The sequence below is a fragment of the Paenibacillus sp. VTT E-133280 genome, from assembly GCF_002264385.1.
In the GTDB taxonomy this organism is placed as follows: domain Bacteria; phylum Bacillota; class Bacilli; order Paenibacillales; family Paenibacillaceae; genus Paenibacillus_AQ; species Paenibacillus_AQ nitricinens.
Map to the genome: position 1 here is coordinate 1 of NZ_NFUX01000039.1, position 57,671 is coordinate 57,671.

At 46.1% G+C, this 57,671-nt stretch carries 41 protein-coding genes and 1 riboswitch (1 of these 42 running past the window's edge); of the genes, 30 read left to right on the forward strand and 11 right to left on the reverse strand.

Translation table 11 applies throughout. The annotated features are described in order from the left end of the window. Positions 1-249: 249 nt before the first annotated feature. From CA600_RS17180 to dnaI, 3 genes are all read left to right on the forward strand, one after another. Positions 250-546, forward strand: a complete 297-nt coding sequence (locus tag CA600_RS17180) for a YuiB family protein (protein WP_042130887.1) — start codon at positions 250-252, stop codon at positions 544-546. Between the two features lie 292 nt (positions 547-838). Beyond that, on the forward strand, positions 839-2,377 hold the full coding sequence (locus CA600_RS17185; protein ID WP_094871645.1) for a DnaD domain protein: 1,539 nt from the start codon (positions 839-841) through the stop codon (positions 2,375-2,377). An 18-nt stretch (positions 2,378-2,395) separates the two neighbouring features. Beyond that, positions 2,396-3,352, forward strand: coding sequence for a primosomal protein DnaI (gene dnaI / locus CA600_RS17190; protein WP_094871647.1), 957 nt, complete (start codon positions 2,396-2,398; stop codon positions 3,350-3,352). 380 nt (positions 3,353-3,732) lie between these two features. Here the strand turns inward: dnaI and CA600_RS17195 are convergent, their stop codons facing one another. Beyond that, the gene (locus CA600_RS17195; RefSeq protein ID WP_094871648.1) at positions 3,733-3,888 is read right to left on the reverse strand and encodes a YqzM family protein; all 156 of its coding nucleotides are present in this window, start codon (positions 3,886-3,888) and stop codon (positions 3,733-3,735) included. Between the two features lie 356 nt (positions 3,889-4,244). Between CA600_RS17195 and trxA the strand changes: the two genes are divergently transcribed. Both trxA and uvrC read left to right on the forward strand, forming a co-directional pair. Continuing rightward, positions 4,245-4,562: a thioredoxin gene (gene trxA / locus CA600_RS17200; RefSeq protein WP_042130884.1), complete on the forward strand. Its 318-nt coding sequence runs from the start codon at positions 4,245-4,247 to the stop codon at positions 4,560-4,562. A gap of 121 nt (positions 4,563-4,683) precedes the next feature. Beyond that, a complete protein-coding gene (uvrC, locus tag CA600_RS17205; RefSeq protein WP_280787889.1) occupies positions 4,684-6,636 on the forward strand; it encodes an excinuclease ABC subunit UvrC in 1,953 nt (650 codons plus the stop codon). A gap of 106 nt (positions 6,637-6,742) precedes the next feature. Here uvrC and CA600_RS17210 read toward each other — a convergent pair whose 3' ends face one another. Beyond that, positions 6,743-8,428, reverse strand: coding sequence for a CPBP family intramembrane glutamic endopeptidase (locus CA600_RS17210; RefSeq protein ID WP_094871651.1), 1,686 nt, complete (start codon positions 8,426-8,428; stop codon positions 6,743-6,745). A 314-nt stretch (positions 8,429-8,742) separates the two neighbouring features. After that, a riboswitch (cyclic di-AMP (ydaO/yuaA leader) is annotated at positions 8,743-8,924 on the forward strand. 133 nt (positions 8,925-9,057) lie between these two features. Between CA600_RS17210 and CA600_RS17215 the strand changes: the two genes are divergently transcribed. Both CA600_RS17215 and CA600_RS17220 read left to right on the forward strand, forming a co-directional pair. After that, the gene (locus CA600_RS17215) at positions 9,058-10,353 is read left to right on the forward strand and encodes a TrkH family potassium uptake protein (protein WP_094871711.1); all 1,296 of its coding nucleotides are present in this window, start codon (positions 9,058-9,060) and stop codon (positions 10,351-10,353) included. A 13-nt stretch (positions 10,354-10,366) separates the two neighbouring features. Beyond that, positions 10,367-11,035, forward strand: a complete 669-nt coding sequence (locus CA600_RS17220) for a potassium channel family protein (protein WP_094871653.1) — start codon at positions 10,367-10,369, stop codon at positions 11,033-11,035. Positions 11,036-11,107: 72 nt separating this feature from the next. On the opposite strand, the gene CA600_RS17225 is transcribed toward CA600_RS17220, so the two are convergent. Then, positions 11,108-12,010, reverse strand: coding sequence for a LysR family transcriptional regulator (locus CA600_RS17225; RefSeq protein ID WP_094871655.1), 903 nt, complete (start codon positions 12,008-12,010; stop codon positions 11,108-11,110). A gap of 402 nt (positions 12,011-12,412) precedes the next feature. Here CA600_RS17225 and CA600_RS17230 point away from each other — a divergent pair, with 402 nt between their 5' ends. The 7 genes from CA600_RS17230 to CA600_RS17260 all read left to right on the forward strand — a co-directional run bounded on the left by CA600_RS17230 (position 12,413) and on the right by CA600_RS17260 (position 19,152). Further along, positions 12,413-13,078 carry a succinate dehydrogenase cytochrome b558 subunit gene (locus tag CA600_RS17230; protein ID WP_094871656.1) on the forward strand — a complete coding sequence of 222 codons (666 nt, stop codon included), beginning with the start codon at positions 12,413-12,415 and terminating at the stop codon, positions 13,076-13,078. A gap of 68 nt (positions 13,079-13,146) precedes the next feature. After that, a complete protein-coding gene (sdhA, locus tag CA600_RS17235; RefSeq protein ID WP_094871658.1) occupies positions 13,147-14,889 on the forward strand; it encodes a succinate dehydrogenase flavoprotein subunit in 1,743 nt (580 codons plus the stop codon). A gap of 75 nt (positions 14,890-14,964) precedes the next feature. Beyond that, positions 14,965-15,729, forward strand: a complete 765-nt coding sequence (gene sdhB, locus CA600_RS17240) for a succinate dehydrogenase iron-sulfur subunit (RefSeq protein WP_042130877.1) — start codon at positions 14,965-14,967, stop codon at positions 15,727-15,729. A 187-nt stretch (positions 15,730-15,916) separates the two neighbouring features. Then, on the forward strand, positions 15,917-16,708 hold the full coding sequence (locus tag CA600_RS17245) for a DUF3891 family protein (RefSeq protein ID WP_094871660.1): 792 nt from the start codon (positions 15,917-15,919) through the stop codon (positions 16,706-16,708). A gap of 19 nt (positions 16,709-16,727) precedes the next feature. After that, positions 16,728-17,660 (forward strand): metallophosphoesterase, encoded by a 933-nt coding sequence (locus tag CA600_RS17250; protein ID WP_094871661.1) that lies wholly within the window; start codon positions 16,728-16,730, stop codon positions 17,658-17,660. Between the two features lie 34 nt (positions 17,661-17,694). After that, the gene (locus CA600_RS17255) at positions 17,695-18,237 is read left to right on the forward strand and encodes a GNAT family N-acetyltransferase (protein WP_094871663.1); all 543 of its coding nucleotides are present in this window, start codon (positions 17,695-17,697) and stop codon (positions 18,235-18,237) included. Between the two features lie 174 nt (positions 18,238-18,411). Further along, the gene (locus CA600_RS17260; protein WP_094871664.1) at positions 18,412-19,152 is read left to right on the forward strand and encodes an NADPH-dependent oxidoreductase; all 741 of its coding nucleotides are present in this window, start codon (positions 18,412-18,414) and stop codon (positions 19,150-19,152) included. A 98-nt stretch (positions 19,153-19,250) separates the two neighbouring features. On the opposite strand, the gene CA600_RS17265 is transcribed toward CA600_RS17260, so the two are convergent. Next, entirely contained in the window at positions 19,251-20,060 is an 810-nt protein-coding gene (locus CA600_RS17265; RefSeq protein ID WP_094871666.1) for a histidinol-phosphatase, read from the reverse strand. Positions 20,061-20,129: 69 nt separating this feature from the next. Beyond that, on the reverse strand, positions 20,130-21,032 hold the full coding sequence (locus CA600_RS17270; protein ID WP_094871667.1) for a LysR family transcriptional regulator: 903 nt from the start codon (positions 21,030-21,032) through the stop codon (positions 20,130-20,132). Between the two features lie 253 nt (positions 21,033-21,285). Between CA600_RS17270 and CA600_RS17275 the strand changes: the two genes are divergently transcribed. The 5 genes from CA600_RS17275 (at position 21,286) to CA600_RS17295 (ending at position 26,111) form a co-directional block, all read left to right on the forward strand. Continuing rightward, the gene (locus CA600_RS17275) at positions 21,286-21,741 is read left to right on the forward strand and encodes a chemotaxis protein CheX (RefSeq protein ID WP_042130872.1); all 456 of its coding nucleotides are present in this window, start codon (positions 21,286-21,288) and stop codon (positions 21,739-21,741) included. Between the two features lie 28 nt (positions 21,742-21,769). Further along, positions 21,770-22,546, forward strand: coding sequence for an SDR family NAD(P)-dependent oxidoreductase (locus tag CA600_RS17280; protein ID WP_076300333.1), 777 nt, complete (start codon positions 21,770-21,772; stop codon positions 22,544-22,546). 97 nt (positions 22,547-22,643) lie between these two features. Next, positions 22,644-24,146: a DEAD/DEAH box helicase gene (locus CA600_RS17285; RefSeq protein WP_094871669.1), complete on the forward strand. Its 1,503-nt coding sequence runs from the start codon at positions 22,644-22,646 to the stop codon at positions 24,144-24,146. After that, a complete protein-coding gene (locus CA600_RS17290) occupies positions 24,143-24,889 on the forward strand; it encodes an ABC transporter ATP-binding protein (RefSeq protein WP_094871670.1) in 747 nt (248 codons plus the stop codon). The genes CA600_RS17285 and CA600_RS17290 overlap by 4 nt, the downstream gene beginning before the upstream one ends. Before the next feature lies 1 nt (position 24,890). Beyond that, positions 24,891-26,111: an ABC transporter permease gene (locus tag CA600_RS17295; protein ID WP_094871672.1), complete on the forward strand. Its 1,221-nt coding sequence runs from the start codon at positions 24,891-24,893 to the stop codon at positions 26,109-26,111. Between the two features lie 140 nt (positions 26,112-26,251). Here the strand turns inward: CA600_RS17295 and CA600_RS31565 are convergent, their stop codons facing one another. The 3 genes from CA600_RS31565 to CA600_RS17305 form a co-directional block, all read right to left on the reverse strand. Next, positions 26,252-26,374, reverse strand: a complete 123-nt coding sequence (locus tag CA600_RS31565) for a YjcZ family sporulation protein (RefSeq protein WP_218641867.1) — start codon at positions 26,372-26,374, stop codon at positions 26,252-26,254. A 149-nt stretch (positions 26,375-26,523) separates the two neighbouring features. Then, on the reverse strand, positions 26,524-27,825 hold the full coding sequence (locus CA600_RS17300) for an aminotransferase class I/II-fold pyridoxal phosphate-dependent enzyme (protein ID WP_094871713.1): 1,302 nt from the start codon (positions 27,823-27,825) through the stop codon (positions 26,524-26,526). A gap of 179 nt (positions 27,826-28,004) precedes the next feature. Continuing rightward, a complete protein-coding gene (locus tag CA600_RS17305; RefSeq protein WP_094871674.1) occupies positions 28,005-28,622 on the reverse strand; it encodes a pyridoxamine 5'-phosphate oxidase family protein in 618 nt (205 codons plus the stop codon). 143 nt (positions 28,623-28,765) lie between these two features. On the opposite strand from CA600_RS17305, the gene pdxR reads away from it, so the two are divergent. The 5 genes from pdxR (at position 28,766) to CA600_RS17330 (ending at position 41,218) form a co-directional block, all read left to right on the forward strand. Then, positions 28,766-30,271: a MocR-like pyridoxine biosynthesis transcription factor PdxR gene (gene pdxR, locus CA600_RS17310; protein ID WP_094871675.1), complete on the forward strand. Its 1,506-nt coding sequence runs from the start codon at positions 28,766-28,768 to the stop codon at positions 30,269-30,271. A 214-nt stretch (positions 30,272-30,485) separates the two neighbouring features. Beyond that, the gene (locus tag CA600_RS17315; RefSeq protein WP_094871677.1) at positions 30,486-31,271 is read left to right on the forward strand and encodes a helix-turn-helix domain-containing protein; all 786 of its coding nucleotides are present in this window, start codon (positions 30,486-30,488) and stop codon (positions 31,269-31,271) included. A 550-nt stretch (positions 31,272-31,821) separates the two neighbouring features. Further along, positions 31,822-32,565: a 2,3-diphosphoglycerate-dependent phosphoglycerate mutase gene (gene gpmA, locus CA600_RS17320; RefSeq protein ID WP_094871678.1), complete on the forward strand. Its 744-nt coding sequence runs from the start codon at positions 31,822-31,824 to the stop codon at positions 32,563-32,565. Positions 32,566-32,787: 222 nt separating this feature from the next. Next, on the forward strand, positions 32,788-33,780 hold the full coding sequence (locus CA600_RS17325) for an ABC transporter substrate-binding protein (protein ID WP_094871680.1): 993 nt from the start codon (positions 32,788-32,790) through the stop codon (positions 33,778-33,780). A gap of 574 nt (positions 33,781-34,354) precedes the next feature. Next, positions 34,355-41,218 (forward strand): glycoside hydrolase family 3 N-terminal domain-containing protein, encoded by a 6,864-nt coding sequence (locus tag CA600_RS17330; protein ID WP_094871681.1) that lies wholly within the window; start codon positions 34,355-34,357, stop codon positions 41,216-41,218. 73 nt (positions 41,219-41,291) lie between these two features. On the opposite strand, the gene asd is transcribed toward CA600_RS17330, so the two are convergent. After that, entirely contained in the window at positions 41,292-42,083 is a 792-nt protein-coding gene (gene asd / locus CA600_RS17335) for an archaetidylserine decarboxylase (protein WP_094871683.1), read from the reverse strand. 86 nt (positions 42,084-42,169) lie between these two features. Then, on the reverse strand, positions 42,170-43,264 hold the full coding sequence (locus tag CA600_RS17340; protein ID WP_094871685.1) for a YheC/YheD family endospore coat-associated protein: 1,095 nt from the start codon (positions 43,262-43,264) through the stop codon (positions 42,170-42,172). 238 nt (positions 43,265-43,502) lie between these two features. Between CA600_RS17340 and CA600_RS17345 the strand changes: the two genes are divergently transcribed. The 5 genes from CA600_RS17345 (at position 43,503) to CA600_RS17365 (ending at position 52,013) form a co-directional block, all read left to right on the forward strand. After that, complete coding sequence (locus CA600_RS17345; RefSeq protein WP_094871687.1) at positions 43,503-48,368, forward strand: WIAG-tail domain; 4,866 nt, start codon at positions 43,503-43,505, stop codon at positions 48,366-48,368. Positions 48,369-48,677: 309 nt separating this feature from the next. Further along, on the forward strand, positions 48,678-49,520 hold the full coding sequence (locus CA600_RS17350) for a glycosyltransferase family 2 protein (RefSeq protein WP_306440404.1): 843 nt from the start codon (positions 48,678-48,680) through the stop codon (positions 49,518-49,520). Further along, complete coding sequence (locus tag CA600_RS17355) at positions 49,517-50,500, forward strand: glycosyltransferase family 2 protein (RefSeq protein WP_094871690.1); 984 nt, start codon at positions 49,517-49,519, stop codon at positions 50,498-50,500. Before CA600_RS17350 ends, CA600_RS17355 begins: the two co-directional genes overlap by 4 nt. Continuing rightward, the gene (locus CA600_RS17360) at positions 50,497-51,234 is read left to right on the forward strand and encodes a glycosyltransferase family 2 protein (protein ID WP_094871692.1); all 738 of its coding nucleotides are present in this window, start codon (positions 50,497-50,499) and stop codon (positions 51,232-51,234) included. Before CA600_RS17355 ends, CA600_RS17360 begins: the two co-directional genes overlap by 4 nt. 47 nt (positions 51,235-51,281) lie before the next feature. Further along, a complete protein-coding gene (locus CA600_RS17365) occupies positions 51,282-52,013 on the forward strand; it encodes a sugar phosphate nucleotidyltransferase (protein WP_094871694.1) in 732 nt (243 codons plus the stop codon). A 98-nt stretch (positions 52,014-52,111) separates the two neighbouring features. Here the strand turns inward: CA600_RS17365 and CA600_RS17370 are convergent, their stop codons facing one another. Next, positions 52,112-52,990, reverse strand: a complete 879-nt coding sequence (locus CA600_RS17370; RefSeq protein WP_094871714.1) for an AraC family transcriptional regulator — start codon at positions 52,988-52,990, stop codon at positions 52,112-52,114. Positions 52,991-53,266: 276 nt separating this feature from the next. On the opposite strand from CA600_RS17370, the gene CA600_RS17375 reads away from it, so the two are divergent. Next, positions 53,267-57,671, forward strand: the 5' portion of a protein-coding gene (locus CA600_RS17375) for a glycosyl hydrolase family 8 (RefSeq protein WP_094871696.1). The gene runs 755 nt beyond the window's last position; 4,405 of the gene's 5,160 nt are visible here — the first part of the coding sequence; the start codon lies at positions 53,267-53,269; the stop codon falls past the right edge of the window.

Below are 57,671 nucleotides of genomic sequence, written 5' to 3' on the forward strand. Positions count from 1 at the left end.
GCTTCGCTTGATACAACGTCGCGTAAAACTAGCTACGAAGCTCCTGCATCATAGACTATGTATGATTTATTAATCTATATGCATTGTATCGCAATCAAGTTGCTTAGAGCAAATGATGACATTCCGTTGTAAGAGTATTAGACCTAATTTTGAATAAAGTTCATTGCTTCGTGACATTTTTTCTAGTAAACTTACTACTAGCTCGTATAAGATGTGCGCTTCTTTATAGAAAGGGGTAGTGACGGTAAGATGGGGTTTATTCCAGTGTTTATCCTAACCGTTTTATTCTTTGTGATGATGTTTGGTATTGGATTTATTCTTAACATGTTAATGAAGACAACCTGGTTTCCCGCTTATCTATTCGTACTTATTATTCTACCCGTCGTAGTTTATTCCATTTGGGATAGAAGCGCGATGTCGCTCTGGGAGCATCTTTCCAGTTTCCACTTTGTTGATTACTTAACTGGTGTCGCTGGTCTTGCAGGTGCTATATTGAGTGGATGGACCATTCAAAAACTGCGCTTTGGCGGTTACAAGATGTTTTAAAGATTTAATTGGAAGACCTGCGGCTCTGATGTAAGAGTCGTTTTTTTGAACATATAAGCTTTTAGTTCTACGCTAAGAATCAATTTTGAAATTCAGCGAGAAACGGAACCTTCCTCTTCCAGAGGACAGCGAAGCCGTTTCTTCTTGTTTAATAGAGGCAGATATTCGTAAGAAAAAGCTGATTATATAGCGAAAAGAGTCGGAATTGGTAGTTTATTTACATTTCCGGCGACGTTTTTTATGATAGAATAGAATCCTGTATGAATTCGTGAAAACAAGGGGGTATCCGTAGATGCGCATGAGTAACTTACATCATTTCACCGAACATCATCGGTACTGCGTTTCCCGCGAATTTGGTCTTAGTGTTATAGATGGACGTATGCTTAGCTCTGTGTATCAGCCTATGGTAGGAGCTTTTGCAATCAGTTTCTATCGCTTGCTGGTTGAACATGTGCCAGCAGATAGCATTGGCTATTCTGGAGTGGAGCAGCAGCGCAGATTATTTATGACGCTAGGCGTTGAACCGAATGAGAAAGGCCGCAAATATTTAATAGATCAGGCTTCCCGGTTAGAAGCGGTAGGTCTGCTACAGACCTGTCGAATCTATGTACCGGAAACTGATGATTACTTATATGAATATGAGCTTATGCCGCCGCTATCGCCAGCTGACTTTTTTGCCACTCAGCATTTGACGTTGCTGTTACGCGATAAAATCGGCAAATTTGCTGTGCTGTCCTTACGGGAACAATTCTGGAACCGAGAGCCAGAAGAGTGGAGTCGCAGATCCATAGGCAAAGAGAATATCTCCGTGCCTTTTTATGATATTTTTCAACTTAATACACATGTCATTGATTATGAGCTGGAGCAGGCACTTGCAGAAGTAGCCACTGTGCGTCAGCCTGGCATGCGTGAATCTGGAGAACAAGCGATTGGATATAGTGATATTATTTTGCGTTTTCCGCGGGAGTCTGTAAACCGGGCTCATGTAGAAAAATTGCGTTTTGACCATACTCAAATGGGTGTTATTAACTATGTAGCTCATAAGTATGAACTCAGTCCGCAGGATTTATGTCGTCTGCTGGATGAAGATGGCGTGTTCTCACCGGAAGGTGAGGTTATACTGGATGCACTGCAATATAAAGCGAGCCAGCATTTCAGGCAGGATATGAAACGACAAGAAAAGCGTGAAATTGCTGCTGCTAAGGTTGTTTCCATCCGTTCCAGTGCCTCCGAAGAGAATGATGATTCTATAGCGCCTCCGGAGCAGTCTGTAGAGATGGAGTATTATGTAGAAGTACCACCACAATTTTTGTCCAAATGTGACATTCACCAATATAATATGATGCTGCGGAACGAACCATATACGCGGCTGCTTCAAACTTTTTTCCCAGGTGCAGTGCCCAGTCATTTGATGGATATGTTCGAGAAAATAGATTTGAATTATAAGCTAAGCGGTGAAGTAATTAATGTACTTATTCATTATTTAATGACTATGGTAGCCTCAGGTGGAGAACAGCGAATGAATCGCAATTTTGTGGAGGCTATCGCTTCCAATATGCTGGTTAAACAGGTGAACACCTACGAAAAGGCTGTAAAATATATCAGGGATCAGTCCAAAGTGAAAGGCAAGGGAGCTACAACTAACACGGCGGGAGGATCTCGATCACGTTCATATGCCAAAAATACAGGCCGATCTGCTAAACCGGAAATTCCGATTGTGCTGGACGATGGAAGTGCCGGAACGGTATCGGAAGAAGAATTCGCGGCGATGATGAAGAAAGCGGCAGAAATTAAAGCCAGTAAGAAAAAAGGCGTTTCCCAAGCGCCGTAATGAAAGAGAGGTGGAACTATGGAGTCTATGGGCGATGTGCTTCGTTCGATCAACAATCCAACTCTACGGCAGCGTCAACGCGATCTTGAACAGGAGTTATTCAATCATCCACTTGTGAAGGCATTACAGTCTGAACATCCTGAACTGGACGATTCACGACTACGGCTTCATATGAGCCGCCTGTATCAATATGTAGAGGAGAGCCGTCACTGTGCGAACTGTCCGGGTCTAGAGAAATGTCCGAATGATTTCCCTGGCCACTTTAGCAAACTTACGGTAGAGAGCGTGAATGGTTCGGCGGACTTATATGAACGCAAGACGGCATGCCGGCTTAAAGTGGCACAAGATAATCAGGATAGCATCCGCAAACGTATCCGTAGCTTTTATGTGGACGAGCGTGTGCTCAATGGCGGTTATGATGAAATAGATATTATGGGCAAGGATCCACGCCGTGTCTCGGCGGTTAATAAAATATTTGATTATATTACGAGCGTGAAAGAGGAAGGTCTGACTTCACGCGGGATTTATGTACATGGAACCTTCGGAACGGGTAAAACGTTTCTGATGTGTTACTTGCTTCATGAGCTTGCTGTTGCCGGCTATACTGGAGTTATCGTATATATGCCGGATTTTATCGAGGATTTAAAATCGATTATGATGGACGGCCAGAAGATGAAGGAAACCGTTGATACGCTGAAAAACTGCGATTTACTTATTTTTGATGACATCGGTGCGGAGAATTTGAATCCATGGGCGCGCGATCATGTGCTTGGTGCGATTCTGAATTATCGGATGAACCGTAAACCAACGTTCTATACCTCGAATTATCCGCTCGACGGTTTGGAGAAACATCTTAGCTTCACAAGTAAGGATGGCGAGGAAATTTATAAAGGTCAACGTCTGATGGATCGTATTGCTCCTTTTGTGGATGTTATTCCACTGCATGGAGAAAATCAGCGGGGGACGATTAGATAAAACTTTAAATATTCATAACCGTAACATTCAAAAGAAAAGCGATTCTCCTTTTATTGGAGGATCGCTTTTCTGCTTGCAGCCTCTGGCTGCCATGGCATACTGACTCTGATGAATAATAAGGGAAATATTCCCTAAAATGCAGAGATTTTTGCTCATCAGAATACTAATAAGGGAATATCTCCCTAAAATTCAACTGATTCATCAACGAAAACGGATATTCTCCCGATTATTAGGGACAAATTCCCTGATTCCATTCAATTATAGTAATTATCGGCTATTATCAGGGGGATTTCCCCTAATCACCCTTAAAAACAGAAGCCGCCCGATAAGTAGCATTTACTACTTTTGAGACGGCCTCTGTTTATATTGTGATGATTCCCTTACTCCGAAATGAACTTAATGATAACCATGCCGAAAAAGACAACGGTCATAAATGCAGTCATTCCGAAAAATCCGTTCATTAAATCGCCTAGATCATTGCGGGGTTCTTCGTTGATATGTTCTCGTGGGTCCCGTACTTGCGCGTTGACATCCATAGCTTCTGCCTCCTTACAGGGACAATGCCTGTATTGTTAAGATGCAAATTGAGTTGACCATTATGAAATAAGTCATTGACATTTAATGCGCTTTCTTAGAGTATACCGAAAGGCTGGGGAGATTGTAAAGAAAAGAGTAACGTAAATAAAATTAGTTTGAGGGCAATATAATTGTATGTGATATATAACATATCCCTTAAAGATATGTTATACTGGAATTGTGTCGGTAAGTGGTAATTTGGTTATCATATTACATGAACAACTTATTAACTTATATTTTCGGAGTAACTTCCATAAACTAAGCTTTGGTTTAGAATGGAGTAAAGCTTCGTAAAACTTAGAGGAGGAACAATATCATGGCTATCGTGAATGTGTCTGACCAAACCTTCAGTAACGAAGTGGAAGGTCAAGGTACTGTAGTAGTAGACTTCTGGGCTCCTTGGTGTGGTCCTTGTAAGATGATTGCTCCAATCTTGGACGAATTGTCCGCAGAACTGGGAGACAGCGTGAAGATTGCTAAATTGAATGTGGATGAGAATCCGGAAACGGCTTCCCGTTTTGGCGTGATGAGTATCCCAACCCTGATCTTCTTCAAAGACGGTCAACCGGTAGATAAAGTTGTGGGATTGAATTCCAAAGAATCCCTGAAAAATATCGTAGCTAAACATCAATAATTGTTAAATGCTACAGTTCGGGCCTCGGCCCTGCCGCTCAGCGCCTTCGGTTCATTCCGGAGGCGTTTTGTGTGCTGAATGCCAACTAATCATGGGTCCAATTTAGCTGGAGGGGATCATTTTGGACAACATCCGCAATAAACTGGCTCTATTACCCGATCTGCCCGGGTGCTATCTGATGAAGAATGAAGAAGGCACCATTATTTATGTGGGGAAGGCGAAGGTACTTAAGAACCGGGTTCGTTCTTATTTTACAGGCAGTCATAATGGTAAAACGCAGCGGCTTGTCGCTAACATTGCTGATTTCGAATATATTGTTACGTCCAGCAACATGGAAGCGCTCATTCTCGAGTGCAATCTGATTAAGAAGCATATGCCGCGTTATAACGTGCTTCTGAAGGACGATAAGACATTTCCTTATATTAAAATAACGAATGAAACTCACCCTCGGCTTGAAGTCACACGCCGGGTGATTAAAGATAAAGCAAAATATTTCGGCCCTTATCCTAACGGTTATGCTGCACAGCAAACGAAAAAGCTCCTCGATCGTATGTATCCGCTCCGTAAATGTGGCGTAATGCCAAAGGAAGTCTGTCTTTACTATCACATGGGCCAATGCTTGGCGCCGTGCGAGAAGGAAGTGCAGAAATCCGAGTATGAGCAGATTACGCAAGATATCGCTGCTTTTCTGAGCGGAGGTCATGATGCGGTTAAGAAGGATCTACAGCAGAAGATGCAGGAAGCTGCTGAGGAATTATATTTTGAACGGGCAAAGGAACTGCGGGATCAAATTATCCATATTGATGCATTGATGGAGAAACAGAAGATTAACACCACAGATACTAAGGATCGGGACGTATTTGGTTATGCGGTAGACAAGGGATGGATGTGTGTACAGATTCTGTACATGAGACAAGGGAAGATGATTCAGCGCCACTCCTCTGTCTTTCCATTCTATGGGGAAGCCTATAGTGACTTTATGTCTTATGTGACGCAGTATTACAGTGATAATCCTGCTCTGCCGCAGGAGATTCTTCTGCCGGATGTGCTTGATGAGGAAGCAGTGGTTGATAAAGAAGCTAAACCGGCGATTGTCATTGCCGCTCCAGCCGAAGAAGATCTGCAAAAGGGGGAAGATACCCCTGAATCGCCTGAAGAAGTTGAGGCCCGTGAAATGGCCGCTGCTGAAGCATCAGCAGCAGGTGTTGTTGATGCTGCAGGTGGCGCCTCTATTCTCCAGGAGTGGCTCGGCACCAAAGTACTAGTGCCGCAGCGTGGCCTCAAGAAGCAGATGGTCGGTATGGCCTGCCAAAATGCAACAGTCGCAATCGACGAGAAGTTCCGGCTTATTGAACGAGATGAAGTACGTACCTCTGGTGCTGCAATGAGCTTAGGCGAGAGCTTGGGGCTCGAACGCTTAAGCCGGATCGAGGCGTTCGATAACTCGAATATTCAAGGGACTAATCCGGTCTCTGCGATGGTTGTCTTCATTGATGGCAAGCCCGCACGAAAAGAGTATCGTAAATATAAGGTTCGTACGGTAGTGGGTGCGGATGATTATGGAACGATGCGCGAGGTCATCAGGCGTCGGTACGAACGGGTGCTGAAAGAGAACCTGCCGATACCGGATCTTATTGTAGTCGATGGTGGTAAAGGGCAGATATCTTCAGCGATTGATATTCTGGAGAACGAGCTGGGGTTATTCATTCCGGTCTGTGGTCTCGTTAAGGATGATAAGCATAAGACGGCTCAGCTTTTGGTTGGAGATCCGCCGGAACCCGTCGCTTTGGCTCGTGATAGTCAGGAATTTTATCTGTTGCAACGGATTCAGGATGAGGTCCATAGATTCGCCATCACCTTCCACCGTGAACAACGTGGGAAGTCCATGGTTACTTCTAAACTGGATTCCATACCAGGTATAGGCGAGAAGCGGCGCAAGGCGCTGCTTAAGCATTTCGGATCGCTAAAGAAAATTAAAGAAGCCTCCATAGAGGATTTCAAATCACTTTCTATTGGCGAAAAGCTGGCTAGTCAAATTCTTGAGGCACTCAAGGATGAAGAGCCATCATCATAGGCATCAGAAACGCAGGAAAGATGTATACGTAAATATAAAAAGATGTCATAGCAGATTTTCTGCTATGACATCTTTTTTCATGATCGGGTGTCTCACCGTTACTTCTTTAACCTACAGATGTAGGTTCAACCGGCTTAGGTTCTGATTTTTGCGGCGGGTTAAACCGATAGACGATGTAGGCCACTATGAACGGCATGATAATCGCGAAGATACCAGCCCCTACATTCACGCTTTCCTTCATAAAGATCAGCGTAGCGCCCATCAGAATGCTGTCAAACACGACGTGACTGAACATGACGGCAATAAAGCCGTAACGAAGGAAAATATAGCTAAAGAGCAAACCGATCACGGTCAGCTCAATGGGACGGGAACTGATGGGATAGATCGGATACAACGTATGGCCAAACGCCCAAACCAGCGTGGTGATCAGGCTAGCAATGAACGTGCTACGGAATACTTTTTTCAACATAGGGATTCCAAAAAAACGATAAATAGCTTCCTCGGATAAACCTGCGAGCCATGCAACGATGGGCAGCAGCCAAGCATATCTCATGTTGTAAGGAGATTGAGTGGCGTCAGTAGTGGACCAGTTCTGCAAGGTAAATGATAATACGATGAACATAAGGGTCTGCACCCCTAGCAGCACGAATGCCCAGACGTATCCAGCCCGGATACTATCCAGCACATATTTTCCATAGCCAGGCTCTTTAGCGCGAGGCCATGGGTTCATCCCCTCTTCTTTTTTCCATAGGCCGTCCCCTCCAACTAAAGAAAAATATAGCAAGGAGGACATTAGGAGGCTATATAAGGCATAAATGATGAACATAATGACGGAAGTTATCTGAGCCTCGAGTCCTTCGCCGGAGGATTCAGGAAGCATATTATAGGTGCTGATCATCATGATTACAAAATAAGCTGAGCTTAGGAATATTCCGCGCTTAAAGGAAGTATGTTCTCTTCTAAGTATGCTGTAGATGAGTGCCAGAATTCCTAAAGCTAAAGTAGGCAGACCGTAGCCGAATAAAGTAAGCTTTTCTGCGAGAGAGGTCTGATCCTTTACATAGGAGGTATGCCAGGCTGGAGCGGCGAATCCTGCTTTAAAGCTGGATACCTGTTCGCCAGTGAAATCGAAATAATAGTGTAGTAAGGATTCGCCAACCTGAACGGAACGATCTGTATACACAAGCCCATAGTTTCCCGTATTTGATTCAATTTGCAATTTGGCGGGATTCACCCCCCATTCCTGAAGCCAAGGTCGGGCAAGATTTTCTTTTTGGGCTAGAGACAAGTCAGTTCCCTTGTCCTCTTCTTTTGCACTAGTGGATACATTGCTTGGTGACCCTGCAGATGATCCTTCTACTCCTTGTTTGAAGGCGACAATCACGCCAGTATACATATTGAGGTCAACGGTGATTAGCGGCTCTTGTTCCGCTGAAGGACTAAGTGTTACACGGAAAATGTCAAAAGGATATCGTTGATCCAGCTTCTTCTTTGTATAGTCCTCCAAAAGCTTCTCGCGGGACATATAACCATAAAAGGAAGAATCCGTATCATAGAGTACATTCCACTGATCATTTGGTGCTTTGGTGTAGTTTAGCTTTTGTTCTGCAAATGATATCGCTTTGTCGCGGGCTTCCGCCTTGCTGATGACAGTAGTATCTTCCCCCACGGGGCTATTTAGCACTGAGGGAGCAATCTGAAACATAATAAATAGAATAAGACCGATAATGCCCGAGATGATGAGCCTCTTGGAGAGGGCACGTTGCTGTAAGGGCTGGCCGACGGGATTCATGTAACGCCTCCTTGTAAATTGACAATGTTATGTTCCATTATAGTATTAGTGCCATGATAGTTACAAAAATCATCGTACATTCTTTTTATGGGTAATAGAGATATTATAGAATAGGTATCTGAATATATACCATGAATTTAAAGTGATCATTTCTTCATTTTTCATGAAAATCGATGCAATTGCAGGGAAAACACGGAAAAGTGATGAGAAAAGGTACTCCTACTGGTACATCCTCTCCAAACCGCATTTTTCATATGAATCACCATTAATAGTGTCTTTGTGATTTATCGAAATAACATATATAATTTGTATGCAATTGTATATAGCCGAATTTCAGGTGAAAACGGGGGAACCACAGGAAGTAATGAAAAGATGAGTATACACCATAGGCGGTGTCTTTATTCATCAGGGGTGAATTTCGTTCTAGGAACGAATAGGGCAGCCTGCACAGTCCGAATCCGTCAGCTAACCTCGTAGGCTAATTTACTGCAGGAACCAAGGGTAGCATTGGTTTTCCAGTGCTTTTTTTGTTGGAATTCTTTAAATTTAGATAAGAGGGTGACGTAGTGGCTTCACAGTTTCGCAGGGTTTCTGAATCAAAGTTTCTGAAGCTTTCTCCGCCTCAGATTATGGTGCTTGGTTTTGCATCGATCATTCTGATTGGAGCCTTGCTGCTTATGCTTCCCATTTCGAGTACCAGTGGGAATGCTGTGAGTTTTATTGATGCGTTGTTTACTGCAACATCGGCCACCTGTGTGACAGGACTTGTGGTGCTGGACACCGGGACGACATTCACCATTTTTGGGAAAACCGTAATTATGGTGCTTATCCAGGTTGGTGGCTTAGGGTTTATGACAATGGCGACCTTATTTGCCATGATGATGAAACGCAAAATTTCCTTGCGGGACAGATTGATCCTTCAGGAAGCCATGAACCAAGGCTCTATGGAGGGGATTGTTCGACTGATCCGTAGAGTACTTATTTATTCTTTGGTCATCGAAGGCTGTGCAGCGGTGCTTCTGTCCTTACGCTGGGCGTTTGATATGCCACTGGGAAAGGCCATTTATTTTGGAATATTTCATGCGGTGTCTATGTTTAATAATGCTGGATTTGATATTTTCGGGGATTTCCGGAGTTTAACCGATTATGTATATGACCCGCTTGTGAACATCGTGGTGATGTTTCTGATTGTCTCTGGCGGGATTGGTTTTATTGTCATGTCGGATCTGGTGGAGTTTCGTGTCAAACGTAAATTATCTTTGCATAGCAAAGTTGTACTCTCCACCACTGCAGGGCTTATTCTTATCGGCGCTTTGGTTATTTTTATATTCGAATTTACAAATCAGCGCACTCTGGGTAATCTGAATTTTGGCGGCAAAATATTATCGGCATTCTTTCAGTCTGTATCGCCCCGAACCGCTGGCGCCAACACGGTGGATATTGCCGGACTGCGGCAAGCCTCACAGTTCTTTATGGTTATCCTTATGTTTATTGGTGCATCACCGGGCTCAACGGGTGGCGGGGTCAAGACTACGACCTTTACCATTATGATTGGTGCAGTAATCGCGATGCTGCGCGGGCGTGAAGATGTTGTGCTGTTCCGTTACCGATTGGCGCAGGAGCGTATCTATAAAGCGTTGACGTTAACTTTACTGGCTTTACTATTGGTCCTTTCTGTATCAATGTTACTGTCCACAACAGAGGATAGTAATTTCTTAGCAATATTATTTGAGACGACCTCAGCCTTTGCTACGGTGGGACTAAGTATGGGGCTTACACCTGAACTGTCTGTTATCGGCAAGATTCTGATTTGTCTGACGATGTTTGCGGGTCGCCTGGGTCCATTAACATTAGTGTATGCGCTAGGACCAAAACAGGGTAAACCATTGTATAAGCACCCAGAAGGTAAAATAATTATTGGATAGGAGTTAATCCGAAATGAAAGCACAGCAATTTGTAGTAATCGGCTTAGGCCGCTTCGGTTCAAGTCTTGCACTTGAGCTGATGGAAATGGGCTACGAGGTGCTCGGCATCGATCACCAAGAGGAGCGCGTGGAGGATATGAGCGATCATCTGACGCATGCGGTAGTGGCTGATGCTACAGATGAAGGAATTATGCGCTCGCTTGGCGTACGGAACTTTGACTGTGGGATTGTTGCGATTGGTGACAATATGGAACGAAGCATTCTGGCGGCGATATTGTTAAAAGAGATCGGAGTCAAGCAAGTAGTAGCCAAGGCGATCTCGATCCTTCATGGTCGTGCGTTGTCTAGGCTGGGTGTGGACAGGGTTATTTTTCCAGAGCGGGATATGGGCATTCGTGTAGCGCATCAGCTCGTGACACCCAATTTGCTGGATTATATTGAACTTTCCAAGGATTATAAAATCGTCGAGCTAACCGTTCCGTCTTGCATGAACGGGAAAAGCTTATCAGATTTAAATACAAGAGCAAAATATGGCTGCAGTATTGTTGCCCTGAACCGGGAAAGTGGAATAATAGTGGCTCCAACGGCACATGATCATCTGAGTGAGGGAGACGTTATGGTACTCATTGGTTCTAATGAAAGTATTGATCGATTTGAGGATGAAGTTGTAAACCAGGATTAAATAGATAATCCCTCCGTCCTTTACATAGGACGGAGGGATTTTTTTAATTAAGATTGCACGCAGAGGTATGTACTATACCTCTCGTTCCGTCAGAAACATCTCTTCTGTGACCTGCACGAGGCTGCGGGCCGCTGTGCTCAGGCTTCCATCGTCACGGTAAATCAGACAGGTAGTTCGCTGAGTCTGCTCCAGCTCCTTAATATGCAGAGATACCAGCCCACCGCCGTTTAACAGCTGCGGACGCAGATAAGACTTGGGCAGTAAGGCTGCCACATTGACTGTCGGCAGCAGCCGCACGATGGCTTCGAAGGAGTCAATCTCCATACGTACGTCCGGATCAATCCCGCAGCGCTGGAACAGATCGTCTGTTAGACGGCGGTACCAGGTGCCTTTGGAGAAGAGGATCATCGGCAGTCGGGACAGATCATTCATGGTTAGCTTAGAAGCATAATTCAGAGGATGATGCTCAGAGACAACCAGTCGAAGCTGATCCTCAAACAAAGAAATACAGCGCAGTCCAGGCTCTTGAATAGAGGATGCGATCAGACCTATATCTGACTTTCCTTCACTGACAGAGGAGACAATCTCATGCGTTCGGCCGGTGATTAGCTTTAACTCCGAAGTCGGGTATTTCTCCATATATGCGTTAACTAGTGGAGGCAGAGTGGTCTGCAGTGAGGTAAGTGAAGCCCCTAAAGTGACCAGCTTAGGCTCGCCTTCTTTGTATTTAGACAAAGCCTCCAGAAATTTAGAGCGCTGCTGCCGTTGTTCAAGTGCGTAGGAATAAGTAAGACGCCCAACCTCGGTTAACTCCAGGCGCTTGCCATAACGATTAAATAGCGCGACCCCCAGCCGTTCTTCCAGCTTGGAGATTTTACGAGATAAGGCAGGTTGGGACAGATTGAGCTGGCGGGAGGCCCGATTCAAGCTGGAGTGCTCCACAACCGCTGCAAAAACATCTAAATCGTCAAACATATTTAGGTTCCTCTCGTAGTGCAATCTATAAACAGTAGTGACGAAATTCATAGCCATGAAGACAATACTTCTTGCTCCATAAGGAAATAAAAGATTTGTCGGAAAATGTTGTCTTTCTAAATGAGAATTATTATCATATAAAATCTATTCTTATGCGTTTATTGTATAACGTTTAATAATTAGATTGCAATTCCCTTATAAGGGAAAAAGGAGTAACATGAAAAGTGACACAAGATATTCACATTTTGTGAAAAAGAAAACAAAGTCCGGGAACCCAAGGATAGCGGTAAAATATAGACGTTCTGTCATTACATAGTCTACGTTATCCTGTGTCAAATGTAGTTCCGGCGGTGAATACACAATAATGAAAACGCTGTTTTAATCGGAAAGGGGTTACTTTGTATGAAAGGATTTTATTCCAGAAAGATTCATTCCTTGCTAGGCGTTATCCCGCTTGGAGCTTTCTTCATTGAGCACATGATGACGAATTTTGCGGCTGTAGAGGGTGGCGCTTCCGGTTTCACTGACAGCGTGATATGGCTGAATAGCCTGCCGCTTGTCTTCTTCCTGGAATTGTTCGGTATATGGCTTCCTCTGCTGTACCATGGCGTATACGGACTGTATATTGCGTATCAATCCAAGCCGAACTTGAACCGTTTCAACATTGAAAGAAACTGGCGTTATACGCTGCAACGCATTACAGGAATTATTACCTTTATCTTTATAGTCTGGCATTTGTTCCAAACCCGGGTTCAGGTGGCAGTCGGTAGTGTGGAGCATGAAGAATTAGGGGGTCTGATGCATGATATCGTGACTCAACCACTGATGTTGACACTGTACATTATCGGTATCGTTGCAGCATGCTTTCACTTCTCCAATGGTATATGGTCTTTCTTGATCAGCTGGGGAATCACGGTAGGACCTCGTTCACAGCGGGTATCCTCTTACCTTTGTCTCGGTATATTTGTTCTTGTAACGTTTATGTTCCTCATTTCGCTAGTCACTTTCCGTGATGCTGAATTTCAAAGTGCAGCTTCCATAGCTCAGTCCATAAAGACTTTCATCTAAGTAATTGCCCTCTCAGGACTACATTCCAGAATCCTTTCTGATATTTTCGATAAAGGGAGTGAACTATCATGGCAACAGCAAATATCATTATTGTGGGCGGCGGTCTGGCCGGCCTGATGGCTACCATCAAGGCAGCGGAGTCCGGTGCACATGTTCATTTATTCTCATTAGTTCCTGTAAAAAGATCACACTCCGTTTGTGCGCAAGGCGGCATCAACGGTGCAGTAAATACGAAAGGGGAGGGCGACTCCCCTTGGGAGCATTTCGACGATACCGTTTATGGCGGTGACTTCCTGGCGAATCAGCCACCAGTCAAGGCGATGTGTGAAGCAGCACCGGGTATCATTCACCTTATGGACCGGATGGGTGTAATGTTTAACCGTACACCTGAAGGGTTACTCGACTTCCGTCGTTTCGGCGGAACGAAACGTCACCGCACTGCATTTGCTGGCGCAACGACAGGCCAACAGCTTTTGTATGCACTGGATGAGCAAGTGCGCCGCTGGGAGTCTGAAGGTCTTGTAACGAAACGTGAGAACTGGGAATTTCTCTCGGCCATCATCGACGACGAAGGTGTATGCCGCGGCATAAGTGCCCAGAATCTCAAGACGATGGAGATTGAGACTTTTCCCGCAGACGCAGTTATTTTAGCTAGCGGCGGTCCGGGTATTATTTTTGGTAAAACAACGAACTCCGTAATTAATACGGGCACAGCCGCAAGTGCGGTGTACCAACAGGGCGTACATTATGCCAACGGAGAATTTATACAGATTCACCCAACGGCTATTCCAGGAGATGACAAGCTCCGCTTAATGTCGGAATCAGCACGTGGTGAAGGCGGCCGTATCTGGACTTATAAAGATGGAAAGCCGTGGTATTTCCTTGAAGAGAAATATCCGGCCTATGGTAACTTGGTGCCGCGCGATATTGCTACACGTGAGATTTTTAATGTGTGTGTGGATCAAGGGCTGGGTATTAATGGTGAGAATATGGTGTATTTGGACCTCTCTCACAAGGACCCGAAAGAACTGGACGTAAAGCTTGGCGGGATTATTGAAATTTACGAAAAATTCATGGGAGATGATCCCCGTAAAATACCGATGAAAATCTTCCCGGCTGTGCACTATTCTATGGGCGGTATGTGGGTTGATTACAACCAAATGACAAACATTCCTGGTCTGTTTGCGGCAGGCGAATGTGAATATCAATATCATGGAGCGAATCGCTTAGGCGCTAACTCTCTGGTATCTGCTATTTACGGTGGTATGGTTGCTGGACCAAAGGCTGTTGAATACATTAAAGGTTTGAAGAAATCATCACAAGATATCTCTTCTTCCGTATATGACAGCTTCCACAAAAAGCAGACAGACAAATATGAGTCTCTGTTAGCGATGTCAGGTACAGAGAACGCTTATGTGATTCATAAGGAACTGGGCGAATGGATGACCGCCAATATGACGGTTGTACGGCACAATCCGAAGCTGGAAGCGACCATTGGCAAAATCAAAGAGCTTAAAGCACGCTATCGCAATATCAATATGAACGATACGTCACGCTGGAATAACCAAGGAGTGGCATTCACCCGTCAGCTGTGGAACATGCTGGAGCTGTCCGAAGCGATGACACTGGGAGCGCTTATGCGCAATGAGAGCCGCGGCGCTCATTACAAGCCGGAATTCCCGGATCGTAATGATGAGGAATTCTTGAAGACCACGAAAGCTGCCTGGACTGCAGACGGTCCGCAAATCTCTTACGACGAAGTCGATGTCTCACTGATCCCTCCGCGGGTCCGTGATTATTCGAAGGATTAATCTTTCCCAGCAGTGAAACAGCTTGCGAGGCAAGCTTAATGAAATAAAATTAGGCAATTTGAGGAGGGAACCATTATGGCGGAAACTGCTACAGCTCCCAAAAACGTAAAGTTTATCATCACCCGCCAGGACGATCCACAAAGCTCATCTTATGTTGAGGAATTTGAGCTTCCTTATCGTCCGGGTATGAATGTAATCAGTGCTTTGATGGAAATTCAGCGTAATCCTGTGAATGCCAAAGGTGACAGCACCGTTCCGGTATGCTGGGATTCCAACTGTCTAGAAGAGGTATGCGGAGCTTGCTCGATGGTGATCAACGGCAAACCCCGCCAAGCCTGCGCAGCGCTTATAGACAATCTGGAGCAACCTGTACGCATTGAGCCAATGAAGACATTTCCGGTGGTGCGTGACTTAGTGATTGACCGGACTCGGATGTTCAATGCACTGAAACGAGTAAAGGCCTGGATTCCGATCGATGGTACGTATGACCTTGGGCCGGGACCACGGATGCCGGAGAAGAAACGGCAGTGGGCTTATGAATTATCTAAGTGTATGACTTGCGGCGTATGCTTGGAGGCTTGTCCGAATGTCAACGAGAAGACGGATTTCATCGGACCCGCAGCCATCTCTCAAGTACGCCTGTTCAATGCTCATCCTACGGGCGAAATGAATGCTGATGAAAGATTGGACGCATTGATGGAAGATGGCGGTATTGACGGCTGTGGTAACTCACAGAACTGTGTACGCGCTTGTCCAAAAGGGATTCCTCTGACTACCTCCATTGCAGAAATTAATAAGCAGACGACAAAACATATGTTCAAACGCTGGTTAGGTGTGTAATAAGTAGTACCGCCAGATCTTTAATATCGAGCTATCCTCAATGGTGGATTTTTATTCGCTGAGGATAGCTTTTTTGTTTATAATTGGTAGGGAATAGGAAATTGTCTAGATCAGAAGAATGAATAGCATATGCTATAATATCCATTGTTAACGTACGTTAGGTGTGGAACAACAGGGAGGAATAATCGTGATTTGTCGGGAGCATGATGGAGCAATTGTAATGGTTAAACAGCATGATCACGGGAAGTTAGCTGGAGAGCTTGCCATTTGGTTCAAGGAAGAGCATGTGCCAGAAGAAGGACGCCGGGATGAGGTGCTTTGGGCGGTAGCTGAACATGACCGGGGCTGGATTGATCTGGATGAGACGCCCTTTTGGAACGATGCGGAGAGCGCGCCTTACACCTTTATTGATTTTCCTGTGGTACCGAAGCTGACCTTTTATAAGCGAGGACTTGATGAGATCGAAGAGCGAACACCCTATGGAGCGCTTCTGTGCAGCTTGCATTTTGAACGACTCATTAAGATTTCGGGACTGGATAATCCAGAACTGAAATTGTATCAAGCGCATGAAGAGGAACGTAGATCCCGTATTCACCGAGCGCTGGAAGTATCCAAACCGATTGGTGAGGATGAACTGTATTATGATGCTCGTCTTTTAGAATTCTGCGATGATTTATCTTTATATTTGGCTTTAAATGAGCCGGGTAGCCCGAAATCTGAGGAGCATCCATGGTGGCGTGAAGGGTTTTCTGGCAGTGAAGATTTCAGTTTTACGTCAGGTCGTACGATAACCGTGGAGTGGAAAGATAAGTCAACGTTAATTCTGGATCCTTTTCCCTTTAAGAAGACGGTGGAAGTAGCCTTTATGATGAAACGAGTCCCAAAAACAGAAATTGCTAAGAGAGGCATCGCATCCGCATACAGTGATACGCCAGAGGAAGAATGTAGAATTGTACTAACGGCTCTAAACGAAAGCTGAAGGGAAGGAGAAACTCCGTATGAAGATACAATCGTCTGGGGCTTCTCCCAATAAGAAAAATAAAGACACTCACTCTAGCACCTCTGAACGTCGATCTAAGGGCAAGACAACGATGACCCGCCGGCAATTCCTTGTTCGAGGTGCGGCTACTGTAATCGGCGCAGGCTTGCTCACAAGTGGTTACGCTTGGCAAGGGGAGCCCAACTGGATTCAGGTTACTAAGCTGAAATTGTCCTTCAAAGATATTCCCTCTGCTTTTTCAGGCATGAAGGTTGTCCATTTCAGTGATACTCACCTTGGGTTTAATAAGGATGCCCGTGATCTGGCTCGACTTGCAGAGCGTATAGCTAAGGAGGAACCCGATCTTATATGTTTTACAGGTGACATCGTGGACAGCAACCCTGAGGATCTTGTAGAAGCCATACCTGTATTGGCAGAGCTGAGTGCTTCTCTAGGAAAATATGCGGTGCTAGGCAACCATGATTTCAAGAATACGAAGCGGATTATCGAGTTGTTTACATCAGCTGGATTCCGGGTGCTAAGGAATGATTCTTATCTTCTAAAAAGAGGTGGAGCAGTTATGGCTGTGACCGGGCTGGATGATCTGCTGCATGGTGAGCCTGACCCTGTGAAGGCACTCAGGGGTGTGCCTGCAGGAACCTTTACCGTTCTGATGATGCATGAACCGGATTATGCTGATATAGCACAGGCTCATTCATTTCACCTGCAGCTATCCGGGCACAGCCATGGGGGACAGATTCGCCTGCCGTTTGTAGGTGCTCCATTCACCCCTTATGGGTCTCAAAAGTACATAAATGGATTGTATTATACAGATACCAAGCGCATGCCAGTGTATGTGAATAGAGGTTTCGGTGAAACAGTCATGCCTTTTCGGTTTCTATGTAGGCCTGAATTAACGGTGCTGACATTGCATCATTCAACGGACGAATAGGCTGATATTTTAGCTGCATGGAGGAGGAGAGAGTATGAGTACTTATGAGGCAGTATCTTTCCAGACGCAACAAGGTATGGCGGTTGATCTTAGGAGGATTCCGCCCGAGGATGCTTGTCATTTACAGCAACTGCTCTCCCGTCCAGAAGTGCAGGCTCATATTCAAATACGCACCGGAGCTGGATCAGAACTTGCTCAGGTGGAGAAGCTGGTGAATCGGATGTTATTCGCATTCGATCCTTGCGCGTTACATGCGGGTATCTATTTGAAGGAGCAGCAGAAGTTGATCGGTATTGTTGCTTTGCAGCATTGGAACCGCCGTGAGGGAAAGGCCACTTTAGGATATATGCTAGACCCGGTGTACTGGGGAGGGGGATTGGCAACAGAGGCGGTTGGCTTATTTTTAAATTACAGTGTTCATACGCTTGGGATAACACGGATCGAAGGGCGCTGCCGAGGAGATAATATTAGATCCGAACGTGTGATGCTTAAGAACGGCATGATGCTGGAACGGGTGATGCCCAAAGTAGGCTCCTTGGACGATGTAATGAAAGTATTCACATTGTTACACAAATGAAATAATGCCGTTATGAAACTCTAACAGTGTCCGGTTAAACTAAGTACATGACCCCCTTTTAAAAATATACTGCTTTGGGACCCGATGATTCGGGTCCATTTTTTTTGTCAGGACCTAATCCGATCGTTTATGATTAACAAACAGTCGAATGAATTTAGAAGGAGGCGTAACATCTTGAATGATGTAATACAGACGTTAATGAGTCACCGTTCTTTCCGGCAGTATTCTGATCTACAAGTGGAGCCGGATAAGCTAAAGATAATGATCGAATCCGCCCAAGCAGCGCCCTCATGGGTTCATGGACAGCAGGTCTCCATTATAGCTATCAAAGATCCTGCGCGTAAGCAGCAGCTTTCGGTCTTGTGCGGCAATCAGAAGCATGTAGCAGCAGCCCCTGTCTTTCTGGTGTTCTGCATGGACTTCTATAGAGCGAAATTAGCAAGTAAAGTGGAAGGCAAGTCTTTTGAAGCCGTAAAAGATGTAGATGCTCTGCTCGTTGGAGCTACAGATGTCGGTATCTCAGTGGCTAACGCGATTGCAGCGGCAGAATCCATGGGACTCGGGATCATCCCTATTGGGGGTGTCCGGCGCAATACAGCAGGTGTTATTGATCTGTTGAAGCTGCCGGAGTACGTATTCCCTATCGTCGGGCTCTGTGTCGGATATCCGGCCGAAGAGGTCGCACAGAAGCCGCGGCTGCCGCTGGATGCGGTGTTTCATGAGGAACAATACAATCCGGATGTGGAAGGTCTCCTGGAGGCGTATAATCAAACCCACCGTGAATATATGCAGCAGCAGGGATTAACGGTGAGGGATTGGACGAGCACAATTGCTCATTTTTACGATATCAACCCGGAATATGGGGATGCGAAGCGTACTCTGAAGCAGCAAGGGTTTACCTGCGATAACCTATAAATAAACGACAATGCACCAAGCGGAGATTGGTTTAACGGAGGGTAACCCCACCCCTAAACCAATAACGCTTGGTGCATTTGTTCAAATACAAGAAATCTTTACAGTGAAACTTTAATTTTCTCGCGCTGCTTGTAATAAACCCAATGCGTAAAACCTATCGCTTTAAGCTGCTCGGCTACCGCATCTCGGTCTTCTGCGACTCGGGATGGCTTATGCGCATCCGATCCGAAAGTAACCTCAACGCCAAAATGATGTGCGCGCTCCAGTATATCTTCTGATGGATACCAACCGCCAACCAGCTTGGTTCCGCCTGAGGTATTAATTTCGATCGCCACGCCACATTCACTAATGACTTGCAGACAGTCATCAATTGGCTTTGGAGCAGGAATTTCTGAAAAAGCAGGATAATTTCCCTTCATCGCATCAATGTGTCCGAGAATTTGGAACATGCCACTGCGGGCGGAATCAGCAATCAATCGGTAATAATCAGACTTCACACGAATCTGTTCATTCTTGCTAAGCCCTTTCCAGCGACCCTTGTTAAAGATACTGACGCCACCAACACTATGTACCGATCCAATCACATAATCAAAAGGGTAGGCGGATAATGTTTTGCGGTAAAGCTCGGCATGCTCAGGGAAGTAGTCTGATTCAATACCCAGCAGAACGTCGATTACACCTTCGTATTCTTTTTTGAGGGAGAGCACTTCCTGAACATAATTTGAGAATTCGGACTTACCCATAGCAATTAGAGGAAAAGCTTGCTCGGAAGGGCTTCCAAAATAAGGGGTGTGGTCAGAAATGCCTATTACCCCTAACCCTGCTGAAATTCCGGCTTCGATATAATCTCTAATCGTTCCATCGGCATGGCCACAGCGAAAATGATGTGTATGCAGGTCAAATTTCATCAAGATCAACTCCTTTAAACAAGGTTATGCAATTAGCTCAGAAGTATCGATTCCACTTTTGGGTGTTTTTTATTCAGACCCAATAAATTGTGTCTCCGGCATACCTTTGAGATCACTAAGAAACTGTCTCATAGCTGAGTTCACGTATTTTCCAGACTTCGTTATGACACCTACAGGATGCGTGACCTCCAATTCAATAATAGGCACAATTTTGAGGGAACCGGCTCGCACCTCAGCGGTTACTGACTGCTTGGAAATAATGGCTGCACCTAAATCGAGCTCTACCATCCGTTTCACTTCCTCGCTGCTGGTCAGTTCCATTATTACCTGTGGCTCTATGCCATGCTTGGAGAATACTTCATCGGCAAATTTACGGCCCACTGTATCCGGTGAGAGCAGAATTAGCGGGGTTTTGCTTAGGGCTTCAATACCTGCAGTCTTAACTTGAGCCAGGGGGTGTCTGGGTGAGACCACCAACTCGAATGTATCATAATAAAGAATGGAAGTAGTCATACTCGGACTACGTCCGATCAAATAGCCAATGCCGACATCGACAATGCCATTCTCGACATGTTGATAAATTTGAGACGAGGACATAGAGGAAATAGATGTTTTGATATGAGGGAACTGGTCTTTAAAATAGGATAAAATACGCGGTAAAATTTGAATGGCGATAGAGGTAGTAGTGCCGAGAATAATATGTCCTTGGGGATTATCTTCAAGATCCGCAAGTCTCTGTTTAAGCTCCTCGACAATCGACACAATTTGTTCCGCATGCTCCAGAAATACAGTCCCTCGATCGGTTAACGTAACAGGCTGGTTCCGGTCAACCAGCTGTGTTTTGAACTCTTCTTCAAGGCTCTTGATTTGTGCTGAAACCGCCGGTTGGGTCAAGTTAAGCAGTTCTCCGGCCTTGCGAAAGCTCATCGTTTTGGAGATCGTTATTAATGTCTCCAGCTGGCTGATGTTCATGGAATACCTCCTTTGGACAAGCGAATATGAAAGTGATAGGGTGAAATATTACGTTCCATGTTGGCATTTGATTTAAATTATAGGAGATAATCCCCGACAGAGCAATGTTGCAACATAAACAAACTTGGGTTCGAATTCGACATGTACATTAATTTTTGCTGAATTGTGCCGATATATAAAGTATAATAAATCCATATTACTTGGGACTTTTGGTATATGACTAAAGCACGATAGAGGAGGAGACTGGACTTTCATGAAAGCAGAAGTAATTAATCCTTTTTTAGAATCTGCACGGACTGTTATAGAACAAGTGATTCAGGTCTCGCCTTCCACTGGGAATTTAGGCATCAAAGAAATTGAACTGATCGATAATCATATATGGATTCAAGTGGGAATGACAGGCCAGCTGAGCGGAAATATTATATTTGGTATCGCAGAGCAGGTAGCCTTGCGAATGGTATCGATTATGATGGGCGGCTATGTGATTACGGAGATGGATGAGATGGGTCAGAGTGCAATTTCAGAGCTAGGCAATATGATCAGTGGAAATGCCAGTACGATTTTATATAATCAGGGGGTTTCAGTGGATATAAGTCCTCCCCAAATTATGAAGCTTGAGAGTATGTCTTTTTTGCCTCGCAGAGCACTTAGTATTCCATTGTTGATGGATGGGGTTGGAGAGATGGATATTCAGGTGATGATCTCTTAGGCAAGAGTTAGGAGCTGAAATACCGTTTATGGTACTTAAAGATAAGGTTGTTGTGATTACAGGAGCATCCAGCGGTATTGGTGCATTAACCGCACAAATGCTTAGTAAGCAAGGTGCGATTCCGATCCTTTTGGCACGTTCTGAAGCGAAGTTGAAAGAAACGGCGGCCGGTATTCCGGGCGTTTTTGGACTGTATACATGCGATGTAACAGATGCCGATGGTGTACAAGAGACCTTTGCTCAAATTTTGGCGACTTACGGCAGAATTGATATTTTGCTAAATAATGCAGGGTACGGTAAATTCGCCGCTTTTACAGAGATGGAGCCTCATGAGTTTGATGATATGATGGATGTTAACTATATGGGGATTGTTCGTTGTACAAAGGCTGTTGTTCCACATATGTTAGAGCGGGGAAGTGGCCAGATCGTAAATGTGGCTTCTATGGCAGGGAAGATCGGTACAGCCAAATCGGTAGCCTATACAGCCACCAAGCATGCTGTTCTCGGATTCACGAATGCACTCCGTCAGGAGCTGCGGAAGAGCGGCATTATCGTTTCGGCTGTCAACCCGGGCCCCATTGCCACTGATTTCTTCAAAACGGCTGACCCTTCCGGCAATTATGAAAAGAGTGTAGCTCGGATGATGATGACACCAGAACATGTCTCTTCCAAGATCGTAAAGGTCATGGAAACTGGCAAAGAAGAGATTGATCTACCGGGTTTAGCAGGGTTTGGTATTCGGCTTTACGGTCTGTTTCCTCGTCTGGCGGACAAGCTTACTTATAATGCGATGAACAGAAAATAGAGCCTGCCGTCAGCATTATTGGCCTTCCATTTGGTGGAGAGGCCTTTTTGGCATATAATGAAGATATTATCTCAAGCGAAAAGGATGAATTACACTTATGAATAAAGCTTCTTTTGCGGCTATCGGCATTCAGGAAGACCTAGTTGCCCGATTGTCGGAATTCGGTATTAACGCCCCATCCCCGGTACAAGAGCAGACGATTCCACTTCTGCTGGAGGGAAGAGATGTTATTGCTGCTTCCCAGACTGGAACGGGTAAGACCTTGGCCTATCTGTTGCCTCTGCTTCAAACGATCAACCCGGAGCAGAAGGTGGTCCAAAAGCTGGTGCTCGCCCCTACACAGGAGCTGGCGATGCAAATCTTACGTGAGGCGGAACGTTATGGCGAACACCGTGGGATTCGAGTAATGGGTCTTATTGGCGGAGCAGCCATCAAACGGCAGATTGACAAACTGCGTGAGCATCCACAGCTTGTTGTGGGAACCCCTGGCCGGATTCGCGAATTGATTGGTCTTCGCAAGTTAAAGATGCATGAAGTCAGCACGATTGTTCTAGATGAAGCGGACCAAATGTTCCAGCTAAGCGGGGCCGGAGAGGTAACGAAAATTGTTAGCAGCGCACTGCGTTCACGCCAGCTCGTTATGCTGTCTGCAACCATTGGGCCGGAGACGAAAGCCTTGGCAAATCGTGAAATGAAGAACCCGGCAGAGGTTGGAATTGCTCCAGGTGTAATGACGGCAGAGAGTTTAGAGCATCATTATGTTGTCACTGAAGAACGCAATAAAATAGACATGCTACGCCGGGTCATCCGTCATTACAATCCAGATAAAGCGATTGTGTTCGTGAATGCTACAGATGATATTGCAGAGGTAGAGGCTAAGCTGAACCATCTTGGACTAACCGCGGCGGCACTTTACGGTGATGCTGATAAAGTAACGCGCAGTAATGTATTGTCACGTTTCCGTGAGGGGAAATTCCGTGTGCTTGTTGCCAGTGATGTAGCTGCCAGAGGACTGGATATTGAGAATTTGTCACTGGTAGTTAGCTTCGATCCTGCCTTTGATTCCGAGCATTATGTACACCGTGCGGGTCGTACGGGCCGGATGGGAAAACGCGGATTATCCGTAACGATTGTTACAGAGCAGCAGACCTTTATTATGCGTAAATTTGCGCGTGAACTGGATATTTCCCTTGAAGAGCGGGAAATGGTCGGTGGCAAGGTGCTAGCAGCAGATGAAGCGCGCAATGCTTTGAATAGTGGACGGGGACGAAATGAGAACAGCGGACAACGCCGCGATGCTTCTTCTCCGCATATCAGTAAGCCACAGGCGCGAACATCTGGGAATGCAGGAACCCAGCCGTCTACAACCAGCACAGAGCGGCAACCTGTTAAAAGACTGGCTACGATCCAGACAAGTGAGGCAAGCGTAGAACCACAGCGCGATTCTCAGCGCAGTGTGAATCCTTCTACAGGCGCGCGTGGAGGTGCGACTCCTGCACGAAGCAAACGCAGCAGCAATGCGGAACGTGAGAAGAACCGTAAGAATAAAGGAGCACCAAAGTGGTTGAAAGACAAAACTCCGAGAGGTGACGGTCAATGAATAATTCTCCCGTATTGCAAATTACGGGCCTCAGTGGTGGATACAGCCTGAATAAGCCGGTGCTGCATGATATTGCACTTCAGGTGCAGCCTGGCGAGATGGTTGGTTTAATTGGTTTAAATGGAGCAGGAAAAAGTACGACCATGAAGCATATTCTAGGATTGATGTCGCCCCATAAGGGCGATATCACAGTAAAGGGTAAGACCCGTGCAGAAGATCCCATCGGATATCACAATGCTTTAACTTTTGTGCCTGAATCGCCTCTTTTATATGATGAATTGACGGTACGTGAGCATGTTGAATTTACAGCAAGAGCGTACGGGATTGAACAAAGTGATTACGAAACCCGCACCTCACATCTAGCGAAGCTGTTCCATATGGAAGATAAGATGGACACGTTGTCGACCCATCTATCTAAAGGCATGAAGCAGAAGGTCATGATCATGTGTGCTTTCGTTGCGCGGCCGGCGTTATATGTAATCGATGAGCCTTTTTTAGGGCTAGATCCTTTAGGTATTCGCTCGTTGCTTGATTTCATGATGGACCTGAAAAAATCAGGATCCTCTATTCTGCTCAGCTCTCATATTCTTTCTACCATTGAGAATTATTGCGACCGCTTTATTGTGCTGCATAAAGGTAAGGTGATTGCTCAGGGAACGCTGGAAGAAATTGCGGCAACCACTGGACTACAGGGGCTGACTTTGGAGCAGCTGTTCTATGAGCTGGTTCAGGGAGGGAAATAATATGGATTTGAAAGAGCTGCGGCGCACGCGGCGAGGTCGATTCATGGGAAGCATGCTTCCTTATGTAGGATATATCATTCAAAGCGGCGTAGCTATGGTCTTCCTCTTTGTGTTAATTGTCTTCTCAGCTTGGTATACATCGCTGTTACAGAATGTGCCTGAAGGCATTCCCATTCGTTGGATTATGCTTGCAATACTGCTGCCTGCGGCAGTGCATAGCAGCTTCCGTACTTATTTGCAGACCCCAGATACGATCTTTCTACTGCCTCAAGGTCATCGGATGAAGGAATATTTTGCACCTTCGTGGGTTAGTGGGAACGTATGGAAGATTGTTCGATTGTTATTTGTGCTCATTACTCTTTGGCCGTTGTACATACGTACAGATGACAATCCTAAGCGACTTTTATTTACCATATTGATTTTGATAGCTGTGAAGTTAATTGCGAGTTACGGTTTATGGAAAGAGATAGCTATGCTGTCGCGTCCGATGGCAGGTCTATTTACTTTCTTACGCTGGGCAGTCGGCGGATTAATCATTGCCGCTTGGTTGTGGCAGCCAGTCGGCTCAAGTCTAATCTTTATCGTGTTATTAGCAGCAGCCTATCTTGTCGCACTGTCTGTCCCTGCACGTCACGCTGTACCATGGGAAAGACTAATCGCCATGGAAAAGAATCAAGGTGGACGCGCGCTGATGGTTCTGGGCTGGTTCGTGGATGTACCGGGTCGTGAGCAACGGGTATATGCTCGTCGTTATCTTTCCAAATGGGGCGCAAAGCTCCCTTGGCGTAAGGATACGGCTTACCGCTATCTGCTGACCAAGAGCTTCGCCCGGGGAGACATCTTCGGAATCATTATGCGGATTTCGGTACTGGCTTTGCTGCTGAATTGGTTGAACCATGACAGTTACTTCGGCACCGCCATCTATTTGTTCTTCCTGTTCATTATTGGTGTACAGTTGTCGGCACTCCGCAAATTGCATAGTGAGTCTTTTTGGCTGACAGTGTATCCCTTTCCTGAAGGCAGTAAGGCGGATAACACAACACAATTTGTATTCCGCGCACATCTGGTAGTGGCACTGATTCTTGGTTTACCTTTCTTAGCCTCTATAGGCGACCGTCTACTACCAGTGATTGGTACATTTGTAGCAGGGATTCTGGTATCCTTTCTGTTTAAGGGATACTTGTCCCGCAAAGCGGCACGGATGGTTGACGAGGATTTGTAAGAGATGATTTCAAAATAAAAAAGGCTTTCTCAAAAGTAGAGGATTCTACGGATGAGGAAGCCTTTTTTGTGTGGGGAATGAGGTGTAGCATTGGAAAAGGGAAAGAGCTCAAGGCTCTCTCCCGTAACTGTCATCTCTAGTTAGACAAAGAGTGAACGGCTGATGATAACCAGCAGGATAAAGAGAACCAGAATGGCGCCAGTACTTGTGAATCCGCCGCCTCCACAACAACCGTTAAATCCGCCTCTTACTTCTTCGCTCATGTTCATTCCCCTTTCGGTGTGTGTTGTACTTGAGTACATCGTATTGTATGTGCGGAGAGAGAAGCATGTATAGGCCAATGCCGGAGGAGTCCAGAAAAAAAATCAGCCCCGTAGAAACGGAGCTGATTGTAAGGAGTATGAAAGATTTGTTACGCTTTTTCCAGATCACGAACGCCTGCGTATACAAGATCAAACAGATCTTCGAGCTGAGCCTCTTCGATACAAGAGAAAGCAATCCGCAGATCTGTTTCACCGAGAGCGATAGTGCCCAGTCCATAATTATGAATCAGGTGAAGCCGAAGAGCTTCAGCCGAAACAGTATGCAGCTTCAGACACATGAAGTAGCCGGAGTTAAAAGGATAATACGTCCATACATCATCGCCGTATTTGCCGCTATCGAGCAGCGCTTTTACTTTATTCGCACGGCCCTTCATGATTTGGAACTTCTCTTCCTTCTGTTCTTCGAATTGTGGAGATTTCAGTGCATCCAGTACGAAGGTCTGTGATGGGTGTGCACCACTGGAAATAGTGGCGCGAATGATGCCTAATGTTTTTTGCTCCAATGCGGCCAGCAAATCCTTGTCTTCCGAGGCATAAGTGATGAAGCCAACACGGAAGCCCCAGACGAATTCTTCTTTAGTAGCACCGTCAATTTTGATTGGAAGCACACGTGGGTGCAGATGAGCAAGCTTACCGAATAATGATTCCTTTAGTGAGTCTTCAAAGAACAGTCCGAAGTAGGCATCATCACTTACGACAACCACGTTAATGCCTTCCTCAGCCGCACGAAGGATAGCTGCGACGATTTCATCGCCTTCCTTAATCCCCGGAGTATAACCTGTAGGATTGTTTGGGAAGTTCAAAAGCACAATGGCTTTGCCGCGTTCTTTTTGAGCCAGCAAGGCTTCTTCCAGACCCGCACTATTGAAAGTCATTTCTTCTGTGAATAGCGGATAGTTAACGGTTTCCCCATGGCGGCGGATTCCGAAGGTTAATTCATAGTTCTCCCAGTTCTTGTCTGGGTAGATAATAGCGTCACCTGGCTCAGCGAAGAGGTCAGCGACAATGCTAAGCCCATGAGTCAGGGCGTTGGTTACAACAGGATTGCTGATGGTTTTACCTTCTAGCGATGGATTTTCGCGCAGCATCTTTTCACGCCATACAGTACGCAGCTCTGGTTTACCTGCTGGAGGAGCGTAACTATACAGATCCTTAGGGCTGTAAGCGGATAGTTTATCCTGGATGACGCCGAGGTGCATAGGCACGCCACCTTCAGTAGCAATACCGATGGTTGCGTTATATTTCTTGGCGTGAGCTCCTGCTTCAGCGGATTGGCTCAGGATACCCTCTTTAGGGAAATAAATTTCTTTGCCAAGCGTAGAGAGCATATCGTACACATGTTCATTTCCTGCTTTGATACTTTCGTTTAATTGTCCAGCTAGTGGATTCATCAGTTTCATCCTTCCAGGGTTCTTTGGGGATAACATACTGTTAACATTGCCTAACATTATATCACCGCCACTTGCAACCGTCACTTGGAAAGATACGTTTTTTAAAAATTTAAGGAAGTTTAAGTTTTACACTATACGTAGTGCTTATTTTGTACGAGAAACTGGTTTATCCGTAACTATTATTCGGAGTGGTAGGGGCAGTATTTTTTCATCATTTCTATGGTTTCTTCATCCCGTGGATGATTTCTTTCAGATAGGCCGGAAATGACCCCGGAACGTCCTTCTTCTTTTAGATTCTGCCCAAACTTAAACTTTGCCGTGATCTCATCCGGAGTAATGCGCACTACCGCGACTCCCTTTAGACGGGGACGGTACCTAGGGTCTTCAGCATCAATAGGCTCATAACCACCCTCGGGCTGGAGTTTTTTCATAAACAAGGAGAGTACGATGGCTTTTTCGCTAATGTCATCTACAGGTTCGGCTATGCCGTAGGCGGTGACACTTTTAAAATATGCGGTGGCTGGGCAGGCCATCTCAGGATCACTAAAATAAGACGGAATCAGCGCATACTCATCTGCTACGGTAAAGCAGACCTTCTGCTGATTGCGGATCGCCTCCATTTTGCCGCCAGCATGACTGCCGTGGAAATAGAAACACCCATCTGTATATACAAAATTCAGCGGCGTCACCCGCGGTAGCCCTTGTTCATCGCTTGTCCCGAGAAAACCATAGCTCATTCCGTCTAGAAAAGAGGCCAATTCTTCCTCCTGATCTACTTGAAATTCTTTTCTGCGCATAGGGATCACTTCCTTTTTCTTATTAGTGTAGAGCGTTTGCTCCAATGTAGATGTTCTTTCAAGAATAGAAGAGTCATTGACAATTAAAAAGGACCAATTAAGATAGTTTTTAATGGACCACTTGCTGGCCAAGGAGGGAAACAATGAATATCACGCTGGCATACGATCAATATCTGGCAATACACCGCTACAAATATCTAGCGCTATATCATGCGCTCCGCGCTGCAATATTGGAGGGGATTCTCCAAGGTGGCACGCAGCTGCCGTCTACACGAAGTTTGGCTATGCACTATGACATGTCGCGCGGTTCAGTCTCGCAGGTGTACGAAATGCTGCTTGCTGATGGTTATGTAAGGACGGTGACAGGGCGGGGGACATTCGTATCAGAAGATAGCTTCTCTTCAGCTTCTGGAGATATTAAGCGTGAAAATGCAGCTTGGGGTGAAGTGGCAGATGTTGCTGGGGGAGGCCTTGCATCAGAGAGAATGATCCCACTCTCGGCATGGGGAAGGCGACTACTTGCGCGTCCGACACCTTTGTATGAGCAGCGTAGCAACAATGTTATAAGCTTTCTTAGCAGTGGTATGAGGATGGAGCATTTTCCTTACTCCGAATGGCGTAGTGCGCTGTCCTATGCCGGAGGGAAGGAAGGCGGATTGCTTCAAAGTACTTGTCCACCTCAAGGAGATGAAGGACTTCGGAAAGCTATTGCTGCACATCTGCGGATTACCCGCGGAATTCGTGCGGATGCAGAGCATATCGTATTGTTTAGCGGTTCGATGCAAGGCATCGTTATTTTGACACAGTTACTGCTGGATGCAGGAGGCGCAGCGGTTGTCGAGGACCCAGGCTTTCATGGGATTCGCCGAGCGGTAGAGATTAACGGGGGACGATTGCTGTCAGGAAAGCTGGATGACAGCGGTCTTATCCCGGAGGATTGGGATGCGCGTCTGTTGTTTGTTACAACGAGTCGTCAATTTCCTACAGGTGTGGTGCTGCCTTTGGAACGGAGGCGAATCTTGCTGGAATGGGCGCAGCGGCATGATGCGGTGATCATTGAAGATGATTATGACAGTGAGTTTCGGTGGTCAGGACGTCCAATTGAGCCTTTAAAAGCGCTAGATCGCGGAGAACAGGTCGTGTATATTGGCTCCTTCTCAAACACGATGTTCTCTGGCCTTCGGCTTGGCTTCGCAGTGCTCCCACCCTCGCTGGTGAAGCCGACGATCGCCGCCAAGGCGTTATATGAGCCCTTGCCAGTAGGACTGCTGGAACAGCGTGCGTTGACGCGGTTCATGAATACCGGCGGCTATAGTCGTCATCTGCGCCGGATGACCCGCATTTACGGCGAACGTGGCCGTATTCTTAGGACTCTGCTGTCGGAACAGTTGAATGAGCTGTTTGAACTGTTGCCTGGCGATGCGGGGCTACAAGTATATGCGCGGTGGCTGCGCAGTAGAGAAGAGTTCGTGGCATTCCGGGCGGCGGCGCACAGGCGCGGCACAGATTTCAGAGATGCGGCGTTATATCAAGTTTCGGCTGGGGAGCCAGCCGCATGTTTTGCTTTTGCCCATCTGAATGCTGTGGAGCTGGAGGAAGGAATAAAGCGCCTCCTTTTGTCGTGGCAAGATGTACAAAATGCAACATGACAAGGTATGATGGTGGGGATGGACAGCAAAATGAAGTCAATGCTTATGATGCAAGTTTTGCGAAGTAACTCAGAGTAGATTATGCTAACGATGTAAGTTTTGGCAAGTAACTCAAGCAGTTTATGCTAACAAAACGAAACGAATGCTTACGAAGCAAGTTTTGCGAAGAAACTCAAAGTAGTTTATGCTAACAAAACTTTTGGGAGGGAACGTTATGCTGCACGCATCGCCGTCCTCTTTTGTTATATTACCTGCCTTGGCGAAGATTGTGTGCGAACCAAGCTGGAAATGGCAAAAAAGAGAGAAGTCGCTGCAAAATTATGATTTATTCTATGTATGGAGCGGGGAAGGGACGGTTATACGTAACGGGGAACCCTTCCAAGTGGGCAAGGGAAGCTGCTTCCTGTTCCGTCCGGGTGACCATACTAGCGCTACTCATAATCCGCAAAGACCGCTTGTCCTTACATATATTCATTTTGATGTCACCGGAGAGGTGACGGAAATTCCTCTGCCCTATCGCGTACTCGCAGAAACCGTTGAATTTGAGCATCTGCTTGCTCGTTACGTCAGGCTGTTCCTAGTGGATACGTACGCAGCTGAGGAAGAAGGGCAGCTTGTTCTAAAGCAACTAATGATTCATCTGCTTAGGGAGGATCGAGTGAAGCCTGTAGAACGTTATGCTAGCAACCATTTAACTGAGATTATTCATGAAATAGCGAACTATGTGAGCCAACATCCCGGGATTTCGCATCGCGTAGAGGATCTTGCTGCACGTGCAGGGCTGTCGCCGCGGTATTTCTCAATTAAGTTCAAGGAGCTTACTGGCTCTTCCGTTCAATCTTATGTCATTCGAGCCCGGATTGAGCGTGCTCAGCATTTGTTGCTTTACGCAGGAATGAATGTTACTGAAGTAGCAGATGCGCTTGGATACCGTGACATATTCTTTTTCAGCCGCCAGTTCAAGCAGTATACCGGAAAAAGTCCATCTGAGATCCGCTGATTTGCATTCGTTGTTTCAGTTATTTCATCCAAGGGTAAATACTTTGCAGTTTAGTTTACAGAGAATTTACATACTTCTTGGAAGGGGAGACGCATGGGATGATGATCAGACGCCGAATCTGCAACACCGATTGTAAAAGTGGAGGCGCAGGGCTTTTTAGAAACCGTTTAAGAAGATTAAAGCAATCGAGTGCTTTTGCCATAGACAGCTGGTTCTAAACTGAGTAAATAGGTATATAATCGCTGGACATGACCAAAGACTTTAAATAACCGGGGCCAACAGGCTTCCGGTTTTTTTGAAATATAAGAGATCAACGCTTACCGTCCTTATAAGGATGCCGCTAGGCATTTATGCTTGGCAAACTGAAGGATTTATCGTTCCTCTTGTTGTATTTGATACAATAGAATAAATCTCCTGTGAGGGTAATTTTGCATTCTGTTGCATATCTTACATTCAATTGGCGAAAAAACGCCCATACTAGAGATTATCAGGCTGATCTATTGCATGAAGTAACAGAGTTCCAGAGCATACAGGTGGGAGGAGAGATAAAATGTACGAAATCGTACTAATACGTCATGGTGAAAGCCAGTACAATGTGCAAAATTTGTTTACGGGTTGGAGTGATCCGGATTTAACCGAAAAGGGTATTCTAGAGGCTAAGGCTGCTGGCAAGCTTTTGAAGGATGAAGGGTATACGTTTGATCTAGCTTTTGCATCGGTACTTAAACGATCGATCAAAACACTCAACTATGTTCTCGATGAAATGGATCTGCTGTGGATTCCTGTGCAAAAGTCCTGGAAGCTGAATGAACGGCATTATGGTGCACTTCAGGGACTTAGTAAAAGTGAAACGGCGATAAAATACGGTGAAGAACAATTGCATCTCTGGCGACGGAGTTTATCGGTTCGGCCTCCACTGCTGGAGCTTAATGATCCTCGGTATGCCAGAAACGACATTCGTTATAGCAGTATTCGTCCGAAGGATATTCCGCGAGGCGAGAGTCTGGAAGATACTGTTCATCGTGTGGGTGATTTCTGGAGAAATCGCATCGTCCCCCTTGTGCGTAAAAAGGAACGGGTGCTCATTTCAGCCCATGGCAATACACTGAGAGCGTTGATCAAATTTATGGAGGATATTGATGAGGCAGCACTGCTGGAGCTCAATATTCCTACAGGGGTACCACTCGTGTACAAACTAGATGAGGACATTAATCCAATCAGCCGCTTTTATTTAGGAGATCCAGAACAGGTTGCCGCCAAGGCGCTTGATGTTGCTAAGCAAGGACATGTGTAATAGCGTAACAGGTGTAAAGAGCAGATAATGGCTTGAAAAGAGGAAGGACAGCCGTGGGGCTGTCCTTTTGTTTGTAGTGTGTAGTAGGCATCCAAAAGGTAAATGCAGTAGATGTTAACGTATTCTCCATTGCCAAGGATAGAATAATACTATATAGTTGTATTGATAATGATTATCAGTATCATTATCATTATATAATATGTCGATTGGAGTGAATTTATTTTGTTTAAATCTCCAAAAACTTACCTATTGCTTGTGTTTACTTTGGTTATAACGTTACTGCTATCAGCTTGCGGACAAGCAGTTGAGCACACCACCTCAGTAGAAGGGACAGAAAGTGCTGCATCTTCATCAAACAGCAATGACTCATCCAGCGAAGTGGACATGGTTACATATCAGGCAAGTAACGGAGATATTCAAGTACCCAGGAATCCGAAACGGATTGTCGATTTAACCTCCTTCGACACTGGATACTTCTTGGCGTTAGGTATCAAACCTGTTGGTGTTATGAATGGTGTCTTAAACAGTCCCTACTTTGAAGGAATGCTGGAAGGCGTTCAAGGCCTTGGGGATGAACCGTCTCTTGAACACATTTTAGAGCTGAATCCTGATCTTATTGTTGTATTCTCCGGAATGGAAGGAATTGAGAAACTGGCCGAAATAGCGCCAGTAGTAGCCATTCAATACGGAGCAAAAACTATCAGAGATCAAATGCTTGATTTCGGTACATTAACGGGGAAAGAAGTCGAAGCTAAAGCTTGGGTGGAACAATGGAACAAAAAAATCAGTGAATTGAAGCCTAAGGTGGTGGCAGCTGTAGGTGATAGAACCGTTTCTATCCTAAATCCTTATTCCGGTGGACTATTCGTATTCGGTCACAGCTACGGGCGCGGTGGAGAAATTATTTATAATGAATTTGGCCTGAAAGCACCTTCTGAAGCGCAGAAAGAAGCTATAGACAGCGGCACTGGTTGGGCAACAATCTCCCTTGAGAAGCTGCCTCAATTTGCTGGAGATATTGTATTCACATGCCCATGGGCTGGCGATACGAGCGATCCGAAAATCGTCTATGACAACTCCTTATGGAAGCATCTCCCTGCCGTAAAAGCAGGCAACGTATTCCAACTGGACCCAACCGCTGATACATATAGTGATCCCGTTACGCTTGAAGCGCAGTTAAATTACATTACTGAGAGTCTTTTATCTGCAAAATAATTCTAATTCAACGAAAGTCCACGAACTTGCTTTTGGTTTTTATAGCAGGAAGAATCGGCATTGAGCGATGCTGATTCTCCCTGCTATTTTTAATTTAGTTTTGTGATATATGAGTATATTCAATAAATCTATGAGGATTTTCTATGTTAGGATGATATTTCTGATGATAGTATTCAATGTAAGTTTAAAAAGTAAAGGAGGAATTAATGAACATTTTCGCACGTTTTAATTTGTAAGTATGAGTTAGGAGAATTATGCAAAAAATCTAAACCGGTTTAGATTTAATCAGTAACACACTTGATGCTTGAATAAGCCTTACTCCACAGCGGCTAGCGCTCTAGAGAATAACTCCTTCCTGAAAGTAAATTCATCCTATCGATTTATGAAGTGAACGTTTATGTATTAGAAATTTAATTGAAATCTCGCTCTTTACGATGACCCATAATCCTAAGCTATACCTTAATCGAAAGGAATGGTGATAAGTATGAGGAAAAATTGTAATCGCTTACTTAAAATATTATTCTGCTGCATTCTGATAACCTCAATCATAACGCCTAGTACCAGTTCTCCCGTTATGGCCAAGGTTCTCCCGGGTTTAGCGGATGTGTCCAGAGAAGTGGCCGCTGAAGGAATTGTGCTGCTGCAAAATCCGGCGTATAAACTAGCAGGATCACAAGTAAATGAGAATGAACAAGTGCTCCCTATCAAGAAGAGTGAAAATGTATCGGTATTTGGCCGCATACAAGCGCATTATTACAAGTCTGGCACAGGATCTGGCGGTGCGGTAAGGGTAGATTATGTGAATGGGATTCTGGAAGGTCTCCGGAACAATCCCAGTCTCAAGTTAAATGAAGATCTGGCGAAGGTATATGCTGACTGGATCAAAAAGAATCCTTTCAACAATGGCGGTGGTGGCTGGGCAGCAGAGCCGTGGTCCCAGGCGGAAATGCCCTTGACCGACGAAATAGTGGATGCAGCAAAAGCAAAAACGGATACAGCTGTGGTCATCATCGGTAGAACAGCCGGTGAAGATAAGGATAATACGGACGTCAAGGGTGCCTATAAACTGACAGACCTTGAAGTAGACATGCTTAACCGGGTCTATGCCAAATTCGACCGAGTGGCCATCGTATTGAACGTAGCTAACGTTATCGATATGTCATGGGCGAAAAACTATCCCAAAGCTGCTATTTTGTACACATGGCAAGGGGGGATGGAAGGCGGTAGCGCAGTAGCCGACGTGCTGACCGGAGACGTTACGCCAAGCGGTAAATTGAGCGATACGATTGCAGCTACACTTGCTGACTACCCTTCTACTGCACATTTTGGCAGCAAAACTGAGAATTCTTATAGTGAGGATATTTATGTAGGCTACCGCTATTTTGAGACCTTTGCTCCGGATAAGGTGCTCTATCCATTTGGGTACGGACTGTCCTATACCAATTTCAAGATCACGACTGATAATGTCAACGCTGGTGAGAATGAGGTTGCAGTGACTGTAACTGTTCAGAATACAGGTAAGGTGGAAGGCAAAGAAGTTGTACAGATTTATTACGGTGCACCACAGGGTAAACTTGGCAAGCCGGCCAAGGAGCTTGCTGCTTTTGCTAAGACCCGGCTGTTACAGCCAGGGGAATCACAGTCGATCACCATCACGTATGACACCAAAGATATGGCCTCCTATGATGATAGTGGAATTACAGGTCATGATTCATCTTATGTTCTAGAAGCTGGTGACTATAATATTTACGTAGGTAACAGTGTAAGTGACAGCGAAAAGCAAGGAGTATACAGCCTTAATGCTTTGAAGGTTGTAGAAACCTTGCAGGAAGCGCTCGCGCCAACTAAGGAATTTGATCGTATCAAACCAGGTCAACCGAATGAAAATGGTACTTTTACCACTGTCACTGAAAAGGTACCGACACGGACTACCGACTTGGATGAGAGAATCAAGCAAAATCTCCCTGCGTCCATTCCACAAACGGGAGACAAGGGTTATACCTTATTGGATGTATACAATCAGAAAGTGACTATGGATCAGTTCATTGCACAATTGTCCAACAACGATCTGGGGGCCATTATTTTAGGGGAAGGGATGTCCAGCCCCAAAGTTACTGCCGGTACCGCTGCGGCTTTTGGTGGTGTTACTAAAAATCTGCTGAAATTAGGGCTCCCTATCGATAGTGCTGCGGACGGCCCTTCAGGAATCCGGATGGAGACCAATGCAGAGAAGGCAACCAGTATCCCGAACGGGACGATGCTTGCCTGTACGTGGAACACCGAGCTGAATGAAAGATTATTTGATCTTCTTGGCAAAGAAATGCTGATTAACAATATCGATACGCTGCTAGGACCGGGAATCAATATCCACAGAAGTCCCCTGAACGGGAGAAACTTCGAGTATTTTTCGGAGGATCCGTTACTGACAGGCATCATGGCTGCTGCACAGACAAGAGGTCTTCAGAAGAACGGTACGGCGCCTACTATTAAGCATTTCGCTGCGAACAATCAGGAAACGGATAGACATCTTGTGAATGCACTTGTCTCTGAAAGAGCGCTTCGCGAGATTTATTTGAAAGGTTATGAAATGGCAGTGAAGAGTGGAAAGGCGCGTTCAGTGATGACGTCCTATGGTCCGGTAAACGGAACATGGGCTTCCAGTAACTATGATCTGAATACCACGATCCTCCGCGGAGAGTGGGGCTTTGACGGAATTGTCATGACAGACTGGTGGGCGAAGATGAGTGAGGATCAGGGCTTCTATGCCACTACCAATCGTTATGATGAAACCAACGGCAAAGCCATGGTCCGTGCCCAAAATGACCTTTACATGGTCATTCCGAACGATTATGCAGAAACGCATAAGAATCGGAATAACAGTACCTTTAATACAATGACATCGCTTGCTAACGGCAGTCTGACCCTGGGAGAATTGCAGCGTTCTGCCAAGAATATCACGAGCTTTTTGATGCAATCTCCAGCCTTTGCAAGAACGGCAAAGATTGATTACGTGGTCAATTATACGCCGGGAAGAGATTGGTTCCGGGTGAATACGGACAAATCAGGAGATCCACAGCTCTCTGATATTACGGTTGGCGGCAAAAAGATCAAAATATTTAATCCATTGAAACTCGACTATAAAGCCTTTGGTGAGCCGACTGAAACTAGCAGCTACCCGGAAGTCAAAGCTACGGCGATAGCTGGTGTAGACGTAAGTATACGACAAGCCGATAAAGATAGACCGGCTGCTGTAATTACTGCTTCGGCCGGAGGAGAGAAACGGATCTACAAGGTTATCTTCACGTCGGAGGAAGGCCTGGAACCGATTTTTGAGAATCCGACCTATGCTTATTTAAAGAATATCTCTATTGATGGTAAGCCGCTTGAGGGCTTTTCACAGACTAGGTTCAGTTATGATGTAGGTCTCAGTAATGGGGCTACTTTACCTGAAGTTACATTCGAAATGAATGATGGTGTAAAAGCAACGGCCAACGTAGACCTCATCAATAAAAGAGTGACGATCAAATGTATCAGCTCCGATCAGGCCAACTCCTATGTGATACAGTTTGGTACGACCCCACAAAGCGATGAGTTCGACACTGAGAATTTAAGCAACTTCTGGATGATTAATAAAGAGACGGCTACCAATACAGAAAATAACAAAAATTGGTCTTTGAGCACTGTTCCCGGATATTTGAGAATCATCGCTGAAAGAGGCGACTTCTGGAGTGATCATGCAGATTTGAAGAACTATTTCCAGCAGGAGGCCTTTGGAAACTGGGAAGCAACAGTGAAAATTAATATGAGCAAAGCGCCAAATCAAAATTATAACGGTGTCGGCATCACAGCTTCACAGGATAACAATAACTATATCTGGGTGAAGTATGAATACAGTAGCGGAAAGATCATCGGTATGACCAAAGAGACCGTAGGTACGGAGCCTGTTACGATTGGGCAACTGTCTGCCGCTCAGCTCACGAGTATTTTTGGTGAAAAGAAAGAGTTGTATTTACGCCTGAAAAAAATAGGCAACAGCTATTCCGGTTATGTCAGTGCTGATGGCAAAGAGTATATTTCACTTGGCAGTACAACTGCCAACTATGCCAATCCGAAGTTCGGGTTACTTGCGTCCAACGGAAGTCAGAATCTCACAGATCCATTTATTGCCGATTTTGATTATGTCAGAATCAACAGTGATGTAGCTTTGGCAGTCAAGAAGATTGGGAAAAATACTAAATTGAAGGTAGCTGAGACGGAATTTGCCTCCATTACTCCGATAATCACGCCAGTAAGCAGTAATGATGTAGACGGCGGATTATGCTACACCAATACAAGCAAGGGTGAAGCCATCTCCTATAAGGTAAATGTGGAGAAAGAAGGCATGTACAAAGTTACATCACGAATTCGCTCTAGCCAATCGGATGTCGCCCAAATGTCCTTTGGTATCTATGATGGCGACAAGCTACTGGGGACCTTCGACCTTACCACAACTAAAGGGGTATGGAAAACCTTCAGAATTCCTGATGTTCAGCTGTCGGCAGGCGAGCATACCCTTAGAATTGTATTTGAGAGTGCTGGCATTGACCTGAACTGGTTAACCTTCCAGTTGAAGCAGGACAATGTTGACACTTCAGCGTTAGGTGCGGAAATTGAGGCTGCTCAAAACATCGATATGAATGCATATACTGCTTATAAAAAGCTCAAATTTAACGCTGTATTGGAAGAGGTTAAGGCAGTACTTGCCGAGCCGGTCAATGACGAGGTTGTAGCAGAAGCCATAGCTTCCTTGAAAGCGGCTATAACAGATTTGAGCATATCATCTATGCCAATCCATATTGCTCCGATAGAAACGCTGAAAGTAGAGAACGGTATTAGAATCTATCCTTATAATGCACCATGGATTTATGCAACGAATACCCAGTTCAGATTCGAAAGTGGTACGGACGCCATGAGTTATGTCAATTCTAATGACCTTGTTTATTTCGGTCAGGTTGACTTGACTAATCTTGTGGAAGTAAGAGTGCAGTATGCCCGTGAAGGCGGATCGTCTCCATCTTTTAAATTCTATACAGAGGCTGACAATACGGGTAAACCAGTTAAAAGAGCTACTACACAAGGAAGAGCATACGCTGATGCCTACAGCGGCGGAGGTTCTTTTGAACTTGGTAATGAATTTGCAAGCATTAGTTTTGCTCAGAAAGCAGGCGCTGCTTGGGGAAATTATGGAATAGCAAGCAGCAAACAAACGCCTGGAAATTCTTACATTGATCATTATTTGACAGCGGAGACCTTCCTAGACAGAACCAAAGTGACTGGAAAACATAATGTGTATATGATTTTTAACGGACTAAATGCGAATTTACAATATGTTGAACTCATTTATGCTGATCCGATTGAAGTCACCTTCGATCAGAATTATCTGGACTCACCGGCTCCTGCCAAAGTAACCGCATTTAAAGGTGAAGCATTAAGCACCTTACCTCGGGTACCGGAACGTGAAGGCTACATTTTTACTGGCTGGTTTGATAATAAAGAAGGGACCGGTAATGCATTAACCGTAGAAACGGTAATGAACATAAGCGCGGTGTATTATGCCAAATGGACAGAAGATACCCATGCTAAAGAAATTATATCGATTGCTCAGCCGCAACTGCTGAGTGTGCTGTTCGGAACTGCTGCAGGAGAATTAAATCTACCAGCTACAGTGGAAGCTACATTGGGCAACAAAAGGGTAATTCACTTGCCTGTACAATGGGATAGTAAAGATTTCAACGGTGGAAAAGCGGGGAGTTATACGCTGGCAGGTAGCTTTGAGCTTCCTGAGGGTGTGTTGAATAGTACCCATCAAACTGTTTCTATTACAGTGGTTGTACTGCCAGAAGGCACTAAACCTATCCAGATTACTAAAGTTGAGAAGCTGGAGGGCAAAAATGTTGAATTTGGCACCGCTTTTGATAAGTTGGAATTGCCGTCTTCAGTTACAGTAACGCTTGATACGTATGAGCAGGAGGAACTTGTTGTTAAATGGAGCCCTGCTGGTTATAACGGCAATGTGGAAGGATCATACGTACTGAACGGTACTATGATATTAGAAGAAGGAATGATCAACCCTAATGATCTGAAAGCTTCCATCACCATTCAGGTAATGCCGGAAGTGATTCGTATCGCTGAGATTGTCACAGTGCAGGATTTGGAAAGTAAGAGCGTTCCATTTGGCACTCCATTTAATGGATTGAAGCTGCCATCATCGGTCATAGCTACCTTGAACAACGGTGAGACAAAGGCGATATCCATCGATTGGAATAGTGAAGGTTATAATGGCGATAAGCAAGGAGCTTATATCCTGAAAGGAGCGCTAGTACCTGTGGAAGGTATCAGCAATCCAAAGGACCTGAAGGTATCGATTACGATCGAAGTACTGCCGGAGGTCATTACGATACCGGAAATCACGGCAGTGCAAGCACTAGCAAGTAAAAGTGTTGCTTATGGTACCAGCTTTGACGTGCTGGAGCTTCCAGCTTCAGTATCAGTAACCCTGAATACCGGGATGACTAAGGTCGTTTCTGTTCAGTGGAACAAGGAAGGCTATAACGGTAATACGGAAGGAATGTACACCATCAAGGGGGATCTGATCTTGCCGGAGGGTATAACTAATCCACTTGGCCTGAAGGTACAGTTCTCTGTGATCGTTAAGCCTTACAGCGGTGGAGGTGATGGTCAACCAAGTACACCAACACCGGCTACCCCAGCGGTACCTTCAGTACCATCGATTCCTGGAGAAGTCGTAAAACCTGGAGAACAGCCTCAGCCTCCAACAACAGATGGAAAAACGAAGACACCGGAGCTAATCAGACAAGAGCTTAAGAATAAGTTTAAAGATGCTACTCTAATTCCTAGCTGGGCAGAATCTGCGATTGCAGCGCTGGTGGAGAGAAATATTATCAGCGGACGAACAGACGGAAGCTTTGATCCAAGTGGGAAGGTAAACCGTGCAGAGTTTGTTGCCTTGGTAGTAAAAAGCTTCAACTTCAGCATGGGCGAGAATCAAAAGCAGTTTACTGACGTTCTGAAAGATGCTTGGTATAAAAACTATGTTGAGATTGGGACTTCTAATCAACTGATCAATGGTATCGGTAATGGCATGTTTGCTCCTAACAGCAGCATTAGCCGTCAGGACCTGTGTGTAATTCTATTCAATGCACTGAAGAAACTGAATGTTGAATTGCCGCAAGTGACTAACCATGACTTCCCAGATGATGCTTCTATTGCGGGTTATGCTAAAGAAGCGGTGTATGCCTTCAAAGATCTTGCTATTGTAAATGGAGGCAGCAGTGGAGAAATGGATCCGACAGCTTCGGCCACAAGAGCTGAAGCAGCTGTGATCATTAACAATGTACTGGATTACTATGCTAGCGTAACAAGCTCTAAAGTGAAATAAACAAAACAAGGGTATCCCGGCGCCGATTTTCAATCGGTTAGGGATACCCTTATTTTGTTATATCGCAGCTTTACTAAAGCGGCCGATGCAGCGTCCCCAGCAATTCCCCCATCTTTACCTTCGTGTTGACCTCAAGCTTGGGTCTTGGGGTAAAAGTACCGCTCTCCATAAGCAGTACTACAGTGGAGCCGAACTCGAAATAGGCTAGATCATCGCCGATTTGCCACTCGGTAGCGTTAGCATCCGTATACCCGATGCTGCTGACGTTCATCGCGCCTACCTTTACTACTGCGGTTTCTCCGTAGTCTCCGGCGATATACGTAATAAGACGTTCATTGCGATTCAGTACGCCCTTCATATGTCGCATGCCGAAATCGTTGACAGGATAGGCTCGTCCACGAATATGATCACTCTCAACCTTATGTCCAGTAAGGGGAGAGTGAATCCGGTGATAATCCGTAGGACTTAGATAAAGGACGAAGAAAAAACCTCTCTTGTATAGTTCCAGATGCGGAGAATGATTAAGTAGATCCTCGATCTTATAATCCTGCCCTTTTACATTCATAATCGTACCAGAGGAAATGTCACCCATAGCAGTAATCATTGCATCTACGGGACTCACTAAAGCGTCAGCATCGGTTGCAATAGGCCGCATGCCAGGCTTCAGCCGGCGGCTGAAAAACTCATTAAGAGTGTGATATTCTCCAGGATTCTTCTCCGCTTGAGCGGAGGGGATTTGATAAGTCTTAATAAATACCGGGATTAGAAAACGGCTGAGTCTACTATGAGAAAAAGACCCCATTAACCGTGAAAGCCATCGGTGCGAGGATAGCTCGGTCATTAGCCGCAGCAATTGTTTTACCATGCCCATCTCCCTTCCATAATACAGCAGTACGGTCGTATGTGGCCGCCATCTGCTCTGCATTATATTGACATAGAATAGGAGACAAATCAATAACTGTTATATATGAGGCTGTTCTTTTCTAGTAAAAAACGTGCGTATCCCATAGGTCTTCGGTAACTCTCCTTCCAAATCTCCGTAAGGCCGGCTTTATGAAATCCATAGCGTTGATCGCGGCCATTGCACTCTATGAAGAAGATGCGACCATCCTTAGTAATGCCAATATCCAGTCCGATATCGGCCAGACCTGGAAGGTCTTGTTCGAGACAACGAGCTATAACAAGGCTAAGTGTTTCGACAGCCATACGGATATGGGCCGCTATTGCTCTAGAGAAGGCTTTTTCCAGCGCAAAGGAAGAGCTTAACGCTTCTCCTCCACGGGCTATATTAGAGACAAACCCCCCAGGGGGTGCAAGTTTAGCAAAGAGACCCGTGACCTGCCAATCGCCTCCCCAGCCACGTTGAACGGTGACACGTAAATCAAAGGGACGTCCTCCAATCTCAGCAAGGGGAATACGCTCCTGCACGAGATAAGGGACAGAGGCAAGGCGTGCTCGTAGCATTTTTGGCAGTGCCCCCTGATATACGGGAGTGCTTATCCAGCGACGCATTGAGGGTGATAGATAATTTAAGCTCCAGCGCTGAGACCCTTTACGAACCAGTCGCATGACACCATTCCCAATGCTTCCACGGCAAGGTTTAAGAATAAGATCGGGGTAACGATTCATCATTTGTTTGAGTCCAGATCCTCCAGTTGTTGCTGGTAAAACCTCGCGCAGCTCTTCATGCTGCTCAAGCAGTTCATGGATCTCATTCTTGCCGTATCGATTGCAAGTATTGTACACCAAAGGATGGTGCCGCAGCAGACGTTGCATTCCTGGGCTATTCTGACTGTATATGGCCCGGTTATGGATGACAGTGGGCGTAGGGACTACTACGCTTTTATATCCATGAGATCCCTTTATATAGGCGGCACTGAAGCCTGAGTCTGTATCGATGTCCGCGAGCTTCAGGAAGCAGGGGACCAAGCCGTATGCAGCGGCCGCCTCTTCATAGTTGGATAGAGACTCCTGTCCTGTTTTTAGCCGGGGAACGCCCCGGTGCATATCGGCATTTAGTAGTATTCCAACGAGCTTATGCCCCATGTTTGTTCCTCCTGTTTCTTCGGTCACGTGATTCCCGCTTTTACTACTCTTGTCATTGTATGTTTGTACCCGCGTGTCAGGGTGGACGAATGCGCGGCGGCAGAAGCCTTTTTTTAATATAAGAAAATATAATTTTCATCAGAATCTTATTATGGGCTTATCGCAAAAGGGTGTCATCAGCCCATACCGCTGCATATGATGCCTAGGAGAAACAACAGATGGAAGGAGGAGACTGCTTGTGAGGGGTTCCAAAAAAAAGCAGCCGCGCAGTCCACAAAAACGACTCTACTATGTAGATAATCCCAATATAAAGGAACTGAACATGCTGGAAGGCAAAAGCAGTTCTAAGGATTCGGGGAGCAGCAATGACGGAGTCAGTAAAGCAGAGCTCGCTGATGTTCAGGTAAGTGGAGGGGCAATAGCTGAATTCATTCAAGAGGAATCAATTTCCGTACCAGTTCTGCAACCAGAGCCTGAGCCTATAGTGGAAGAGCAGCTTCAGAAACAGGCGGATAATCTTCCTGAGACGATTTGGTTCGCTCCTGAAAAAGAGCGGTTCCAGCCCGTTTATACAGATGATCTATCGGATGCAGCAGTGACTGGGGCGAAAATCGCTCCACGCACTATTGATGGTTCAAAGCTGAAGTTTGGCATTATCGGTACACCATGGCTGCAAGATTACGCTGTGCAAAGTATCAATATCGCGGACAAGGCAGTTACTTCTTCGAAAATTGCGCCTGAATCCATTGTGGGTGAGCATTTAGCTGAAGGAAGCGTAAGTGGCGGTAAACTGCTGGATCATTCCATCAGTGGAGAGAAGCTGAAGAACGGCAGTATTAGTCCAGAGAAGCTGGCTGATCGGATTATCGGCGGCGGTCAAATTGCAGATAAATCCATTGAGAGCCGTCATTTAAGCGATCTGATTATTACGGCGGATCTACTGGAAGATGGCGCGGTTACTGGTGAAAAAATAGGAAGTAGCAGTATCACAGGCCGCCATGTGGCAAACGGGAGTGTTGACCGTTCTAAGCTGGCTGATGCAGCGGTATCTGGCGATAAAATAGCTGATGGCGAAATCAGCAGCTCCAAGCTGGCTGATGCTGTTATTGAGGGCCGCCATCTTAGCGATGCATTGATAACCGCCAGACATTTAGCTCCCGGAGCGATCGGACCAGAGCAGCTTGCCAACAAGCTTATTGGCAAGGAACAGCTCCAGTCGGGTGTTATCGAAGGTGCGCATGTAGCGGATGGTGCAATTGGTTCCAAGCAGCTAGGTACAGAAGTGGTGAGAAGCATCCACTTAAGTGCAGAAAGTGTACACGGCTCCCATATCGGGGATGGAGAAATATCGAGTCGCCATTTGGCTGACCGAAGCATTTCTTTCTTGAAACTGTCGGAGGGTGCGGTAGGTACTGCACAGCTGATTGAGCAAGCGGTCACCGCATCGAAGATTGCTGATCAAAGCATACTCGCACATAAGCTAGCAGATGAAGCTGTAACCACCAGACATATTGCCAAATCCGCTATACGCGGACCGCAAATTGCTATGCAAGCTGTTTCCTCTAATCATCTGGAACGTGAGGCTGTGAATCACTCCCATATAGCTTCGGAGGCGATAGGCTCGGAGCAGCTTATGGATGAAGCTATTCATACGGATCATTTATCCTCCGGTGCTGTTACTGGAGAGAAGCTAGCTTCAGAGTCTGTGGGTGCGGAGCATCTTCGTCCACAGAGCGTTACTTCTGCCAAGTTAGCGGATGGAGGAGTGAGCTCGGCTAAACTGGCAGCAGGATCGGTCATCGGCAGCACGATTGCTCGTGAAGTGGTGAGTGGGGAGCATATTGCTTTTTGTGCAGTGGAGGAGAAACATCTAGCAGATGCCAGCGTGAGCGGTCGTGCCTTGCAGGATGCTGTGGTGGATAAAGATCATCTTGCCACTGGAGCTGTGGAACGCAGACATCTCGGCGAAAATAGTGTGACTGCTGCTGCGATTCAGTCCGGTTCGGTTTCAGGAGATAAGCTGGCTTCTGCTGCGGTAAGAGAGGTTCATTTGGCAGCTGGAGCAGTGCAGCCACATCATCTGGCAGATCATGTGGTAACGTCGTTAAAGCTGTCTCCCGAAAGTGTATCGACGGATAAGATTAGTGATTTATCGGTCACATCGGCTAAGCTTGCCGATGGAAGTGTGGATTCCAGTAAATTAGCAGTCGCGGCAGTGCAGGCAGAGCATTTATCTGTGAATGCAGTTCATTCAAAATCCATCAGTGATAGTGCGGTTCAGAGCAGACATATGAATCCGGGAAGCATCGGCGGAGCACATATCCGGCCGTTGTCCATCGGAAATGGTCATATCATTCCTAATTCCATCTCTTCGATTCAAATGCAGGAGGGCAGCATTAGTGGCTCCAAGCTGGCCAAAGGGGCTGTGGATTCCCAGCATCTTTCACCGGGGAGTGTAGACGGCAGCCATCTATGCATGGATACGATTGAAGGACGTCATATCGGGCATGGTGAGATCAGGCTGGCTCATCTAGCCGAAGATGCACGCAGCTCTGACTTGTTGCCAGAGGGCAGTATTACCGGGGAGAAGCTGGCAGAAGAATCCGTAGATTCTATTCATCTTGTACGAGGAAGTGTAGACGGAAGTCATCTGAGTCAGGGTGCAGTAGAAGGTCGTCACATCCAGCATGGTGAGATCACACTGGCTCATTTGGCAGAAGAAACTTTTAGCTCTGAGCTACTGCCTGACGGTAGTATTACCGGCAAGAAGCTCGCTGAGGAATCCGTAGGTTCTATTCATCTCGTGGCTGGAAGCGTAAAGGGCAGTCATCTGAGCTCGGATATAGTGAAAGGACGTCATATTGGGCACAGTGAAATCACCTTAGCTCATCTAGCCAAAGATGCACGTAGTGCAGACTTGCTCCCAGATGGCAGTATTACTAGAGAAAAGCTGGCGGACGAATCTGTGAATTCAAGTCATTTAATACCTGGAAGTGTGAATGGCAGTCATCTGGGTCCAGATACAATAGAAGGACGTCATATCGGGTACAGTGAGATTACGCTGGCTCATCTAGCCAAAGATGCGCGTAGCGCAGACTTGCTTCCAGACGGTAGCATTACCAGAGAAAAGCTGGCGGACGAATCTGTGAATTCAAATCACCTAATACCTGGAAGTGTGGATGGCAGTCATCTGAGTCCGGACGCAGTGGAAGGCCGTCATATCCGAAATGGTGAAATCACCTTAGCTCATTTGGCAAAAGAAACACGCAGCTCTGAATTATTACCAGACGGCAGTATCACCAGTGAGAAGCTGGCCGTAGAATCCGTAGATTCAAATCATCTAGTACCAAGAAGTGTAGATGGCAGTCATTTGAGTCCGGGTGCAGTAGAAGGCCGCCATATCCGAATTGGTGAGATTACGCTGGCTCATTTGGCAGAAGAAACGCGCAGCTCTGAATTTCTGCCGGACGGTAGCATTACCGGTGAGAAGCTGGCAGAAGGATCGGTAAGTTCTATTCATCTAGCACCAGAAAGTGTAGGGAGTAGTCATCTGAGTCCAGATTCAGTGGAAGGCCGCCATATCGGTTACGCTGAAATCACCTTAGCTCATTTGGCAGCAGAAACTCGAAGCGCGGACTTGTTACCAGAAGGCAGTATTACCGGTGAAAAGCTGGCTGAAGAATCTGTAGATTCTATTCATCTGGCACCAGAAAGTGTAGAGAGTAGTCATCTAAGTCCGGGAGCAGTAGAAGGTCATCATATTGGAAATGGTGAAATCACACTAGCTCATCTGTCGGATGAGATTCGTGTTTCAGATCTGTTGCCAGATGGTAGCCTTACTGGTGAGAAGCTGGCAATTCATTCTGTAGATTCTATTCATCTGGTGCCTGGAAGTGTAGGAAGTGGCCAACTGAGTCCGGGAGCAGTAGAAGGTCATCATATTGGAAACGGTGAAATCACTCTAGCTCATCTAGCGTTAGAGACACGTAGCTCCGAGCTGCTGCCAGACGGCAGCATTACCGGGAAGAAGCTGGAGGGCGGAACGATCAATGCCTTTCATTTGGCTCCAGGCAGTGTGTATGGCGGGCATTTGGCGGGCGATACGATTGATAGCCGCCATATCCGCTCAGGAAGCATTACCCTGAATCATCTGGCAGAAGAAGTATGTAGTGCGGATCTGTTACCGGATGGCAGTATTACAGGAGAGAAACTGGAAGGTGGATCTATCCATTCTTTCCATCTTGCCCCAGGTAGTGTCTATGGTGGTCATTTGGTTGGGGATTCGGTGGATAGTCGTCACATTCGATCTGACAGCATCACCCTGAAACATCTGACAGAAGAGGTGCGTAGCGCCGATCTGTTGCCGGAAGGTAGTATTACTGAAGAGAAACTGGCCGAAGGTTCTGTGAATTCTTTACATTTACAACCGTGGAGTGTGTACGGAGAGCATCTTGCTGACCAGATTGTGGCAGATCGACATTTGCAGCCGGGTATCATCAAATTAGAGCATCTTGCGGATGAAACACGCAGTGCAGCGCTGCTTCCTGATGCGAGCATCAACGGAGCTAAGCTGATGGCAGCCAGCATTGATTCCACTCATCTGGCTGATGGTGCGGTAGGGTCGGCAGAGCTTCAGGATGAAGCGGTTGTGGCTTCCAAAATCTCTTCTTTTGCCATTCAAGCTCGTCATTTGGAGGAAGAAAGCGTTCAGGATTATCATATTGCTCCCGGTGCAGTAAATGGTGCCCATTTGGCAGTGAATTCTGTAAATGCTGAACATCTATCCTTCAGCCCGATTCAGACTGCAGGGAAGCGGGAGGCGCTTCAGCAGTTTGGGATGACAGCCTTTATGTTCAATGGGGATGCGGAGACAGTGGAGGTGACCGTATCGTTCGATGAGAACTTTGGTCATACGGGTTATGTGCTTGTCGCTATGACCAATCAACCTTACTTCTATGCTTCTTTAAAGAGCAGAGCCAATGGAGATGCAGTTATTCAAGTGGTGCGCTTGCGCGAAACTCCGCATTTCTACGGGGTCATCTCTTGGATTGCTATCGGCGCTCCGTTAGCCAAACCGGCAGTGGATGATCGTGTGTTTGATTGAAATTCAAATAGCCTCTCTTAAAAAACAGAGCAGCAATTCTCCTTATTGGAGATCGCTGCTCTGTTTTTAGGTCGTTAGCTACATGTACGGCCAATTCCTAGTACCCGCTACGCGGCGTTTAGAGTTAATTGTGTCCGATAGCATATTTTGTATAAGCAAATGTGTCTCAGCTGAAGTTTGGCGGTGAGTACATTTGTCCTGTTTTCCACACGACAGGAGACAAAGGCCGTTACTCTGTTCGGCAAAGTACATAAACTGTGATGTAACCCTCAGCCTGACGAATAGGCTCTGTAAGGAAGGTGGATGAGCATGAAGCCCAAACGTACTTCTGCCCGCCGCACGGGACGGCGGGTCTCTCGGATCAAGCGGCGGACTTCTCGCCCAGTGCGGCAAGTCGCTGCAGTCCCTACTGTTAACCATCCAAATCCCTATGTTTCGGTTATTATTCCGGCCATGAATGAAGCGAAGACCATCGCGGGAGCGATAGCCGGAGCTAGAGGAGTCCATCCGCGCTGCGAGGTTATTGTAGTCGTCAACGGATCAGCCGATCAAACGGCAGAAATTGCCCTTTCGCTTGGTGCGCATGTTATTTCCTATGAGTTACCGCTTGGACACGACGCTGGCCGCAGTGTCGGAGCAGAGGCAGCTAAGGGAGAGGTTCTCTTGTTTACAGATGGGGATTTAGTGATTCCTGCCTCGGGGCTACGTCCTTTCGTCACGGCTGTTAGCGGTGGCGCAGACATAGCGCTTAATGATTATTCCGGACCGGTACGGAGCCTTTCGCCCCATCCGGTGGTGCTATCCAAACATGCACTTAATATTTTGCTTGGCCGTCCGGATCTAAAAGGATGTTCGATGACGGCGGTTCCGCATGCAATCAGCCGAAGAGCGCTTGAAATCTTAGGGAGTCAGTTATTATCTCGTCCCCCTCTGGCACATGCTCAGGCAGTTCTGAGTGGTTTACGTGTGGTGGCTGCTCACAAAGTACATGTAGGCAAACTGAATGCGGTCAGACGTAAGGAGGATGGCACAGATCCTTTGCAGCAGTTGATTACAGCAGACCATATGGAGGCTGTATCCCTCTTGCTTGAACACCGGGGAAACAGGGCGGGGTTTAGCGACGGAACCCGGCGCAGAGAGATGGTGAGATGATGGTTGCTCTGTTACAAGTATCTGGTAGCTCTGCCGTTCGACGAGGAACAGCAACTCGTACGGTAAAGAAACGTTCAGCATCTAGTCAGGCCAAAACAAAACTGGCACCCCGCCAAAGGGGAGCGAATCGTTCGGTAAAAAGAGGCACCCCTACCGCTCGGCCACCGATTCTGTCCCGGCAATCAAAGGTAGGTCGCGAGGTATTGAATTTACCGTGCTTACGTGGGACCTTGTCAGTTATTATCTCCGCGCGTAACGAGGAGCAGACCTTGGGACATCTGCTGCAACAGGTAACGCGGCTGGGACCTACTGAAATTATCGTCGTGCTTAACGGTTGCAGCGATAGCAGCTTTCCCATTTCCAGACAACATCGTCAAGCTATAGTTGTGCATTGCCCGGAGTCCGTTGGACATGATGTAGGGCGGGCTATTGGTGCGAAGCTGAGTCGAGGAGATATTCTACTCTTCCTGGACGGAGATATGGTTATCCCTGCAGCTCAGCTCGGATTATTCACAGCTGCTGTAGATGGTGGAATTGACGTGGCTCTTAATGATTTGGATCCACTGATGCCTTCTTTTGGATTATGCGATGATGTTACTCGCAGCAAGCTGTTTCTGAATTATGCTCTTGGACGGTACGATCTCGGAGTTAGCTCTATGACGGCTGTCCCGCACGCGCTTTCCCGGAGAGCATTTGAGACCATAGGCTACCGTGAATTAATAGTTCCTCCTAAAGCCCAAGCTCGTTCTGTATTAGAGAAGCTAAGGGTGGAGAAAGTTGGAACGGTGAATGTGATTAAGCATAACCGGCTGCGTCAAGCGAATATAGGTGCTGGAAATGCTGTGGAGAAACTGATCATAGGGGATCACGCAGAGGCTCTCCTTGAGGTGCTTTCCCGTCAAGATGATGGGGGCCTACTTAATAGCGAAACGCAGCGCGAATACCGCAGACAAGTAGCTGCTTGGAGGAACCGGATATGACGATGACTAGTATTATTATTCCGACCTACAACGCGTTGCCTCTGCTGCGGTCCTGTGTGGAATCGATACGTGCTTATACTCCACTGCCTTACGAGATCATCGTTGTAGATAATGCTTCATCAGATGGAACGGATGCCTATTGCCGTGCGAATCGAATAACGTTTATTTCATTGCCTGAGAATCGAGGTTTTCCATCCGCCTGCAATTTAGGTCTACTTCTAGCATCAGGGGATGAATTGTTACTGCTGAATAATGATGTGGTAGTTTCTCATGGATGGTTAACTAATCTGAAGAGATCGCTATATAGTGCTCCTGAAGTTGGTATTGTTGGGCCAGTGACAAACTATGCGAGTGGACGTCAACAGGTGAAGACTGATTATGAAAGTCTGTTAGATTTTCATAAGGCTGCAGAGATAACTAACCGTTCCAATCCTCAAAAATGGTTGGAGACTAAACGTTTGGTAGGATTATGTTTTTTATTCAAAAGAGAGCTACTTACTTCCGTAGGTCTGCTGGATGAGAGATATTCACCTGGACATTACGAGGATGATGACTTTTGCTATCGCGCCAGGCTAAAGGGGTACCGACTGCTTATCGCAGGAGATTGTCTGGTACACCATGAAGGAAGTGCGAGCTTCAAGCAGGTATACCACACCGGGCTACAGGAGCTGGTGGAACGAAATCGTAAGCTCTTTATGAACAAATGGAATGTGGATCCAACGAGTTTCATATAAAGTGCAGATCCGAAGGCAAAGGACTTAGATAAAGAGGAGGAAAGTAAGTGAAGGGAGTCATACTGGCGGGCGGAACAGGATCCAGACTGTGGCCGCTGACCCGGCTTATGAACAAACATTTGCTTCCGGTCGGCAAATATCCTATGGTCTGTTACGGCATAGATCGGCTTCGCCGGGGAGGGATTACCGACATTCTTCTGGTCATCAGCAAGCAATCTGCGGGTCTGTATACGGATTTTTTAGGCAGCGGTGCAGCATTTGGTGTATCTCTGACTTATAAGATTCAGGAAGCTGCTGGAGGCATTGCAGAGGCTCTCGATTTAGCAGAAGGATTCATTTTCCCTGGGGAACGGTTTGTCGTATTGCTTGGTGATAATCTATTTATGGATGATCTGACGCCTTACGTGGAGAGCTATCTCCGGCAGCCTGAAGGTACAGCCAAGGTATTGCTGAAGCCGGTGGACGACGCACGTAGATACGGTGTTCCCGTGTTCGATAGTCAAGATGCTGCATGGATCGCTTATATCGAAGAAAAACCCGAGCATCCCAAGAACAAATTTTGCGTAACAGGTATTTATATGTACGATGAAGCAGTGTTTGACATCATCCGTCAAGTATCCCCTTCCAAGAGGGGGGAACTGGAGATTACCGATGTAAATAATATATATGCTGCTAACCGCAGGCTCAGCTATGATGTTCTCAAGGATTGGTGGAGCGATGCGGGGACGTTCCAGTCTCTGCGGGAGGCGGGAGAGAAGCTGAAGGATGCACTGCCATAAGTGGCAGCGGTAACGTGGAGTGGCCGGCCTTGGGTCGGGCACTCTTTTTTTTATAAAATATAAGAAAGTGTATCTTTCACCATACGAAGCACCCGATCTCATGCTTGCGTAGAGATATTATCTTCATCAACCCGGTTCTGTTTGCGGTATTTGAGCGGTGAGGTTCCGGTCATGGTTTTAAATACTCTTCCAAAATGGGTAAGGTTACCAAATCCTGCACGCTCAGCGATTTCCGAAACGGTTAATTTGGAGTCCTGCAGCAGAGAGCGGGCTTCTTTCAGGCGGGTATTATTTACATATTCGCTGAAAGTAAAACCGGTTGTATCCTTGAACGTTCGGCTTAAATGGGAGGTGCTTATGGAGAACCTGTCCGATATGTATTCCAGAGACAGAGGCTCAGCGAAGTTACCGTTGATGAAATGGATGATTTGGGAAATTTTCTTATGGGTCCGGTTCGTTACTACAAAATGCTCGTTTTGATCCGGAAGCTTTTTTCGTTGGATGAAGATCAGCAGCTCCATCAACAGGATTTTCCGATAGTAGTCGAAGCCTGGAGGTCTCTTGGTGTCTTCATGAATCAATTTGCTGAAAAGATTCTCGACAAAGTTCTGGTCGTAGCCGCTTAACTTGATCGCATTTGATCTGGAGTGAAAGCAGGAGAAGAGGTCGAATGGAAGAGGGCTGTCCGCAAAAAAGTCGCGAAGGAACTCTCTTTTAAACAATAAAGTAACTCTTTCGTACATCATACCGTTTACATTAATCAGTCTGTGCAGGTCATTAGCGTTAATGAACAATAGAACCCCGCTGACGATTTGAAAGGTTCGGTCTTCTATAAAATAGTACAGTTCTCCAGACACTAAGTAGAGAATTTCATAAGCATCGTGATAATGATTTGAAGGCATACTTGAAACATTTTTTTTCTCTCGGCTAATGTGAAAGGGATCAGACTTGTAGAAGTTGATTTCCAGGGGTGTCATCTCCAATCCGGCGGGAATGATCCTCGCACTCGTAGAAACATGATCCAAATCTGAATCAATCGTATCACGTTCATTGACCTGTTGAACAGGCTAGAAATTAAATAGCGGTAAAAGTAGAAAATCATTAACAATAACAAAATATGCAGAGATTGAATAGAAATGAATGCGCTATATTTACATATAAATTGTATTTAAGGAGGGGAAAAGAAAATCAGGGTCCGCTGCAAGTGAAAGTTAAAGCGCTTAAACTATTATTTGCGAAAAGAGGGAACGAGAGTGCAAAAGAAGGGTCATTTGAAAAGAAGGCTGCACCAATCCATTTCTTTGTTGCTCGTGCTTTTACTGCTGCCATACCAGATTGCAAATGCTGCACCTGCACCAGATGCTGTCGGTTCAGATTCAATACCCGGTGTAAAGACGATTGCCGAATGGGTGTTTGATGAGGCCGCTGAAAATGTGGGGGTAATCTCGGCTACATACGGCATCTATGAGACAGCGTCTACTTTTCGCAATGTAGGCGGTGTGTTCGAGGATGTGGATGTAAGCAAGAAAGCGATCAGCTATCAGGGCTGGGACAATGGAAACGGGAAAAAGTATTGGCTTGCTGCCGTGTCTACAACCGGATTTGAGAATATTACCTTATCCTCTGAGCAAAATTCATCCGGGTCAGGTCCGCGTGATTTTAAAGTGCAGACAAGTGTAGACCGACAAACGTGGGAGGATGTGCCGAATACGAATCTTAAAATGGCTGTCTCCAGTTTTGATTGCCCGGGCGATATCTGCAGACTGGTGAATACTCCCCTTCCGAACAGCAATGATCGGGAAATATTATATATTCGCTGGATCGTCAGCTCCGATAGCAACACTAGAGGGAATGATGAGGGCATAGGGGGTTCAGGTTCCAGTAGAATCCGAAATATCAAGGTGTCCGGCGAGCCGATCCCGGGGAAAGAACCTGTCATTCCTACTGTAGATCTTGTCCAGCAACCTGCAGACGGTTCTGGAAATGTGTCTCCCGAAGCTCCCGTTGAAATCAAATTCAACAAGGCCATTGCCCTTGATCCGGGCTATGCAGTCCGATTTGCCGATGAGAACGATCAACCGGTTGATGGGGTTACACTTGAAGTCTTAAACAGAGATACTTTGCGGATAAACCATCCTCCGTTGACTTATGGGAAGTCTTACACGGTAACTGTACCCAAGGAGCTTATCAAGGGGGCAGATCTTGTGCCGCTGGTTCGGGAAGTTTCCTGGAATTTTGGCGTTCAGGATTCGCCTCTTGCTCCAAAATCCATTAATATGACGTTTAACGGAGATCCAAAGACGAGCATTGCCTTGGCCTGGTACACGGATGCAATGACGGATACCGTGGTACAGGTTATAGAAGCCTCAAAGGTTATGGGGAACATTTTCCCGGAGAACGGGGCTTTGACTTATCAGGGAGAGGCCGATGAAATTGAGACCTTTATGAGTAAAAGCGATAGAAGCACGAACCATAAAACGAAATTTATTAGTCATAAAGTCATTGCAGACCAGCTTCAACCGGGAACAGCTTACAAGTTTCGGGCAGGTAACGGAAAATCAGGTGATTGGAGCTCTATCGGTTCGTTCACTACGGATGCTGCCGGCCACCAGCCTTTCCGTTTTATCGCCGGTTCCGATTCACAGGCTTCCAGCAAGTCTGACTTTGAGCCTTGGGGTGATACCTTCCGGAAAGCAGTTGATTATATAGGCGACCCTAAATTCCTGATCAGCGCCGGAGATCTGGTGGATAACGGTGATTTGGAGGAGCAGTGGCAATGGATGCTCGGGGCAGCCCAGAATCAATTGCTGCAAGTGCCATATGTGCCTGTACTTGGCGGTCATGAGGTCATGGATTATGACGGAGATGAGACGACACCGAATAACAACTTCTACAACCATTTCAACTTGCCGAAACAGGTTGTTGCGGATACCCAAGAAGGCTCTGTGTATTCTTTTGAATACGGTGATGCACTCTATCTTGTCTTCAATTCGCAGTACTCGGGGGCACTTGCAGAGAATGGGAAAGATGTGGAATGGGCGGATGACCAATTCTGGGACCAAGTGGCCTGGATGAAGAGTACGGTCGCCCGCAGCGACAAGAAGTGGAAGTTTGTTACTTTTCACAAAAGCCCCTATGCAGCAGGCGACAACTCTGCACAATGGGAAGACGATCGCGTCCAGTTTTACAAGAAATACCTGATTCCCGCCTTTGACGAGATGGGCATTGATATGGTGTTCGAGGCCCATGATCATATGTATATGAGATCCTTCCAAATGTACAATGATGAAGTTATTCCCAAGGAGAAGCTGACATTTGATAGAGAGGGCAATGCGCTCAACCCCAAAGGTACGGTCTATCTCATGTCCAATGCATTCGGAAATAAATTCTATTATAAGAACAATCAATATGAACTGGATGAGAATGGAGAACCCCGCGAGATTCGGGACGAAAACGGGAATCCGGTTCCTTATGATGATTACTTTGCAGCTATCGACGAACAGCCGGAGAAGAAGATGTTTACGGATGTTTCCATCACTGACCGGGTGCTTTCCTTTACAGCGTATACCGCAGCCGTAGCGGATGAGAGTCAGCCGGACACCGTTGGCGACGGACTAAAAGCATATGACAAGTATGGGATCAAGCGAACGGACACCAAGCCGGACCCGGCGGAAGCGGTGAAGGTGAAATTGAACGGCAGCAAGGCGGTTCTGACCTGGAGTGCACCTTCCGCAAGTACAGAACCAGTAAGAGGATTCCGGATTTATGAGAAGAATGACAAGGTGAAGACACACTGGAGTATATATGTGCCGGTAGCGGAAGGTCAAACGGAATACACCTACACGGTAGATGATATCAATCCTGCAAAAAAATATGAATTTATCGTCAAAACGGTCGGCACAAGAATTAATTCAGATCCGGTTGAAGTCAGAACAATCGAAGGTCCAAGCGAGTCGGAGCCGCCTTCAGCACCTTCTGATTTAAAAGGAGCTGCGGTTTCTCCTTACCAAATCAACCTGAAATGGACGGCTTCGGCCGGTAACATTCAGGCAGCAGGCTACAACGTATACCGCAACGGCAGCAAAGTCGGCACGACGAAGGAAATCTCCTACGGCGATACCGGGTTAACTCCGGATACGGCCTATAGTTATACTGTGAAGGCCTATAATGCAGAAGAGATGGAATCGCTGGCGAGTAATACCGTTCAAGTAACGACCAAACCTTCATCCACTGGAGCGGGTGTCCATAAGGCATTTCCGCAGCATACGTCTTATGTGGCCGGCTCCATTAAGCCGAATCACTTGACTCAGGCCCAACTGGACGCTACGGTGGGCAGATTATATACCGAGTGGAAAACGAAATATCTGAAACAAAATCCATATCAGTCAGACCAATATTACGTATGGTATAGCGATGGTGACTGGTTTGAGAATAACGAGATTACAGTTTCGGAAGCACATGGCTACGGAATGCTGATTACCGCTTTGCTCGCGGGTCATGATCCGGAGGCTAAGAAGTATTTTGACGGGATGTATCGCTATTTCAGAGCACATCCAAGTGAAATCAATCCCGATTTAATGGCATGGCAGCAAGCGGATACCGGCACCGAAATTATTGATATCAATGGTGTGGATTCGGCAACCGACGGCGATATGGATATTGCTTACGCTCTTCTGCTTGCCGACAGCCAATGGGGCAGCAGCGGGGAAATTAACTACTTGTCCCAGGCCAAAAAGGTAATCAACGCCATTATGAAAAGCGATGTCAACCATTCCGAGTGGACATTGAAATTGGCGGATTGGGTCAGTGACAATGATTCCACGTTCGGCAATGCTACACGTCCTTCCGATTTTATGCTGCAGCATCTGAAAGATTTTAAAAATGTATCCGGAGACCCCAATTGGGATCGTGTTACCGATAAGACGTACAACATCATTAATAGTCTGTATGAAAATTACAGTCCCAAAGCCGGTTTGTTGCCGGATTTTGTATTCAAGGATGATACGGATGGGCAATACAAACCGGTAAGCCAGAAGATATGGGATACCCCGGATGGATACTTCCTGGAATCGGAAAATGACGGGGATTACAACTACAACTCTTCCCGTATTCCCTGGCGCATCAGTACGGATTATCTCCTGACAGGTGATAATCGGGCTAAAGAGCAGCTCAGCACGCTGAACCGCTGGATTCGGGCCATGGCGGATAATGATCCGGCCAAGATCCTTGCGGGATATAAGCTGGACGGCACGGAAGCAATCAATGATTATGCAGACACATCCTTCTCCGCACCGATGATGGTCAGCGCCATGATTGATTCATCCAATCAGGAGTGGCTGAATAGATTATGGGATTATAATGCGGCTGTTTCCACCGAAGACGATTTATATTTTGGCAATAATTTGCGTCTGCTCAGCATGATTGTGGCATCCGGCAACTGGTGGACACCAACCATCGTTGATACTGAGGCTCCCATGGAACCAACAATAGAGAGAGCGGAAGCGGTATCCAGCTCTGCTATTGATTTAAAATGGACACCTTCCACGGATAATTTGGGAGTAACGGGATACAGGATTTACCGCAATGACGTTGAAATCAAGACACTGGAGGCAACAGAATACAGAGATAGCGGTTTATCTGCGGATACCCAGTACAAAT

What these genes read in the sequence shown, in the direction of transcription:
- CA600_RS17290 (WP_094871670.1), top strand. Translation starts at nt 24,143, where the DNA reads ATGAATAATTCTCCCGTATTGCAAATTACGGGCCTCAGTGGTGGATAC.
- CA600_RS17330 (WP_094871681.1), top strand. Translation starts at nt 34,355, where the DNA reads ATGGCCAAGGTTCTCCCGGGTTTAGCGGATGTGTCCAGAGAAGTGGCC.
- gpmA (WP_094871678.1), top strand. Translation starts at nt 31,822, where the DNA reads ATGTACGAAATCGTACTAATACGTCATGGTGAAAGCCAGTACAATGTG.
- CA600_RS17275 (WP_042130872.1), top strand. Translation starts at nt 21,286, where the DNA reads ATGAAAGCAGAAGTAATTAATCCTTTTTTAGAATCTGCACGGACTGTT.
- CA600_RS17265 (WP_094871666.1), bottom strand. Translation starts at nt 20,060, where the DNA reads ATGAAATTTGACCTGCATACACATCATTTTCGCTGTGGCCATGCCGAT.
- sdhA (WP_094871658.1), top strand. Translation starts at nt 13,147, where the DNA reads ATGGCAACAGCAAATATCATTATTGTGGGCGGCGGTCTGGCCGGCCTG.
- CA600_RS17340 (WP_094871685.1), bottom strand. Translation starts at nt 43,264, where the DNA reads ATGGGGCATAAGCTCGTTGGAATACTACTAAATGCCGATATGCACCGG.
- CA600_RS17210 (WP_094871651.1), bottom strand. Translation starts at nt 8,428, where the DNA reads ATGAATCCCGTCGGCCAGCCCTTACAGCAACGTGCCCTCTCCAAGAGG.
- dnaI (WP_094871647.1), top strand. Translation starts at nt 2,396, where the DNA reads ATGGAGTCTATGGGCGATGTGCTTCGTTCGATCAACAATCCAACTCTA.
- pdxR (WP_094871675.1), top strand. Translation starts at nt 28,766, where the DNA reads ATGAATATCACGCTGGCATACGATCAATATCTGGCAATACACCGCTAC.
- CA600_RS17220 (WP_094871653.1), top strand. Translation starts at nt 10,367, where the DNA reads ATGAAAGCACAGCAATTTGTAGTAATCGGCTTAGGCCGCTTCGGTTCA.
- CA600_RS17215 (WP_094871711.1), top strand. Translation starts at nt 9,058, where the DNA reads ATGGTGCTTGGTTTTGCATCGATCATTCTGATTGGAGCCTTGCTGCTT.
- CA600_RS17305 (WP_094871674.1), bottom strand. Translation starts at nt 28,622, where the DNA reads ATGCGCAGAAAAGAATTTCAAGTAGATCAGGAGGAAGAATTGGCCTCT.
- CA600_RS17250 (WP_094871661.1), top strand. Translation starts at nt 16,728, where the DNA reads ATGAAGATACAATCGTCTGGGGCTTCTCCCAATAAGAAAAATAAAGAC.
- CA600_RS17185 (WP_094871645.1), top strand. Translation starts at nt 839, where the DNA reads ATGCGCATGAGTAACTTACATCATTTCACCGAACATCATCGGTACTGC.
- CA600_RS17315 (WP_094871677.1), top strand. Translation starts at nt 30,486, where the DNA reads ATGCTGCACGCATCGCCGTCCTCTTTTGTTATATTACCTGCCTTGGCG.
- CA600_RS17230 (WP_094871656.1), top strand. Translation starts at nt 12,413, where the DNA reads ATGAAAGGATTTTATTCCAGAAAGATTCATTCCTTGCTAGGCGTTATC.
- CA600_RS17355 (WP_094871690.1), top strand. Translation starts at nt 49,517, where the DNA reads ATGATGGTTGCTCTGTTACAAGTATCTGGTAGCTCTGCCGTTCGACGA.
- CA600_RS17225 (WP_094871655.1), bottom strand. Translation starts at nt 12,010, where the DNA reads ATGTTTGACGATTTAGATGTTTTTGCAGCGGTTGTGGAGCACTCCAGC.
- CA600_RS17300 (WP_094871713.1), bottom strand. Translation starts at nt 27,825, where the DNA reads ATGAATCCACTAGCTGGACAATTAAACGAAAGTATCAAAGCAGGAAAT.
- CA600_RS17370 (WP_094871714.1), bottom strand. Translation starts at nt 52,990, where the DNA reads ATGACACCCCTGGAAATCAACTTCTACAAGTCTGATCCCTTTCACATT.
- asd (WP_094871683.1), bottom strand. Translation starts at nt 42,083, where the DNA reads ATGGTAAAACAATTGCTGCGGCTAATGACCGAGCTATCCTCGCACCGA.
- CA600_RS17180 (WP_042130887.1), top strand. Translation starts at nt 250, where the DNA reads ATGGGGTTTATTCCAGTGTTTATCCTAACCGTTTTATTCTTTGTGATG.
- CA600_RS17195 (WP_094871648.1), bottom strand. Translation starts at nt 3,888, where the DNA reads ATGGATGTCAACGCGCAAGTACGGGACCCACGAGAACATATCAACGAA.
- CA600_RS17360 (WP_094871692.1), top strand. Translation starts at nt 50,497, where the DNA reads ATGACGATGACTAGTATTATTATTCCGACCTACAACGCGTTGCCTCTG.
- CA600_RS17280 (WP_076300333.1), top strand. Translation starts at nt 21,770, where the DNA reads ATGGTACTTAAAGATAAGGTTGTTGTGATTACAGGAGCATCCAGCGGT.
- trxA (WP_042130884.1), top strand. Translation starts at nt 4,245, where the DNA reads ATGGCTATCGTGAATGTGTCTGACCAAACCTTCAGTAACGAAGTGGAA.
- sdhB (WP_042130877.1), top strand. Translation starts at nt 14,965, where the DNA reads ATGGCGGAAACTGCTACAGCTCCCAAAAACGTAAAGTTTATCATCACC.
- CA600_RS17255 (WP_094871663.1), top strand. Translation starts at nt 17,695, where the DNA reads ATGAGTACTTATGAGGCAGTATCTTTCCAGACGCAACAAGGTATGGCG.
- CA600_RS17350 (WP_306440404.1), top strand. Translation starts at nt 48,678, where the DNA reads ATGAAGCCCAAACGTACTTCTGCCCGCCGCACGGGACGGCGGGTCTCT.
- CA600_RS17285 (WP_094871669.1), top strand. Translation starts at nt 22,644, where the DNA reads ATGAATAAAGCTTCTTTTGCGGCTATCGGCATTCAGGAAGACCTAGTT.
- CA600_RS17295 (WP_094871672.1), top strand. Translation starts at nt 24,891, where the DNA reads ATGGATTTGAAAGAGCTGCGGCGCACGCGGCGAGGTCGATTCATGGGA.
- CA600_RS31565 (WP_218641867.1), bottom strand. Translation starts at nt 26,374, where the DNA reads ATGAGCGAAGAAGTAAGAGGCGGATTTAACGGTTGTTGTGGAGGCGGC.
- CA600_RS17270 (WP_094871667.1), bottom strand. Translation starts at nt 21,032, where the DNA reads ATGAACATCAGCCAGCTGGAGACATTAATAACGATCTCCAAAACGATG.